Source organism: Micromonospora sp. LOL_021 (assembly GCF_048060215.1).
GTDB lineage: Bacteria > Actinomycetota > Actinomycetes > Mycobacteriales > Micromonosporaceae > Micromonospora_E.
The window spans coordinates 1-57,671 of sequence record NZ_JBHMIN010000033.1; the positions used below are offsets into that span (position 1 = coordinate 1).

The following is a 57,671-nucleotide window of genomic DNA, read 5'->3' on the forward strand; positions in this document are numbered from 1 at the left end:
CAACGACATCGCCACCACTCCCGACCATCAGCTCCGTCACCACCAGACAACAGCCTGAGCAACCACGCCCGACCCGCCTGGCAGCGACACACAGCGAATTTGCCAGCGGAGTCCGAGCAGGCCGCGCTCAAGTGCGTGTACATGGCGTTGATGAGTCTGGACCCGACCGGCAACGGCCGGCGTCGGTGGACCATCAGGTGGAAGGCGCCTCTCAACGCGTTCCAGATCGCCTTCGAGGGCCGGCTTACCCCGGCCAACCTCTGACCACTTCAACAACCAAGATCAGCCGTTAACTTGACACTCCCACACCCGCTGACCACAGCACACCGACGCCCCACCAGGCGGCCCGACCACAGGCCACGAACCCCCGCCCCAACCCCCGGAGCATGCCGACCACGTGATCGGCGATTCGCCGCGCCCCAGAATCTCCCAATACCGAACTATTCAACCGAGCTCAAGACGAGGGAGGAAGGCGAGCGGTACGGGTTCTCGCTGTGCCGCATCGGCAATGCCGGCACGCGCGACCAGACGTACGACCTGCTCGGAGTCATCCGGGTCGCCGTCGACCCACGTCAGCCGAAGAAGCTGGGGGAGAACCTGCGCGGCTGGGCGGTCGCGACCCTTGCCTCCGGCGGACACGGGTTCGGCTGCTACCACGACGTCTTCAGCACCCTCGACGAGGACGACCAGCCCGAGAACGACCTTGGCAACCTCGACATCAACTGGTCCGGCTCGGAAGTCCTCGTACCGGCCGAATAACCCGACACCGATGGTCAGACAGCGAGCAGGGGTTGAAGCGGACGGGCGGGCACCGATGTGGATCGGTGCCCGCCCGTAACTAGATTTCGCTGGTCAGTCGTCCGGGTTGCCCGGGTTACCGGGACGTCCCGGCCCGTTGCCCGGCCCACCGGGACCGTCACCGTCGCCCGGGCTCGGCTGGGCACCCTGGCCGTTGCTGACCCGGATGATTACCACGCCGCCCTTGATGGTGCGGCCGCTCGGGCTGGTGCCGGCGGCGGTGCCGGCCGGGCAGGTGGAGTCGACCGCACCGGAACGGTCCACCTCGACCTCGAATCCGGCACCGGACAGTCGGGATCGGGCGTTGTCGATCGACTGGCACTGCACACCGGGGATGGAGCGCTGCTCGCCGCGGACCAGTTTGCCGCTCGGTGCCTTGAACTGCTGCTTCTCCTTGCCCTTCATCGCGTCCCGCAGGGTCTCGTAGACCGCCGGGTTGACGATGTTGTGCGACATGGTGGCGTTGGTGTCGGCCCAGTCCGGGTCGGCCAGCACCCCGGCGACGGCGAGTTGCTTGGTGGTCACCACCATGGTGGCGGTCTTCTCCGCGTCAGTGGTGCCGGTCTTGCCGGCCACCGGGTGCCCGACGACGCTGCGCACGCCGGACGCCGTACCGCCACGGCACCGGGTGGTGCTGGACCGGTCGCCGACCGGGCAGCGCGCCGCGTCGATCGCGGCCCGGGCCACCTCGGTGGAGACCACCTGCTTGCACTGCGGCTGGGCGATGTCCAGGCTGTTGCCGTCCTGGTCGCGGATCTCCTGCACCGGGATCGGCTTGCAGAACTTGCCGTCGGCGGCGAGGGTGGCGTACGCGTTCGCCATCTCCAGCGGCGTGGTGCTGGACACGCCGAGGGTGAAGGCACCCCACTGGTTGGCGCCCTCCGGGTCGGCGGCGAACCGGGCGTCGTTGGAGGCCCGGAAGGTGATGCCGAGGCGCTGCGCGACGTCGACGGCGGAGGCCGCGCCGACCCGCTCCTGCAGCGGCACGAAGTACGTGTTGACCGAGGCGCCGAAGGCGCTCCACATGTTGTGTACGCCGTTCATGCTGGAGCTGGCGTTGCGTGGGCAGTACTTGTTGGTGCCCGCGCAGGCGGCCGGGCTGCCCCGTTCGACGATGTACTTCGACTCGTACGGGCTCTTCGCGTTGATCGTGTACTCCAGCGGGTAGCCCTTCTCGAGGGCCGCCACCAGCGGGAAGATCTTGAACGTCGAGCCGAACTGGTAACCGGTGATGTCACCGCCACCGGTCAGCAGCGGGTTCGTGGTGTTCGGGTAGGTGCCCCGGATGCCCTTGTCGGCCTTCTTCGGGTCGCTGGAGAGCTTGTTCTTCGGGTTGTCCGGGTCGTCGAGCTTGTAGTTGCGGTTGACCGCCATACCGCGTACGTACCCGGTGCCCGGCTCGACCGCCGCCACCATCAGCGCGTGCTTGCTGCCGGTCTTCAGCGCGTCCTCGACGGCGTTCTTCGCCGCGTCCTGCGTCTGCAGGTCGAGGCTGGTGACGATGTGGTAGCCGCCGCTCTTCAGCCGCCGTTCCCGGTCGTAGCTGGTGGCGCCGAACGTCTCCTGCTCCATCCACCAGCGGTAGAAGAAGTCGCAGAAGAAGCCCCAGTGGTTCTTGTTGGCGGCGACGCAGCCGTTCGGCGCGCGCTTGCCGTTGACGACCAGCTCGACGGCCTTGGCCTCGTCGGCTTCCTGCTGGGTGATCGCCCCGGTCTTCACCATGTTGTCGATGACGTAGTTGCGCCGGTCGACGGCCTGCGGGTAGCCGCCCGGCGTGGTCGGGTCGAACGCCGTCGGGGCCTTGACCAGGCCGGCGAGCATGGCGGCCTCGTCGATGGTGAGGTCCGCCGGCTGCTTGCTGAAGTAGACCTGGCTGGCGGCGAAGACACCGTACGCGCCGTTGCCGAACGGGGCGATGTTGAGGTAGCGCTCCAGCACCTCGTCCTTGGACATCTCCTTGGTGAGCTGCATCGCGTACTTCATCTCGCGCAGCTTCCGGGCGTTGGTGTCCTCGGTGGCGGCGATCACGTCCTCGGGGTGGGTCGCCGAGTAGGCGATGGCCAGCCGGACGTACTGCATGGTCAGCGTCGAGGCGCCCTGGGTGGTCTCGCCGGCACCCTGGTTGGCGACGAAGGCCCGGGCGACGCCCTTGACGTCGACACCGTTGTGCTCGTAGAAGTTGTGGTCCTCGGCCGCGATGATCGCCGCCCGCATGATCGGGGCGACGTCTTCGATCGGGACGTCGCGGCGGTTCTCGTCGTACATCGCGGCGAGCGTCGTCTTGCCGTCGGCGGCGTACAGGTAGCTGATCTGCGGCGCCCGCTTGACGGTCAGCTCGCTGGGCAGCTTGTCGAAGGTCTCCGCGCCTGCCTTGGCTGCCAGGCCCGACATCGCCACTGCGGGGAACGCGGCAGCGGCGACCACCACGCCGGCCAGCAGCCCACAGATCAGCAGCGATGCGGCGTTGGTCAGTAGGTTGTGGTCTCGCTTCCGCATCCAGGTCACCCAGTCAGGGTACGTGAGGGACTGAAGAGGCCGCAGTGTGGCGTACCTGTGCATTTCCTGCCGGCTCCGGCCTCGTTGTGCTAAACGCAGAGACCCGTCCGGCGGTTGTGGTCTCCGCCGCCTACTTTCCCCCGGGAAGGCGCAGGTGGCGGGGTTTCCCCGTTTCCGCCTCGGGTAACCCTGCCCGGCAGAGCGCCCGCCAAGGGCGTTGTGTCCGGATAAGTGGATTTCGTCGATAACGTTGCGTAATCATCCGACTACAGATCATGATGGTCCGGCGAGGATCGCACGGCGGCATGCTGCGGGGGAAAGCAGCGTCAGCCGCCCGGCTTGCCGACTGACTCCACCGGTTGCAAGCGGAAATTGCTAGGGGGGACGTGGAACGATGGGCATGATCGCTGATTGGCCCAGCCTGGCGGCGTGCCAGAGCGGAGACCCGGACGCGTTGTTCGTGCAGGGCGCTGAGCAGAACGTGGCCAAGCGCATCTGCCGGGGCTGCCCGGTCCGGTACGAGTGCCTGGCCGACGCACTCGACAACCGGATCGAATTCGGGGTCTGGGGCGGCATGACCGAGCGGGAACGCCGGGCACTGCTGCGCCGGCACCCGCAGGTGGCGAGCTGGCGCAAGATGTTCGAAGCGGCCATGCGGGACCGCGAGAAGGTGCTCGTCGCCACCAAGTGATTCAGCCGGCGACCGCGTGGCCGATCGTCCGGAGCCCGTCGACGTCGTGCACGTCGGCGGGCTGCGCGCGGACGGTCGCCACCGGCACCTGCGGGAACGCGTCGGTGAACCTCGCCGCCACCCGGCGCTCCCGCGCCGACTGCTGCGCCACTGCGGCGTGTACCCGCAGTACCTCGGCCGTCGCCGGATGCCCGCCGTCGCGGTCCAGCTCCCGCGCGGCAATCAGGCTCCGTTCGGCGGACAACCCGGGTACGGCCGGCTCGTGTACCCGGTTGAGCACCAGCCCGGCCAGCGGCATCCGCTCCGCGCCGAGCCGACCGGCGAAGTACGCCGCCTCCCGTACCGCGTCCGGCTCCGGCGCCGCGACCAGCAGGAACGCCGTCTCGTCGGCCTGCAGGACCCGGTACGTCTGCTCGGCCCGCTGCCGGAAACCGCCGAACATCGAGTCCAGCGCCGCCACGAAACCGGACAGGTCACTGAGCAACTGGGCACCGAGGATCTTCTGCACCGCCCGGGAGAACACCCCGAACGACGCGGTCACCAGGCTGAACATGCTCCGACCGCCGGCCCGAGCCGGCGCCAGCAGCAGTCGGAGCATCCGGCCGTCCAGAAAGCGGGCCAACCGGGCCGGCGCGTCCAGGAAATCCAGCGCGGACCGCGACGGCGGCGTGTCGACCACGATCAGATCCCACTCGCCACCGGCGTGCAGCTGGCCCAGCTTCTCCATCGCCATGTACTCCTGCGTTCCGGCGAAGGTCGAGCTCATGGCCTGGTAGAACGGGTTCGCGAAGATCTCGGCGGCCTTCTCCGCGTCGGTGTGCGCGAGCACCACCTCGTCGAAGGTGCGCTTCATGTCCAGCATCATGGCGTGCAACTCGCCGCCGCTGGCCTCGACCTCGATGCCCTTGACCTGTCGGGGGGTGTTGTCCAGCTCGGTCAGGCCGAGTGACTGCGCCAGCCGGCGGGCCGGGTCGATGGTGAGCACGACGGTGCGTCGGCCGTGCCGCTCGGCGGCGCGCAGCGCCAGCGCCGCCGCGGTTGTCGTCTTGCCCACCCCACCGGCACCGCAGCAGACCACGATCCGTACGCCCGGATCCGCCAGGATCCGGTCGACGTCCAGCGGTGGCGCTGCGTGATCAAGAGGCACCTGTCGAGCGTATCGGGGTCGGCCCAGGATCCGCCGATCAAGTCGCTGTGAGGTCGCTTCCAGCAGCTGGCCCGGCACCGGTCAGCAACGCCGTGGCCAGCGTGTCCAGGCCCTCGCGGGTGACCCCGTCCGGCAGCAGCGGCAGCCGGACGATCGGCCGGCCCAACTCGACCAGGTCGGTCAGCAGCGAGTCCTCCAGCGCGCGGCGGGTGAGGTGCTCCTGCGCCTCGGCCCGCAGGCCGGTCACCGTCTCCCGGTCGGTCGGCAGCCCGGCCGCGGCCAGCCCACGCCGCAGCTGCGTCTGGCCGACCGGCCCGTCGGCGAGCAGCGGCGGCCGGGCCGAGTTGACGATCACATTGCCCACCGGGATGCCCAGCGCGGTCAGGTCGGCGACCGCGTCGAGGGTCTCCTGCACCGGCATCTCCTCCAACAGGGTCACCACGTGCACCGCGGTGATCGGCGAGCGCAGCAGTACCGCGACGCCCTCGCTCTGGGTCTTGATCGGGCCGACCTTGGCCAGCCGGGCAGCCTCGGCGGTCACGTTCAGGAACCGGCCGATCCGCCCGGTGGGCGGCGCGTCGAGCACCACCGCGTCGTAGACGCGCCGCCGATCCACCATCCGGGTGGTGGCCTCCTTCACCTTGCCGGTGAGCAGGACGTCGCGCAGCCCGGGAGCGATGGTGGTGGCGAAGTCGATGGCGCCCAGGCGCCGCAGCGCCCGCCCGGCCGCGCCCAGCTTGTAGAACATGTCGAGGTACTCCAGCAACGCCTCCTCCGGGTCCACCGCCAGGGCGCGGACCTCGCCACCGGCGGCCGAGGTGGTGATCCGGCGCTCCTGATACGGCAGCGGCCCGATGTCGAACAGTTGCGCGATGCCCTGGCGGCCCTCCACCTCCGCGAGCAGAGTGCGTCGGCCCGAGCCGGCCAGGGCGAGCGCCAGCGCGGCGGCGACACTGGTCTTGCCGGTCCCGCCCTTGCCGGTCACCACGTGCAACCGGGACGGCCAGCCGGGTACGGCGGCGACAGGTGACTGCTCGGTGACCCCCACGTCCAACCAGACTAGTGCGCGGCGCGGCTCAGTTGACGTCGCAGACGAACCAGCCGGACTTCTGCACCACCACGAAGTTGAGATCCTGCTCCGCGCTGCGCTCGTCCTCGGTGACCATACGCACGGTGACCGAGACGACAGCCCGCTCTTCGTCCTGCTCGTCGACGGTCGGCACGTTCCACTCGAACTGCGGGTTGCGGTACGTCGACGAGTAGCCCTCGATCTCCTCCACCTTCTCGATCAGCGCGGACTCGTCCCGGGCCTCCCGGCAGACCAGGTCGGCCGCGGCCGTGACGTCCCGGTCGGTGTACATGGCGTGGAGGAACTCGTCCACGGCGGCGACCGGTTCGGCCGCGCCGCTACCCGTCTCCAGGTTGTTGATCACCAGGAACGCCGCGATGCCGCCACCGCCGCAGAGCAGCAGCACCACACCGAGCACCACCGAGGTGATCAACAGGCCGCGTCGGCGGCCGGCGGCGGGCGCGGCCGGCGAGCCGGGAGCCGGCGGTACGGGCTGCCCCGGCGGTACGGGCTGGCCGGGTGGTACCGGCGGTACGGGCTGTCCCGGCGATACGGGCTGCCCCGGTGGCGGTGCGGACTGACCCGGCGGCGGGAACGGCGGGCCACCCGATGCCGCCGCGAACGGTGCGCCGGCCGGCGGCGGGGCGTACGGCGACCGGTCCGGCGGCGGAGTGAACGGCGGTGCGGCGGGACGCTGCCAGGGCGGCGGCGGGATCGACTGCCCCGGCGCTGTCGGCTGCGCCTCGGTCGGCTGTGCGTCCGGCGCCGGTGGCTGTGCGTCCGGTGGCTGTGCCTCGCCACTGGGCGGTTGCGTCATCCTCATCCCCAGGTTTCAGGTCTCGTCGTCGGCGGACGGTAGCCGCCACCAGACGGTCAGGGTATCTGGCCGACGCACCCGGCTCACCGTCCCGGCCGTTGGCCGTAGGCTGTGGCGGTTGGCGAATCAGAGCTAGGAGCCGTAACGCGATGCAGAAGTGGGAGTACGTCACCGTGCCGTTGCTGGTGCATGCCACCAAGCAGATCCTCGACAACTGGGGTGAGGACGGCTGGGAACTGGTCACCGTGATTCCCGGTCCCAACCCGGACCAGCTGGTGGCGTACCTGAAGCGGCCGAAGTCGTGACCGCCGGACCGCACGCCCGCCTCGCCGAACTGGGGCTGAGCCTGCCGACCGTGGTCCCGCCGGTGGCCGCCTACGTTCCGGCGGTCCGCTCCGGCCAGCACGTCTACGTCTCCGGTCAGCTGCCGATGGCCGACGGAGCGCTGCTCGCCGTCGGCAAGGTGGGTGCCGAGGTCGCCCCCGAGCAGGGCAGGGAGCTAGCCGGCCGGTGTGCGCTGAACGCGCTCGCCGCGATCGACGCCCTGGTCGGTCTCGACGCCGTGACCCGGATCGTCAAGGTCACCGGGTTCGTCGCCTCGGCCGCCGGGTTCACCGGCCAGCCCGCCGTGATCAACGGCGCCTCCGAGCTGTTCGGCGAGGTCTTCGGTGACGCCGGCCGGCACGCCCGCAGCGCTGTCGGGGTGGCCGAGCTTCCGCTCGGCGCGCCGGTCGAGGTGGAGGTCGTCGTCGAGGTCTCGTGACCCGGGCGGAATCCGACCGGCAGAGGTCGGCACCCGGACGGGCAGAAGACGTCTCGGCGAAGTCACCGCGCGGCCGTACCATCGCAGCCATGACCGCGCACGTCACCACCCCTGCTGCGGCCCTGGCCAGCGATCTGCCGGGCTGGGCGACCCTGGTGCGGGCACCCAACCCCGGGCCGATGACGCTGGACGGCACCAACACCTGGGTGCTGCGCCAGCCGGGCGAGCGGTACGGCGTCCTCGTCGATCCGGGTCCGGCCGACGCCGGCCACCTCGACCAGCTGGCGGCCCATGGTCCGTACTCGATGATCCTGGTGACCCACGGGCACCCGGACCACGTCGACGCGGTGCCGGCGGCCGCCGACCGGTTCCAGGCCCCGGTCCGGGGCCTGGCCGCCGACGAACGGGGCGGAGCCGCCGACCGCGACGGGGAAGCCTGCGACCAGCGGGCGGCGGAGCCGGACCGGCTCGCCGACGGGACCGTGCTGGACGTCGCCGGCCTGACCGTTACCGTGCTGGCCACCCCCGGTCACACCGCCGACTCGGCCTGCTTCCTGGTCGCCGGGCCGGACGGGCGGCAGGCCGTGCTCACCGGGGACACCATCCTCGGCCGGGGCACCACCGTGGTCGCCTGGCCCGACGGCGACCTCGGCGACTACCTGGCCAGTCTGCGGCGACTCGCGGCGTACGACGAGGTGACGGCGCTGCCGGGGCACGGCCCGGCGCTGACCGACTGCGCCGCCGCCGCCCGGTTCTACCTGGCCCACCGGCAGGCCCGGCTGGACCAGGTCCGGCAGGTGGTGGCCCGGGGCGTGACCGACCCGGCGGCCGTCGTCGCCGAGGTGTACGCCAGCGTCGACCGGGCGTTGTGGCCGGCCGCCGAGTGGTCGGTCCGGGCGCAGCTCGCCTACCTGCGAGCCTCGGCCGACGACCCGGCCGGTGACCGGGAATCGACACCGGGGCGGACCGGGTTGGACCGGCAGTGACCTGCCCGGTGTGCGGAACCGTCGCGGTACCCGGCGCGCGGTTCTGCCACAACTGTGGCGGTGCGCTGCCGGCGGCCGCCTTCCTGCCGGCCGCCGAGCGCCGGGTGGTCACCGTGCTCTTCGGCGATTTGTCCGACTTCACCTCCTGGTCGGAGGATCTCGACCCGGAACGGGTCGGTGCCGTCACCGACCGGGTGCTCGCCGCCCTGGCCGGGGCGGTCAAGACGTTCGGCGGGCATGTCGACAAGCTGACCGGCGACGGGATCATGGCGGTCTTCGGCGCCCCGGTCGCCCACGAGGACGACGCCGAGCGGGCGGTACGGGCCGCGCTCAGCATGCAACGTGCGGTGCGCCGGGTGCTCGACGACGAGCGCGGCGGCGGCGCCCCGCTCGGCCTGCGGGTCGGTCTGAACACCGGTGACGTGGTCGCCGGCATCCAGGCGGCCATCGAGTACACGGTGATCGGCGACACGGTCAACACCGCCGCGCGGCTCGCCGACGCGGCGGCGGTCGGCGCGGTGTACGCCGGGGCCGGCACCGTCACCGGCACCCGGCACGTCGCCGCCTGGCGGCAACTGCGTCCGCTACGGCTGAAGGGCAAACGCGCCCCTGTCGAGGCGTACGAGCTGCTCGGCCTGCACGACGCGCCCGGCACCCGGTCGGGCATCGGTGACCAGGCCCCGTTCGTCGGGCGGGAGGCCGAGATCGGCCGGCTGGCCGGCCGGCTCACCGAGGTGATCGACCACGGCGACCCCCGGGTGCTGGTGCTCACCGCGGAGGCCGGGATCGGCAAGTCCCGGTTCGCCGTCGAAGTCGAGCGGTACGCCGCCGGCTACGACGTCGGCACCGGGCGGTACGCGGCACCCACCGGCGCGCGGGTGCTCTCGGTACGCTGCGCCGCCTTCGGCGAGCGGCGTCGGCTGGCCCCGCTGGCCGACCTGGTGCGGATCGCGGCCGGGCTGCCCCGGGACAGCTCCACTGCGGTCACCCGCCCGGTGGTCGAGGAGCGGCTGCGCCGCCTCGGTCAACGGCTGGCCCGGGTCCGTCCGGAGTCGCCACCGCTCTCCGTCGACCTGCTGCTGACCCTGCTCGGGTACGCGGAGCCGCCGGCCGCCGCGCACCCGTCGTCCGGTCCGGCGGACCTGACCTCGGATGCTCCGGTGCTCGACGCGGAGTCGATCCCGAGCGCGGTTGCCGACCTGCTCAGCGCCCTGGCCCGGGAAGCGCCGCTGCTGATCGTGGTGGACGACCTGCACGACGCATTGCCGGACACTGTCGAGGTGCTCGGCGAGACGCTGTCCCGGCTCACCGGTCCGGTGCTGGTGCTGCTGCTCGGCCGACCCGAGCTGGTGCGTACCGCCGGGGTGCTGACCGGGGTGGCCGACGCCGAGGTGCACGCGTTGCCGCCGCTGCGCGGGGCCGACGCGGCCCGGCTGCTCACCTCGTACCTCGGCGGAGGGCGGCTGCCGCAACCGGATGTGGACCGGCTGCTGGCCACCGCCCAGGGCAACCCGTTCTATTTGGCCGAGTTGGTCACCCTGCTGATCGAGCGGGGCGCGCTGACCCGGACCGGTCCGTCGGCCGACGCCGCCGGCGGCGACAGCGCGGACTGGCGGCTGGCACCCGGTTCGCTGAGTAGCCGGCTGCTCTCCCGGGACCTGGCTGCGGTGCTGGCCGCCCGGATCGACGCGTTGCCGGCCGACGCCCGGTCGGTGCTGCGCGACGCCGCAGTGGTAGGGGACGTGGTGCCGGACGGCACCCTGGAGTCGTTGCGGGACCGGCGGGACGGCCGGCCGGCGGCGGTGGTGGCGGTGGAGCTCGACCGAGCAGTGGAGGAGCTGCTGCAACGGCGCATGCTGCACCGCACCCGGGTCGGTTTCGCCTTTCCGACCCCGCTGATGCGGGAGGCGGCCTATGCCGGGATCGGCAAGGCCGACCTGGCGGAGCGGCACGCGTGCCTGGCCCGGTGGGCGGCCGGGGCCGACGCGCCGGCTGCGGTCGGCACCGGTCCGGCGAGCGGTGGGCCGGGCGGGATGAGTCCGGCGCTGCGGGACGTGTTCGTCGCCGATCATGTCGAACGAGCCGTCGGCCTGGCCGAGGCGGTCGGGCTGCGCCCGGATTCGGCGGCCCGCGCCGTCGGGCCGCTGGGGATCGCGGCGCTGGGCCGGGCGGCCCGCCGGTCGATCGCGGTCGGTGAACCGGAGCTGGCCGTGGAGTACGCCGAGCGGGCGTCCGCGCTCGGCGGGGACGCGGTGCCAAAGGCCGACCGGCTGGTCTACGCCCGGGCGCTGCTGCAGACCGGGCGGCCGGCTGAGGCGCTGGCCACCGCCGAGAAGGTGCTCGCCAACGCCGGTGAGGACGTCGCGGCCCGGGCTGGTGCCCTGCTGGTGTCCGGCCGGGCCCACCGGGCGGTGGGCGACGCCGCCCGTGCGGTGGCGGTGTGGCGCGAGGCGTTGCAGGTGGCCACCGACGCAGGGCTGCCCGCCGAGCGGGCGGAGGCGATGCGCCGACTCGGGATGGCCGACTTCCTGGCCGGCCGGCTCAGCCGGGCGAGTAGCCGGTTCGCTGCGGCGTACCAGGTGAACCTGGCAGCTGGCGACCGGCGTGGGCAGGCCTGGTCGTTGCAGAGCCTGGCGTGGGTGACCACGATGCGCGGCGACTTCGCTGGCTCCGACGCGGTGCTGAACCGGGCGGCGCGGCTGTTCGTCGAGCTGGACGACCCGGTGGGGCGGGCCTGGCTGCGGGGTACCACCGCGTTCGCCCGGCTGCTTTCCGGCCGGTTGGCCGACGCCCGCCGGTTGGCCCGGGTGTTCCTGCCGTTCGGCGAGCGGGTGGGGGAGGCGTGGGCGGTCGGCACGCTGCGGGCGGTCGAGGCGTTCGCGGCAGCCGAGTTGGGCGAGCTGGCCGAGGCGGACCAGTCGGCGCGGCGCGCGTACCGGGACTTCGACAGCGCGGCTGACGACTGGGGTCGGGGCTTCGCGTTGCTGGCGCGGGGGGCGGTGGCGCGCGGGCTCGGCCAGTGGGAACACGCCGCCGATCTGCTCTCCGACGCGCTGGCCCAGGGGGAGCGGATCGATCATCCGTTGCTGATCGGGATGGCCGGGACGCTGCGCGGGTTTGTCGCCCTGGAGCGCGGTGACGTGGCCGGTGCCGAGCGGTTGGCGCAGTCGGTGCTGACCTCGGTCGAGCCGCACAACCCATTGGCCGCCGTCCAGGTGGCGCCACGGGTGCTGCTCGCGTCGGCGCGGTTGGCGGCGGGTGACCCGCCGACCGCGGTCGGGCTGCTGGCACCGGTCGCGACCGCGATGGACAGCCCGGCGGTGTTGTTCTCCCAGCGTCAGACGTTGGCCCGGTATGCGGCGGCGCTGCTCGCCGACGGGCAGCCGGAACCGGCGCTGCACTGGGCCCGGCGGGCGCTGGACGTGCCGGCCGAGGACGTCCGCAGCCAGGTCGTCGGGTTCGGTGTGCTGGCCACCGCGCTCGCCGCCAACGGCGAGCGCGTGGCGGCGCGGCAGGCAGCTGATCGGGCGGTCAGCCTCGCGTACGGCACCGAGCAGGTCAGCGAGCGGGCGTCCGCCGAGGCGATCAGGTCCGCTGTGGATGACGGTGGCCTGGTCGGTCGAGTGGATCATGGCGGACCCGGGGATGCCGGCCGGCCAACGCCCTCGCTAGCCTGACCCCCACCGTGCTCCACCAAGGGCGCACTGTGGCCGGAGGGAATCCGATGAAGCTGCCCCGTTCGGTATCCGGGTGGACCGTCGCCGTGTTCGGGGCGATGGCCCTGCTGCTGGGCGCGGTCGGCCTGGCTCAGCCCGATGTCCTGCTCGTACTGCTGGGCTTCGACACGCTGCCCACCGGGGAGCGGGCCGCCGGCGACTACACCCGTACGTTCATGGCGGCGTCGTCGATGGCCTCGTTCAACATGGGTGTCTACTACCTGTTGGCGGCGGTCACCGACTGGCGGCCGTTTTTTCTCTTCTCGGTGATCTTCCGGCTGGTCACCACGGTGGTCTTCACCGTGGTCGTGGTCGCCGAGGTGGCTCCGGTGCGGTTTGTCGGGGTGGCGGCCTGGGAAGGGCTGGGCGCGGTGGTGACCGGGGTGGCGTTGCTGACCGAACGTCGCCGTCGGGTGGGCGTACCGTCGTCCGGCACCGGCCGGTCGGCTGGCGACGGCTGACCCGGGCCCGGGGTCGCCCCGGCTGTCCGGGGTCTTGGGTACCGTTTACCGTGTGAACGACAGACTGCCGAGTGCGCTGCCGTTCCCCACAGTGCCTGGACTGTCAGATTTGTCAGTCTTTGCCAGAGGCGGCTACGCCACCGTCTACCGTGCGGTCCAGGAGTCGGTCGGCCGGGAGGTCGCCGTCAAGGTGGAGAACCGGGCTCTGGACAACGAGCGGGACCAGCGCCGGTTCATGCGGGAGGCGCGTGCCGCCGGGCGGATGTCGTCCCATCCGCACGTGGTGGACCTCTTCGACGTCGGTGTCACCGGGGATCTCCATCCGTACCTGATCATGGAGATGTGCGACGGCTCGTACGCCGACCGGATGCGCACCTCCCCGCTGGACGCGTTCGAGGCACGCGACGTCGGAGTCAAGATCGCGGACGCGCTCGCCGACGCCCACCATCTCGGCGTCCTGCACCGGGACGTCAAACCGGCCAACATCCTCTACTCCCGGTTCAACGAGCCCGCGTTGGCCGACTTCGGCCTGGCCGTGCTGGTCGAGCACCGCGACGCCTCGGTCACCCTGGAGGTGCTGACCCCGGCGTACGCGCCACCCGAGTCGTTCCAGCACCGCCCGCCGTCGGCCGCCGCCGACGTCTACGCGCTCTGCGCCACCCTGTACGCCATCATGCGCGGCAAGCCACCACGGTGGGACGACGAGCGCAACCCGAGCCTGGTGGCCCTCCTCGAGATGTTCGACCGGCCGCTGCCGGACCTGCCCGGGGTCAACCCGGCGCTGACCGACGTACTGCGCCAGGGGATGGCGAACGATCCCGCCGCCCGGCCTCCGGCGGTGGTGCTGCGCGACATGTTGGCGGCGGTACCGCTCGGTCAGCACTGGAGCCCGGCCGCCCCGCACCGGCCGCCGTTCTCGATCGCCCCGGTCTCCGGCGGGCCGCAGACCGGGGCGGGCAACTGGGCCGACCGGACGACCCCGGTGCAGTCCGGGCCGGAGCGCAACTCGTCCTGGAGTGTTCCGGTGCCGTCCCCGCCGGAACCGGGCTCGGTGCCCGGGCAACGACCCGGCCCGCCCGGCCCACCGCCGTCGGCTGCCGGCCCGTCGTCCGGCCAGCCGGCTGCCGGCCCGTCGTCCGGCCGACCGGGTACCTCGCCCGGCAACGCCGTCCGCTCCTGGCTGCGGACCCTCGCCGGCGGGCTCGGCCTGCTGGTGCTGCTCGCGATGACCAGCCTGGGGACCTGGATCGTGGCCAAGGGCTCTGGTCCCACCACGTTTCCCCCGATCATCGGAGCCGACCAGCGGACGACCGGTGCGGTGGCCAGTGAGAGCCCGGCCAGCGACCCCACCGGCGGCGGTCCGGCGGGCTCGGTGCTGCCGAACTGCCACCTGACCCTGCGACCGGAGTTGCGCTGTCCGGACGACCTTGAATGCTTCAACGGCCGGGTGTCGAACTCGCCGCGTACTCTGATCGCGACCGCCTGCACCGGCCGGCACACCTGGGAGACGTTCGCGGTCGGTGAGCTGCCGACCCGGTTGCGGGCCGCGGACCACGCCACGATCCGGTCCGACCCGGCCATCGTCGAGGCCTGCGGGGCGGAGAGCTTCCGGCTGTTCACCCTGCGGATGGACGCCAACGACTGGCAGTACGCGGTGCTGCTGCCGGATCCGGCGGACCTCGCCGCCGGCGACTACCAGTACCGGTGCCTGGCGGGCAAGGGGCCCGGGCAACTGTTCGGCCCGACCCTGGCCGCCCGGTAACCAACATTTGGTGCAAGTCTCGGCTGTCCGACTATCCGGGCGGTTAACCTGACCTGGCAGTTCTGCAACCGCCAATCGGCCGAGGTGACCGATGGAGCAGCCGGAACCGGGGCAGCCGTCCCGGCTCAGCCGGTGTCTGGTGACCGGTGCCAGCCTGGCCGCCGTCGCCACCCTGATCATGGTGGCCTTCACCTGGCCGGCGGTCTACGCCGAGCCGCACGGCGTACCCGTTGGTCTGGTGGCCGCGGAGCCGGAGTCGACGACGATCGTCGCGGCGCTGGAACAGGTCCGGCCGCACGAGTTCACCGTCCGCCGGTACGCCGACCGCGACGCGGCGGTGCAGGCCATCCGACACCGCGAGGTGTACGGCGCCGTGGTGGTCGACGGCGGCCCGGAACTGCTGGTCGCCTCCGGCGCCAGCACCATAACCAGTCAGTTGATCGGCGCGGCTACCGGAGTGCTGAACCCGGCCGGGCAGACCACGGCCGACCGGCCACCGGTCACCGACGTCGTACCGCTCTCCCCGCACGACGAACGGGGTGCCGGGCTCAACGCGTTCTTCTTTCCGCTGCTGCTCGGCGGTCTCAAAGGTGGCATCTTCATCGCGATCGGCATCCAGGGCACCGCCCGCCGGCTGCTCACCCTGGCCGTCTTCGCCATGATCGCGGGTGCGGCGGTGGCGGTGATCGGTCAGTACGCGTTCCGGATCCTGGGCGGATCCTTTCCGCTCAACACGGCCGCGAGCGGGTTGACCGTGGCGTCCATCGCGGCAACGGTGATCGGCCTGCGTAACCTGTTCGGGCTGCACGGCGTCGGCGTCGGCACCGTACTGATCATGCTGGTCGGCAGCCCGATCTCCGCCGCTACGCTGCCGGTCGAGTTCCTGCCCCGGCCGTGGGGCGCCATCGGCCAGTTCTTTCCACCCGGGGCGTCCCTCTCGTTGATCCGCGGCATCTCGTATTTTCCGGACGCCCCGACCCTGCCGCGGTGGTTCGTGCTCTGCGGCTGGACGCTGGCCGGCTGCCTGCTGGCGCTGCTCACCCGCAACCGCCCGTCGGCCCGTACCCGGTCGACCACCCCGCCCAGCACGAAGATCGCCTGATCCGCCCGGCACGAAGATCGCCTGATTCGGCGCGGCGCAACTCGGCGGTGTCAAGTATTGCCGGGAGCCACTACATTGAGCGGAGCCGGCAATGTGGACGGCTGCCCGACACGCAATCGATCCTGACTGCCGCAGTCGTGAGGTTGCCATGACTGACAAATCCACCAAGTTCCGCACATACATCGATCACCGTACCCGGCAGACGATGACCACCCTGGCGGTTGCCGCGACCCTGGTCCTGGTCGCTCTCGTCGCCTGTGAGGACAACCAGCCGCCGGACCGGCCGACCGTGCGGGATCTCCGGGAGGCCTCGACCATCAGCGAGCGGACCGAGTTGCGCATCGGCGTCAATGTCGACATTCCGCTGATGTCATTCCGGCGAAACAACGCGTACCACGGTTTCGACATCGAGATCGCCCGCTACATCGCCGACTCCCTCGGCTTCGGCGACCAGAGCATCAGGTGGGTGCCACTGGACACCGAGGACCGGATCGAGAAGTTGCGCAGCGGCGAGGTCGACATCGTGGTGGCCAGCTTCTCCATCACCGAGGAACGTGAGAAGCGGGTCGGGTTCGCCGGCCCGTATCTGATCACCACACCTGAGGTGCTCGTCGCCACCGAGTACGTCAACGAGATCACCACGATCACCGATTTGAACAGCGAGGAGTACACCGTCTGCGTCGCTGGCGGCTCCACCACAGAGGCGATGCTCAGGGAACGCGGGATCCCGCACCAGCAGGCCGACAATCCGGCCGCCTGTCGGGACGGCATCCTGGCCGGCGAGTTCCAGGCGATGGTCTCCGACGAGACCATCCTCGCCGGACTCCGCTCGGAGAACCCCGACGAACTCGCCATCGTCGACATGCCGTTCGGCGTCGAGGAAGAGTTGGGCATCGGCGTCCCGGTCGAGGATGAGAATCTCCGTGACCTGGTCAGCTACTTTCTGGACAAGAGCTACCAGCGGGACCAGCGGGACGAGGCGAACGCCTGGGAGACGGCGTACAACAACCATCTGGGCCAGTGGCTCGGTGAGGCGAGCCAGCCCCGGCCGGACGGTGCGCCCGACCTGGTGGACCACGACGACAAGAACCGGCGGTGACCGCCGTCGAGCGCCCGGCCGACGATCCGGACCGGCGGAACCGGGCGGCGCAGCAGTTCTGGAGCGTGGTGGTCGGCGCCCCGGCGATCATCTCGGTGCTCCGGCTGGTCGTGGAGGCCGGCGGCGAGCTGCAGACCACCCTGCTGCTGGCCGCCAACGTCAACCCGGTGAACCTGGTCGCTGCCTTTGTCAGCACCGCGAGCCGGGTGGTCTCGGGTGCGATGGTGGCCCTCTTCGCAATCAGCGCGGTGCTGACCGTCAGCGTCGACAACGATCCTCGGCGGTGGGCCCGCCCGAAACCGCCGTTGCTGGTCCGCTGGATGCGGGTGGTGCCCGTCTGGTTCCTGATCGTCACCCTGCTGGTCGCGGTAGTGACCTGGAAAATCCTCTATCTGCCACTGCTGCTGCCGGCGATCGCGGCCACCGCCCAGCTGCTGACCCGTACGGTGGACGAGCGCCGCACGGCCGGGGACCTGCCGGACGACCGCCGGACGACCCGGCTGACCCTGTTCGCCCTGCTGCTGCTCGGCTACTACGGTCTGCTCGCGCCGACCCTGGTCGAGGCCGCGACCACCGGAGAGTGGTTCGTGGTACTGATCCTGGCCGCGCCGCCGCTGCTGGCCCTCGTGGTGACCGGCCCGGTGTTGCCCGGCACGGTGCACCTGCTGGTCGCGTCCGGTCAGCTCACCGTCATGATCGCGCTGGCCTGGACGTCGTACTCGGTGGCCACCGCGCCGGTGCTGCCCAGCACAGTGACCACCATCGAGGTGCCGGGCGGGGAGACCGAGCACATCCGGGGCAGCGTGATCGCGGTCGACGACGCGAGCGTGGCCATTCTGCAGGAACAGGGCGGCGTCCGGTACGTGCCGACCGACGACGTGGAGGCGCAGGTGCTCTGCCCGAGCGAGGCGGATCTAGCGCGCTACCGCCTCTGGGTGCACGGGTTCCACATCGAGGACTCGCTGCTGCAGGCGTTGGGGCGGGAGGTCCGACCGGTCACCCCGGTGGACGCGGTTTGCCGGGCGACCGCCTCGGTGAGGTGAGCCAACCGTTGCCCCGTCCGGGGCGGATCTGCCGCCGGTCCCCGGGCAGATCCGCCGCCGGGTCACACCCGGGCGCGCCTGGCGAGCCGCTCGGGGTCGAGGATGATGATGCTCTTGCCGTCGAGCCGCAGCCAGCCCCGGGAGGCAAAGTCGGCCAGCGCCTTGTTGACCGTCTCCCGGGAGGCCCCGACCAGCTGGGCGATCTCCTCCTGGGTGAGATCGTGGGTCACCCGCAGCACCCCGCCGTCGCGGGTGCCGAACCGGCCGGCCATCTGCAGCAGATTCTTGGCTACCCGCCCCGGTACATCGGTGAAGATCAGGTCGGCGAGGGCGTCGTTGGTCCGGCGCAGCCGTCGGGCAAGCACCCGCAGCAGCTGCTCGGCGATCTCCGGCCGATTGTTCAGCCAGGGCCGCAGCGCCTGCTTGCGCAGCCGGGCGAGGCGGGTGTCGGTGACGGCGGTCGCGGTGGCGGTACGCGGCCCGGGGTCGAACAGTGACAGCTCGCCGACCATGTCCGACGGGCCCATCACGGCGATCAGGTTCTGCCGCCCGTCGGCCGCCCGTCGGCCGACCTTGATCTTGCCGGTGAGCACGATGTACAGGCTGTCACCCGGCTCACCCTCGTTGAAGACGACCTCGCCCTTGCGGGCGTCGATCGTCTCCATCTCCTTGGCGAGTGCCTCCGCGGCCTCCGGGTCCACGCCCTGGAAGATCCCGCTACGAGCCAGCACCTCGTCCATCGCGCACCTCCGCCTGCGCGGCGTCCGTTCCCCGGCACCCCAGCCGTGACCAGCCGCGCGCAGTCAGTCTAGGTGCACTCCGCCCCTGGCCGGATGCGCACCCTCCGAATCTTGATCCAGGAGCGTAACCCAACAGGGTGGATCCGTCGTTAATATGCAACACCACGCACGCCGACCGGTCACCGCCGTGCGACCGGCGGACGCCGTATCGTCGACCGGTGTCTCCCGACGTCGCCCGCCCATGGTTCACCACCCGCACCGAGGACGGCCGGACCCTGCCGTACGCCTGCTGGGCGCTCACCGAGCCGCTGCTGACCATCAGCTCCGCTCCGCTCGGCGGCGGGATCGGACTGCGCTGGTGGGTGATCAACGCGACCGTGCCGATGTCGTACCGCCGCGACGACCCCGACACCCACCTCGTCGGTCTGGCCGAGCAGGCCGACCTGCGCGGACCCGGCGTCGGCCTGCTAACCGGGGTGGACGTGCGTCGGATGGTGACCCGCGACGAGGCCGGCGTGCAGGTGTGGGCGACCGTCGGGCTCGGCACCCCGGTGCTGGCCGCCGCACCCAGCACCGCCGGCCCCGCTCCGCCGCCGGTCGGGACGATCAACATCGTGGCGGCGCTTCCGGTACGGCTCGGTGAGGCCGCCCTGGTGAACGCGGTCGCCACCATCACCGAGGCGAAGACCCAGGCGCTGGTCGAGCTCGGACTGCGGGCCACCGGCACGGCGACCGACGCGGTGGTGGTGCTCTGCCCGCCCGACGGGCCGGAGCAGCGGTACGGCGGTCCCCGGTCGACCTGGGGCGGGCGGCTCGCCCGGGTAGCGCACGCGGCGGTACGTGGTGGCACTGCCCAGCGTGGTGGCGCGCCGGACCCGCAATGACGGCAAATGGGACACAGCAGCAAACCGGCCGGACGGTTGTCGTCGCCGGGGACCCCCGGCCGGTAGGGTCACGCCAGTGAGTGACGCCCAGCGTGCCGCCCGGGGGCACCGGCGGCAGGAGCCCGCCGCAGGCCGACCCGTTCTGTCGATCGTCGTGCTGACCGCCGTTCTGCTCGGTGCCGTGCTGGTCGGCATCGTCGCGCTCGGTGGGATCAACCGGTCCGGATCCGAACCGCAGTGGCAGTCCGCTGCGTCGCCGACAGCTGCGTCGCCGACCGCCACCGCGTCGCCGGAGCCGCAGGAGATCTCGATGTCGGCAACCGGTGACATCGTGCTCGGCAACGCCCCCGACCGGCTGCCGCCCGACGGCGGTGCCGGCTTCTTCGACTCGGTTTCCGAGGCACTCGCCGCCGACCTGGTGATGGGCAACCTGGAGGAGCCGCTGACGGTCGACACCGGGACCGGCAAGTGCGCCCCGGGCGCTACCCAGTGCCACCAGTTCCGGGCCCCACCCGAGTACGCGGCCCACCTGCGTGATGCCGGGTTCATGCTGCTCAATCAGGCCAACAACCATGGGTACGACTACGGCGAGGCCGGTTACCGCAACACCCAGCAGACGCTGGAGGAGCACGGTATGCGGCACACCGGCGCGCTCGACCAGATCACCGTGCTGGACGTCGAGGGGGTCAGTGTCGCGGTGGCCGGCTTCTCCTCGTACTCCCCGCCGAACAACAGCCTGATCAACCTGGACGCCGCGGCGGAGGTGGTCCGGCGCGCCGACGAGCAGGCCGACCTGGTCGTCGTGCAGGTCCACATGGGTGCCGAGGGAGCGGAGATGACCCGGGTCACCCCGGGCACGGAGCTGTTCGCCGGAGAGAACCGTGGCGACCCGATGGCCTTCGGGCGGGCGATGATCGACGCCGGGGCGGACCTGATCGTCGGCCACGGCCCGCACGTGCTGCGCGGCATGGAGTTCTACCAGGGTCGGCTGATCGCGTACAGCCTCGGCAACTTCGCCGGTGGCGGCGGCACGTTGAACAACACCGGCCGGCTGGGCTGGGGCGGGGTGCTGAAGGTGACCCTTGACCCGGACGGCGACTGGGTCGACGGCGAGTTCGTCGCCACGTACATGAACGGCAACGGACTGCCCGTCGTCGACGAGCAACGCCGCGGGCTCGACCTGGTCCGCGAGTTGAGCGGGTCGGACTTTCCGCAGACCGGCGCCACGTTCGACGACGACGGCACCATCTCACCACCGTCAGACTGACCCGCCGACGTAGGCTGGCCGGTGTGACACCGCCAGCCCCCCGAGCCGCGACCGCACCGGCCGCGGCCACCGCAACCGCGGCAGCCCGGGCCGTGCGCACCGAGACCGACCTGGGGCGTAAACGTCGTGCCCGGCGGATGGCGAGACTCCTGGCCCAGGCCCATCCGGACGCCCACTGCGAGCTTGACCACGACGGTCCGCTGCAGCTCGCGGTCGCCACCATCCTGTCCGCGCAGTGCACCGACAAGCGGGTCAACGAGGTCACCCCGAAGCTGTTCGCCCGCTACCCGACGGCCGCCGACTACGCCGCCGCCGACCGGGCCGAACTGGAGGAGCTGATCCGGCCGACCGGTTTCTTCCGCAACAAGGCCGGCTCGCTGATCCGGCTCGGCCAGGCGTTGACCGAGCGGTACGACGGCGCGGTACCACGCCGTCTGCCGCAGCTGGTCGAGTTGCCCGGGATCGGCCGCAAGACCGCGAACGTCATCCTCGGTAACGCGTTCGACGTGCCCGGCATCACCGTCGACACGCATTTTCAGCGGCTGGTCCGCCGCTGGGCGTGGACCGAGGAGTCCGATCCGGTGAAGATCGAACACGCGGTCGGCGCGTTGATCGAACGCCGGGACTGGACGATGCTGTCGCACCGGGTCATCTTCCACGGCCGACGGGTCTGCCACGCCCGTAGACCGGCCTGCGGTGCGTGTACGCTCGCCCCGCTCTGCCCGGCGTACGGCACCGGTCCGACCGCTGCGGCCGAAGCGGTGAAGCTGCTCAAGGGCCCTCGCGCGAGGGAACTGGCCGAGCAGGCCGGAATCCCCGCCGACCTGGTGCCGGCGGCGGCCGTCGCCGCCGAGGTGCCATGAGCGCCGGCCGTCGGCTCAGGCCGGGTCCGTTGTTCGCCGCCGCACTGGTGCCGTTGCTGCTGGCGGCGACCGGTTGCACCGCTGACCCGGGTGCCGGGGCGGCCGACGCTGCCGGAGCGTCGGGACCGGTCCCGTTCGCCGACTGCGCCGGTCTGACCCAGCCGCCCGCAGCGGCACCGCAACCGTCGGCCGGTGCCGGTACCGCGGCGGGCGGCGGAGTCCCGCTGCCCGACGTCAGCTTGGCCTGCTTCGCCGACGGGACGGTCGTCGACGTCGCTGCGGTACGCGGACCCGCTGTGATCAACTTCTGGGGCTCCTGGTGCCAGCCCTGCCGGGAGGAGCTGCCGGCGCTGCAACGCCTTGCCGACCGTACCGCCGGACAGCTGCACCTGATTGGCGTCAACACCTACGACGACCGGGATCCAGCCGTCGCCGTCGCCGAGGATCTGGGGCTACGGTTCCCGAGCCTGGTCGACCGGGACCGGCAGCTGCTGCTGGCGGTCGAGCGGGTCGGCCTGCCGCTGACCCTGTTCGTCGACGGTGCCGGAGAGATCCGTCGGACGTACGAGGGCACCGTCGACGACGCCACGCTCGCCGACCTCGTCGAGCGCGAGTTGGGCCTGACGGTGGCCCCGTGACCGACCCACCGCCCCCCGAACCGTTGCCGGCCTGGTGGCAGCCGCTGCTCACCCGGGTACGCTCCGCCCGTACCGCCGATTTCACCCGGGTGGCGACCCCGGCCCGGGGTGGTCGGCCGAGCGCGGTGCTGGTCCTGCTCGGCGAGCATCGGCCGGGTGAGCCCGACGTGCTGCTGCTGCAGCGGGCCGCGACCATGCGCAACCACGCCGGGCAGCCCGCGTTCCCGGGTGGCGCGGCCGACCCGGGCGACCGGGACGCGCGGGCGACCGCGTTGCGGGAGGCCGAGGAGGAGGTCGGGCTGGATCCCGGCAGCGTCACCGTGCTCGCCCAACTGCCCCGGCTGTGGATCCCGGTGAGCGGCTTCGTGGTCACCCCGGTGCTCGGCTGGTGGCACCGGCCGCATCCGGTGCATCCCCGACAACCGGAAGAAGTGGCACATGTCACTCGGTTGCCGGTTGATGAGCTGGTGGATCCGGACAATCGACTCCAGGTACGCCACCCGAGCGGCTGGGTGGCACCAGCCTTCCAGGTGCGCGGCATGCTGGTCTGGGGATTCACCGCCGGGGTGCTGTCCGCCCTGCTGGACATGGCCGGCTGGGCCGGCGCCTGGCCGACCGGTCGGATCATCGACCTGCCGCCCGAGCCGTCGCCCGGTGGCGATCCGTCGGCCGCCGGTCTGCCCGACACGCTCGGTGACCGGGCCGGCGGCGATGCGGCAACTGTGGACGGCTCCGCCGGCCTGTCGGGCTGACCGCCGGCTGCCACGTCCGTCTGCCGGCCGGGCCGCTCGCCGGGTGCCCGTAGTCTTGACGGGTGTCCGCCGTCGACGTCGTGCTGCTGCTGCTCATGTTGGTATTCGCGATCAGCGGTTACCGCCAGGGATTCCTGATCGGGGTGCTGTCCTTCGCCGGGTTCATCGGCGGCGCGCTGGTCGGTCTGCAGCTCGGGCCGCTGCTGGCTGAACAGTTCGTCGACACTGTGGCCCGGGTCGTGGTGTCACTGGTCGCGGTGTTCGGCCTCGCCGTCCTCGGCCAGGCACTGGCCGGCTGGGCCGGCTCCCGGCTGCGGCACGCCATCACCAGCCCGGTGGGGCGCCGGGCCGACGACCTCGGTGGGGCGGCGATCTCGCTGGTGGCGGTGCTGCTCGTGGCCTGGCTGGTCGCGGTGCCACTGGGCTCCTCCGCGATGCCCGGCCTGGCCGGGGCGGTACGCAACAGCGCCCTGCTCAACGGCATCGACCGGGTGATGCCACCGCAGGCGCAGGCATTGTCCAACGCGCTGCGGGACACCGTCGACACCCGCGGCTTCCCTGACGTCTTCGGCGGGCTCACCCCGACCCGGGTCCGCGAGGTGCCGGCCCCGGACCCCGCGCTGGCCGGTTCCGAGGTGGTGGCGAACGCCCAGCGGTCGGTGGTCAAGGTGCTCGGCTCCGCGCCTCGCTGCTCCCGCCGGATCGAAGGCTCCGGGTTCGTCTACGCCGAGGACCGGGTGATGACCAACGCGCACGTGGTCGCCGGTACGCAGACCGTGGCGGTGGAGGTTCTGGGCGAGCGGCACAACGGCCGAGTGGTGGTCTACGACCCGGAGCGGGACCTGGCGGTCATCTACGTGCCGAACCTGCCGGCTCCGGTGATGCCGTTCGCCGACCGTCCGGCCCCGACCGGTGCCGACGCGATCGTGCTCGGCTTCCCGCTGGACGGGCCGTACGACGCGCAGTCCGCCCGGGTCCGCGACGTCGGACCGATCACCGGCCCGAACATCTATGACGACGGTGAGGTCCTCCGCGACGTCTACACGATCCGCGCGCTGGTCCGTTCCGGCAATTCCGGGGGCCCGCTGGTCGCGGCCAACGGACTCGTACTCGGGGTGATCTTCGCGGCGGCGGCGGACGACCCGAACACCGGATTCGCGGTCACCGCCGAGGAGGCGTCGTCGGTGGCGGTTCTGGGAGTACGGAGTACCCGCCGGACCGCCACCGGCGAGTGTGCCTGACGTCGCTGCGGGCAGCCGCTGTGGTCACCCGCATCCGCCGGGCCAGCCAGGTGCCGATGACGGCCGTGACCAGCAGCAGCAGACCGCTGCTGAGCAGCCCTTGGCCGCTTTCACCGCGTTGTCCGCTGATCGGCCCGATCGCCCATCCGGCCCCTTGGTCGCCGGTGTCCTGACCGCCCATCCGGGCCGAGCCGCCGGCCAATGTCGGCGCTGCGGACTCCAGACCGGGAGCTGGGCCGAAGCCGACCACACCCGGGGTCTGGTTGTCGTCGAGCGGATTGCGCGGCACCGCGTCGACCCCGTCGGTCAGCGCGGCTACCGGATCGACCAGGCCGAAACCGTAGCGGTCGTCCCGGCCCGGCGCGCCCAGGTCGCGGGCGGTCTCGATGAGCCGGGTGACCACCGTGCCCGCCGACATCGCCGGGAATCGGGACCGGATCAGTGCCGCGGTCGCGGCCACCAGCGGCGCGGCGAAGCTGGTACCCTGCACCTGCCAGTAGCCGTCCGGTCGGGCGCCGATCAGCCCGGTGGCGGGTGCGGCGAGGACCGTCTCCGGCCCGGTGATCGAACCGGCCCACAGTTGCTCGCCACCCCGGTCCATCCCGGCGACGGCGACGACGCCTGGCTCCCGGGCCGGATACCAGACCCGCGACGTGCCGTTGGCCGAGACGTTGCCGGTACAGGCGACCACGACGACGTCGCTGGCGAACGCGTAGTCCAGCGCGGCGGCCAGCGCCGGGCTGTCGCCGCTGCCGCCCAGCGACAGGTTGATCACCCGGGCCCCGTTGTCGACCGCCCAGCGGACCGCCTTGGCGACGACCAGTGCGTCGTCGTAGCGGTTCTCCTCGTCGAGCACCCGGACCGGCAGAATCCGGGCGTCCGGGGCGAGCCCGAGCACCCCATCCTCGTCGTCGTCACGGCCGGCGATCAGCGCGGCGACGGTGGTGCCGTGTCCGACCGGGTCGGACCAGCCGTCACCGTCGTCGACGAAGTCGATCCCGGGTAGTACCTGGCCGGTGAGGTCGATGTGGCTGGCGTCCACCCCGGAATCGATCACCGCGACGGTGACCCCGGTGCCAGTGGAGTACTGCCAGGCGGTGGTCGCCGACAACTCCCGCAACTGCCACTGTTCGTCCCGGATCGGGTCGTACCGGGCGGGAAGCGCGACGCTCGCCGCCGCTGCGGAACCCGTGCCGGTGCGTCCCGGCTCGGGCCCGGGTGGCGCGGCCGGGCCGCTGACGGCGGTCACCAGGACCAGCGCCACCCCGACGAGCCAACGGGCGGCGCTGCGTGGATGGCGCGGCAACGACGTCACAATCTGGCCTTCTCACCCCAGCAGACACATGCTGCACGGAGGTTACCGCGATTCTGCACTGTCAGAAGCAGTCTTGGGGGAAGCCGATAGCCGGTTCGCGCCGCCGATCGGCCCGGTCGGATCGGCCGACGGCAGGTACGCCAGTTGCACCATACGGATGCCGTCCCGGCGGGTGACCAGCCGACCTCGGCCGGGCGGAAGCGGCTCTGCGCGTACCCCGCCGACAAGTTGTCCCTCGTTGGGGTCGCCGGAGAGCACCAGGCCGGCGGCGGACGACTCGCGCAACTGCTGGACCACGGGCTCGTACAGGGCCCGCCCGGCACCCCCGACGCGGCGGGCGAGCACCAGATGCAGGCCGACGTCCCGGGCGTGCACCAGATAATCCAACAGCGGTTGGATCGGGTTCACCGACCCGGCCGCGACCAGGTCGTAGTCGTCGACCAGGACGAACAGCTCAGGTCCGGTCCACCAGGAGCGGCCGGCCAACTGGGCGGCGGTGACGTCCGGTCCGGGCAGCCGCCGACGCAGATGATCCGCGGCCGAGTCGATCAGGTCGGTGGTATGCGCCGCGTTGCCGCCGTAGCCGATCAAATGATCGGTGTCCACCGCGCCGAGCAGGCCGCGGCGGTAGTCGACAATGATCAACCGGGCCTGCTCGGGGGCGAACCGACCGGCGATGGTGGTGGCGAGGGCGCGCAGGAAACTCGACTTGCCGGTCTCCGCGTCGCCGAACAGCAGCAGGTGCGGATCAGCGGCGAAGTCGATCGACACCGGCCGTAGGTCCGACTCGGCCAGCCCGATCGGCAGCCGGAGCCCGGCCGTGCCGGTCCGGTCCAACGCGGCGTACGGCAGCAGATCCGGTAGCAGCCGGACCGGCGGTGCCGCCGGCCCCGCCCAGCCGTCAGCGAACGCATCGACCAGGGTGGAGACTGTGGCCACGGCGGCGAGGAAGTGCAGGCCGTCGCTGGTGATCCCGCGGCCCGGCGACCCCGGTGGCACGTTGGCGGCCGACCGGTGCGACACCAGCGAATCGATCGGGTCGCCGAGTCGTAGCTCCAGCCGGGAGCCGAACAGATCCCGCAGCGCCGGCCGGAAGTCAGCCCAGCGGGGGGCCGAGGCGACCAGATGCACCCCGTACGACAGGCCACGGGTGGCCAAATCGGTGATCGACGGTTCCAGGTCGTCGTACTCGCCGCGCAGGGTGGTCCAGCCGTCGACGACCAGGAAGACGTCACCGTACGGGTCGTCCGGCGTACTGCCGGGTCCGGGTCCAGACCCGGACCCGGATCCGGACCCGGTTGCGCGGCGGGCGCGGTATTCGGCCATCGACTCCACCCCGTCCCGGGCGAACCGCCGCTCCCGGCTCGCGAGCAGGCCGGCGACCTCGGCGACGGTACGCCGTACCGTCGCCGGCTCGGTGCGGACCGTCACCCCGCCGACGTGTGGCAGGTCCCGCAGCCCGGCCAACGCCCCGCCACCGAAGTCCAGGCAGTACACCTGCACCTCGGCCGGTGAACGGCACAGCGCCAGGGCGCAGATCAATGTCCGGATCAGCTGAGACTTTCCGCTCTGCGGCGCGCCGACCACCGCGACGTGCCCGGCCGCCCCGTCCAGATCCAGCCACAAGGGATCCCGGCGCTGCTCGTACGGCTTGTCGACGGCAGCGACGGCCACCCGCAGCCGCCCCGACCGGTCCGGGTCGGCCACGGCCGGACCCCGACCGGGCACCAGCCGCACCGGACCGAGCAGGTCGTCCAGCCGGGGCGGCTCGCCCAGCGGCGGCAGCCAGACCCGGTGCGCCGGTGGGCCGTGCCGGGCCAGCCGGTCGACGCTCACCTCGAGCAGGCTGGCGTGGGTGCCCGACGGCGCTCCCGACGGTTCCGACCGGGTGGCGGCCGCCGGCACCGGGTACGTCCGGAAGCCGTACAGCCTGGGCGTCGAACGGGGACCACCGACCCGGCGCGGGGCCGGTCGGCGGTACGGCCCGGAGACGTAGGCGGCCCGGAACCGGACCGGTGCCCCGGTGCCGTACCGCAGGAAACCGTGGCCCGGCTCGCGGGGCAGGTGGTAGGCGTCCGGTACGCCGAGGACCGCCCGCGATTCCAGTGCTGAGAACGTCCGCAGCCCGATCTGGTACGCCAGATGGGTGTCCAGCCCCCGCAACCGGCCCTCGTCCACCCGTTGCGAGGCGAGCACCAGGTGCATCCCCAGGGACCGTCCGACCCGGCCGATCTGCAGGAAGATGTCGATGAAGTCGGGCTTGGCGGTGAGCAGTTCGGTGAACTCGTCGCAGACGATCACCAGTGACGGCAGCGCCGGCAGGGTCTCGTCGGCCGGCTGCACCCGCAGGTAGTCCTGTCGGCTGGCCAGGTTGCCCGCCCGGCGCAACAGCTGCTGGCGGCGGACCACCTCACCGTGCAGCGCGTCGGCCATCCGGTCCACCAGCGGTAGCTCCTGCGCCAGGTTGGTGATCACCGCGGCGGTGTGCGGCAACCGGTCCAGCGCGGCGAACGTGGCGCCACCCTTGAAGTCGATCAGGACGAGGTTCAACGACTCCGGCGGGTGGGTGAGCGCCAACCCGAGGACCAGCGTACGGAGCAGCTCCGACTTGCCGGAGCCGGTGGCGCCGACCACCAGCCCGTGCGGCCCCATGCCGTGCAGCGCCGACTCCTTGAGATCGAGCTCGACCGGGTGCCCCTCGGAGCTGACCCCGAGCGGTACCCGCAGGTGGCAGTCGACTGACGGGCTGCGGTCCGGTTCGGCCGTCGTCCACCAGCGGGCACCGGCACCACCGCTGCCGAAGCCGAGTAGCTGGACCAGGTCCGCCTGGGCCACTGCGGCGGACCGGGCCGGCCCGCTGTTCGTCGCGAGCCGTAGCGGGGCGAGCTGCCGGGCGAGGGCCTCCGCTTCGACGACACCCAGCCCGTCGGCCGTCCCCGTGTCGATGGGCCCGGGCGACCCACGGATGACCAGCCGACCGGACGGGTCGACCGACAGCTCCACGGTGACGCGGTCGAGTATCCGTGGCGCCGGTACTCCCACCTGGACCACGGTGACGCCGTTCCGGCCGCCGTCGCCGGCCCCGGTCCTGTCGTGTACCCCGGTCCTGTCGTGCGTCCCGGTCCCGTCATTCGGATCTGTCCCGTCGTTGGGATCGGTGCCGTCGCACACCACCACGACGTGCGCGGGGGACATCGAGTCCAGCAGCCGGGCCAGCTCCACCGCGCTGCCGGCGACCAACCGCAGCGGGCCGGTGGCGTCGGTGCGGTGCGGATGACCAGCGTGCGGTAGCCACTTGACCCACTCCCACCGGTCGCGGCGGTCGGCCGGCGCGTAGACCGCGATGCGCAGGTCGTCCGGGGCGTGCAGGACGGCCAATTGGGCCAGCACCGCGCGTACCAGCGCGGCCGGTGCCTGGTCCGGGGCGTCATCGTCCGGTGGTCCGACGACGAAGATCCGGGCGACATCGCGCAGCCCGACCACGATCGGCAACCCCGGTACCACCGAGTACGAGTCGATGAACCGTCGTAGCGCCGCGGCGGTGAGCGGCTCGATCTCGTCCACCGGCCGGTCGTCGGCCGGCGGCACGAGCGGGGTGGCGAGTGGGCGCGATCCGACCCCGACCCGTACGGTCGCGAAATCTCGGTCATGCGGTCGGCGCTCCCAGACCCGGCTGCTCGCCGCTGTCGACCACAACCGACCGGGATCCGGGTACCGGTAGTTCAGCGCGGTCCGTTGCCGGTCCACGGTCCCCCGGACCTGGCTGCGCAGGCCGGCCAACTGCCGTAGGTAGCGACGCCGGGCCAAATCGGTCGCGGACCGCGCGCCGGCGCCAGGTGCGGAGTGCCAACTGGTCGCCAACATGGCCAGCGTCGACACCCCGAACACCGCGGCCATCAGGTACGGGTAGACCCCGCCGTCGCGGCCCGGCAGCACCGCCATTGCCACCGATCCGCCGGCCATCGGCAGCAGGGCCAGCAGGCGTTGCCAGCGGCCGGAGTCCGGATCGGCGACCTGCGGAGGCGGGGGGATGCGGACCTCCCCGGCCGGGATCTCGGGTGCCGGACGACGCTCGGATCTGGTGAGGACGATGCCCGCCATCGCGTCAGCTAACACCTACGTAGAGTGTTCCGCAATGGACCGGCGGTGGTATGCGGCTGCCGGGCCGGCACCGGCTCGGCCGTTGCGGCGTCGAGGAGGCACGATGAACGTGAGCCTGGCCAGGATCACCGTCTGCGGACCGCGCCGTCGGCTGGATCTCGCCCTGCCCGGACACGTGCCGGTCGCTGAGCTGCTGCCGGAACTGCTGCGGCACAACGGGGACGGGCTGGCCGACGACGGCGAACGGCACGGGGGCTGGGTGCTGCGTCGGGCGGACGGGGTACCGGTGTCTACCGGGCAGGCGCTGCACCAGCAGGGGATCCGCGACGGCGACGTGCTGCATCTGGTGCCCGGGCGGACGTACTGGCCGGAGCCGGAGTACGACGACGTCGCCGAGGCGATCGCGGCCGCCGCCCGACAGCAGGGCCGGACCTGGTCGGCCGCGACGACCAGAGGGTACGCGCTCGGCGTGGCCGGACTGTGGCTCAGCGCGGGATGGCTGGTGCTGGTCGCGGCCGGCACCGCGACGGCCGAGCGGGCAAGGGCGGCGGCCCTCGTCGGGGCCGCGGTGCTGGTCGTCGGGGTACTGGCCGGGCGGGTCTGGCGGGACGCGCCGGCCGGCGTCGTGCTCGGGGCCGGCTCGTTGCCGTACGCGTTCGCCGCCGGTCTGCTCGCCGCCGGCGACGGTGGTCCGGTCGGGCTCCGTCCCGACGACTGGCCGTCCGCCGCGGCGATGGCGACCGGCTTGCTGGTGCTGCTGGGCGCGGCGGTGACCGCTGGGGCCGCGGTGGCCGCCGGCGGGCCGATCTTCGTCGCCGTGGCGACCGTGGCCGGGCTCGGCTCGATGGCGGCCGTTGCCGCGTCGACGGTTACCGGGGCGTCCGGCGCGGCGGCCGGACTGCTGGTGGTGGTCGGTTGCGGGGTCGGGTTGCTGCCCCGACTCGCCGTCCGGCTCGGCCAGGTGCCGACGGTCGTCGGGACGGGCGACCTGGTGCCGCGTGCCGTGGTCCGGGCCGAGCGGCTGCTCACCGGGATGCTGATCGGGTACGCCGCCGTCGGCGTCGCGGCCAGCGTGGTGCTGGCACAGGTCGGCGGGGTGGTCGGGGTGGTGCTGGTCGGCGTCGTCGGGCTGGCGATGTCGCTGCGCTCGCGGACGTTCGTCAGCACCCGGCAGCGGCTGCCACTGCTCGTCGCGGGGGCAGCGGCCACGACACTGTGCGTGTTCGGCGCGCTGCCCGCGTACCTACCGGTGTCGGCGCCGACGTTGGTGATGGCCGGAGGCGTGGTCGCGGTGTCGACCGCCGCGGCCGGTGCCCGGTACGTCGACCGGTCACCGTCGCCGTACCTGAGCCGGGCGGCCGACCTGCTGGAGATCACCGCGCTGATCTGCGTCGTTCCGCTGGCCGGTGCCGTCTTCGGGCTCTACCGGTGGGCCGTCGGGCTGCTCGGCTGAGCAGCCCGACGCCTGATCAGGTCAGTGGGCCGACTCGCCGCGCTCCAGGGCGGCCTCCCGGCGGCGGAACGACGCCTGGATCTCCGCCTCCGCCTCGACCCGGCCGACCCAGGTCGCGCCTTCGACCGACTTGCCCGGCTCCAGGTCCTTGTAGACGACGAAGAAGTGCTGGATCTCCAGCCGGTCGAACTCACCGAGGTGGTGGATGTCGCGCAGGTGTTCCTGGCGGGGGTCCTCGTACGGCACGCAGAGCACCTTGTCGTCGGCGCCCTTCTCGTCCTTCATCCGGAACATGCCGATCGCCCGGCACCGGATGAGGCATCCTGGGAAGGTAGGTTCCGGTACGAGCACCAGTGCGTCCAGCGGGTCGTCGTCCTGCCCGAGGGTGCCCTCGATGAAACCGTAGTCGGCTGGATACTGCGTCGAAGTGAACAGGGTGCGGTCCAGCCGGATCCGGCCGGTCGCATGATCGACCTCATACTTGTTCCGGTGACCCTTGGGGATCTCAACCGTAACGTCGAAATCCATACTCACGCTCCCTCGTCGCCCGCGCTGGCTACGGAAATAGAGCGGTACGCCGTCCGGGCGTTGCCCCGCCCGACCGTTTCGGCTCCCGCTCGCTTTGTGAACACAAGTAGTGTCGCCTAGTCCGTTCGTCAGTTGGGAGGTGGGGCCGGTGGGGAGGGAAGACTCACAGTCCGCTGGGGCCGTCGGTGAACCCGATCGGGCCGACGAAGCGCCCGACCCCGCGCCACAGAGTGGTGGATTGCCTGCGGAAAGTGGCCAGATGGCCCCGCCGGAGGACTCCGCCGCCGCCCCGGCCGGTGCCCGCAATCCGGATCCGACGGCCTCGGGTCGGGCCGACCCGTCGTCGGTCAACCCGCTGCCGCCCACCGGTACCGCATCTGTTACGGAGACCCAGCCGGCCACCGGGTCGGCGCCTGTGACCGGCCGAGCCACCGTGCCGTCCACGACCGGCGGCACCGACGCGGCTCCGGTCGACGTCTCGACGGGCGGCCACCGGGGGCGCGCGTCGGTGCCGGCTCGTGGCACCGCCAGGCCGGTACCACCGCCCGAGCCTGCGCCGGCCGAGCCCGCGCCGGCTCAGCCGGCGTCACCGGCCAGCCAGTCGTCACCGGACCGGCGTCGCCGGGCCCGGTTGCTGATCGCCGCCGCCGTCGTCGTCCTGCTGGCCGGTGGGACCTCGATCGCGGTACTCCGGCCGGGTCCGGTGGCCGGCTGGCTCGGTGCCGCCGAGGTGAGTCCGAGCCCGAGCATGTCCGCCGAGCCGACGCCCGGCCCGGTGCTGGCCGGGTTGACCACCGACGCCCCGATTCCCACCACGGCCGGGCTGACCGAGACGCTGGACAAGGCGATCAACCGATCCGGCCTCGGCGACCGGGTGCACGTCTCGGTCCGGGACATGACAACCGGAGCGGTCCTGTACGGTCGCGAGCCGGCGGTGCTGACCGTGCCCGCGTCGACCACCAAGCTGGTCACCGCGGCGACGGTGCTGGCCGCGGTCGGGCCGACACACCGGATCACCACCCGGGTGGTCGCCGGATCCGCGCCCGGCGAGGTGGTGCTGATCGGCGGCGGGGATCCGACCTTGTCGATCGATGATACCGGGTTCTATCCGGGGGCCGCCCGGCTCGATGTGCTGGCCGCCGCCACCCGTACCGCCCTCGGCGACACGGCACCGACCAAGGTGCTGATCGACAGTTCGCTCTTCTCCGGGCCGGCGTTCGGGCCCGGGTGGGACGACGACATCCCGACCGGCGGGTACGCGGCCGCGATCACCGCCCTGATGGTGGACGGTGCCCGGACCGATCCCGCCGCCGCCAAGGGCTGGGCCCCGCGCTCGGTGGCGCCGGACCTGGCTGCCGGCCGGGCCTTCGCCCGAGCTCTCGGGCTGCCGGCGGACGCGGTGGACACCACACCGGCCGGCTACACCGGCCAGCTCTCCGGCTCGGCGGCGCAGCCCGTCGGCGGCACCGACGCGGTCGCCGGCGCACCGACCTCGTCGGCGACCGGGCAGCCGGCGACCCCCGACCAGTCATCGGGAGCAAACCCCGACCAGCCGACGGAGGGCGGCCCCGGTGCCGAGCTGGCCCGGGTCGAATCGCCACCGATGGCCCGGCTGGTCGAGATGATGCTCTCCGACAGTGACAACGTCCTCGCCGAGGCGCTCGCCCGGCAGGTCGCCATTGCCCGGGGCGAACCCGCGTCGTTCGCCGGGGCGGCGGCCGCGATGGACGCCGTACTGGCTGAACTCGGGTTGCCGGCCGGACAGAGCGACCTGTACGACGGCAGCGGCCTGTCCCGTAGCAACCGGGTTACCCCGGGGCTGCTGACCGAGCTGACCGTGCTCGCCGGCAGCGGTGACCGCCCCGCGCTGACCGGGCTCTTCTCCGGTCTGCCGGTCGCCGCCTGGTCCGGCACTCTGCAGGGTCGGTACCAGACGGCGGACGCCCCGCAGCGGATCGGCGCTGGCGTCGTGCGGGCCAAGACCGGGTCGTTGTCCGGCATCAACGCGTTGGCTGGCACGGTGACCACCGCCGACGGCCGGCTGTTGGCGTTCGCGGTGCTGGCCGACGAAGTGCCGTTGCTCATCGACGAGGCCCAGGCCGGCTTGGACCGGATCGCCGCGACCCTGGCCGGGTGCGGCTGCCGTTGACCGGGGCACGATCACCGGGGTCGGCGGGCGTCACCCGGGTACGGTGGGTGCATGGCGCAGTTCGTGGACTGGGATCTGGCCGCCGCAACCGCCGGCGCGCTGAGCAAGTCGGGGCCGAAGGCTTCGCTCGACGAGGCGACCGAGGTGGTCAACGACCTCCGCCGGCTGACCGACGAAGCGGCCGGACACGTCGTGGCGTACACCGGTCTGCAGGCCCAGGTCGCACACCCACCGGTGCGGGTGGTCGACCGCCGGGACTGGGCCGTCGCCAACATCGCCGGGCTGCGTGACGTGATCACACCGCTGGTCTCCCGGGCGGCCGGGGACCGCCAGCCCGGTGCGCTCACCGACGCGATCGGTTCCCGCGTGACCGGGGTGCAGGCCGGCACGGTGCTCGGCTACCTCTCCGGTCGGGTGCTCGGCCAGTACGAGGTGTTCTCCGGCGATCCCGGTCAGTTGCTGTTGGTCGCCCCGAACATCGTCGAGGTCGAGCGGAAGCTGCACGCCGATCCGCGCGACTTCCGACTCTGGGTCTGCCTGCACGAGGTCACCCACCGCACCCAGTTCACCGCCGTGCCGTGGATGCGCGGCCACTTCCTCGGCCAGGTTCAGGCGTTCGTCGACGCCTCGCAGGCCGGGGGCGACAACTTCATCGACCGGGTTCGGCGTGGGGTCGGCACCCTCGCCGAGTCGATCCGCGACCCGCAGAGCCGGGCCAGCGTGCTGGACATCGTGCAGACCCCGGCGCAGCGCGCCGTACTCGACCGGCTGACCGCGCTGATGACCCTGCTGGAAGGGCACGCCGAGTTCGTCATGGACGGGGTCGGGCCGGAGGTCATCCCGACCGTGGAGCAGATCCGGGCCGGCTTCAACCGCCGCCGCGAGGCCGGCAACCCGCTGGAGAAGGCGATCCGCCGGCTGCTCGGCGTGGACGTCAAGATGCGCCAGTACGCCGAGGGCCGCAAGTTCGTGCACGGTGTGGTGGACCGGGTCGGCATGGCCGGCTTCAACAAGGTCTTCGACTCCCCGTTGACGCTTCCCCGGCTGGAGGAGCTGGGCGACCCGGACGCCTGGGTGGCCCGGGTGCACGGCCCGATCTCCGGTTCACCGCCGACCGTCGCCTGAGCCGCCGGTGCCCAGGCTCGCTCCAGCTGTCGCCGAGCTGCGTGTCGCGGTCCGGCGGATGCTGTGCGACCACGCCGGCCAGCTGGTGCTGGTGGCCTGCTCCGGCGGCCCGGACTCGTTGGCCCTGGCGGCCACGGTCGCGTTCGTCGCCCCCCGCTGCGGGGTCTCCGCCGGGCTGGTGACCGTCGACCACGGATTGCAGGCGGGGTCCGCCGAGCGTGCCCGGGACGTGGCCGGCTGGGCTGCCGGCGCCGGGTTCGACCCGGTCGAGACCGTCGCCGTCGAGGTCGGTGCCGAAGGTGGCCCGGAGGCGGCGGCGCGGACCGCCCGCTACGCCGCGCTGACCCAGGTGGCCCGCCGGCACCGGGCGGCCGCCGTGCTGCTCGGCCACACCCGCGACGATCAGGCCGAGACGGTGCTGTTGGCGCTGGCCCGGGGGGCCGGCCCGGCCGGCCTGTCCGGGATGCCGCCGGCCCGCCAGGTGGACGGCGTGTCGGTGCTGCGTCCGCTGCTGGACGTGGGGCGGGAGCAGACCCGGGCTGCCTGTGTGGCGCTCGGCCTCACCCCGTGGACCGACCCGCACAACACCGACCCGGCGTACGCCCGGGCGCGGGTCCGGGCCGACGCGCTGCCGGCCCTGGTCGACGCGCTCGGCGCCGGGGTGGTGGCGAACCTGGCGCGCACCGCCACGCTGGTCGCCGCCGACAACACGACGCTTGACGGGTTGGCCGACGCCGCGTCGGCCCAGGCCGCCACGCCCGGTGGTGGGCTGGCGGTCCCGGTCCTGGCCGAGCTGCCGGACGCGGTGCGGACCCGGGTACTGCACCGCTGGGCGCTGCGGCTCGGCGCGCCGGCCGGGGCCCTGGCGTACCGGCATGTCACCGCTCTCGACGCGCTGGTCATGCGGTGGCGTGGGCAGCGGGCGGTGCACCTGCCGGGCGGTATCGAGGTGCGCCGCGCCGGCGGTGAACTGTTCGCCGGCTCAGCTGACGGCGGTCCGGTCGCGGAACGTGCCGCGGTACGCCTGGGGTGTGGCACCGACCCGGCGGCCGAAGTGGTGCCGCAGGGTGGCGGCGTCACCGAAGCCGCACCGCCGGGCCACCGTCTCCACTCCCAGGCTGGTCTCCTCCAGTAGCTGGCGGGCGAGCAGCACCCGCTGGCCGGTCAGCCAGTCGTGCGGCGTGGTGCCGGTCTCGGCCCGGAACCGGCGGGCGAAGGTACGCGGTGCCATGTGTGCCCGGGCGGCCAGATCGTCGACGCTCATCGCGGCGTCCAGGTGCTGCTGCATCCAGACCAGTACCGGCTCCAGCGTGGCCGCTGTCGGGCTGTCCGCGATCGGTGTCTCGATGTACTGGGCCTGCCCGCCGTCGCGGTGCGGCGGCACCACCATCCGGCGGGCCAGCTTCGTCGCCAGCGCGGAGCCGTGCTCCTGGCGGACCAGATGCAGGCAAGCGTCGATCCCGGCGGCGGTGCCGGCGCTGGTCAGCACGTTGCCGTCGGCCACGTACAGCGAATTGCACCGGACCCGCGCGGTCGGGTGACGGCGGGCCAGCTCGTCGGCGTACCGCCAGTGGGTGGTGCATTCGCGGCCGTCGAGCAGGCCGGCGGCGCCGAGCACGAAGGCGCCGGAGCAGACGCTGAGCAGGGTGGCGCCCCGGCGGTCGGCGGCGCGCAACGCGTCGAGCACCGGTGGGGCGACGGCGTCGTGGAAGCTGGCGGCCGGCACCGCGACCAGGTCGGCGTCGGCGACCGGGCGCAGGTCGGCGGTGGGTAACACCGAGAAGCCGGAGCTGCTGCGGACCGGGCCGCCGTCGGCGGTGCAGACGTCGAAGCGGTAGCCGGGGAAGCCGTCCGCGGTGCGGTCCAGGCCGAAGACCTCGCAGACCACCCCGAGCTCGAACGAGGCGACGCCGTCGAGCGCGATCACCGCGACGGTACGGAGCATGGCACCAGTCTAGCCCTTGGTGGCAGGATTTCGATGAACAGCGGCATATCTGCCACTGTCCGCCCGCTGGTCGGGCCAGCAGACTGGAGTCGACGTCCGGTGCGCACCGGCGGCACACCCATCAGGACCAGGGTGAACACTCCCGTCAGGACCAGTGTGAAGGTGGCTGCCGCCATGGAACTTCTCATCGTCGTATCGATCATCCTGCTGCTCGCCGCCGCCTCGGCGGCCGGCCTCACCCGGGACAGCCGTGACTCGGCCGACTGGCGGCCGAGCCACGACGGCGACCGCCGGCTCCGGTGACCGTCGGGTGGCCCCGTCGTCACCCACCGGCTGCGCGTGGTCATCCGTCGGCCCCCGTGTCGGCCGGCCGGCCCGATGCGGCAGGCTTAGCCCATGGCTGACGGCTCCTGGTACGACGCCGACATCGACCACGTGATCATCTCCGAGGAACAGATCCGCGACAAGACCGCGGAACTGGCCAAGCAGGTCGCCACCGACTACGCCGACGTGACGGGTGGGCTGCTGCTGGTCTGCGTGCTCAAGGGCGCGGTCATGTTCATGGCCGACTTCGCCCGGGAACTCGGTCGGCAGGGCCCTCCCGTCGAGTTGGAGTTCATGGCCGTCTCGTCCTACGGGCAGGGCACCACCTCCTCCGGCGTGGTCCGCATCCTCAAGGACCTCGAGCGGGACATCGCCGGTCGGCACGTGGTCGTGGTCGAGGACATCATCGACTCCGGCCTGACCCTGTCCTGGCTGCTGAAGTACCTGGCGTCCAGGTCGGCGGCGAGCGTGGAGGTGGTCGCGCTGTTCCGCAAGCCCGAGGCGGTCAAGGTGCCGGTCCCGGTGCGGTACGTCGGCTTCGACATCCCCACCGAGTTCGTGGTCGGCTACGGTCTGGACTTCGCCGAGCGGTACCGCGAGCTGCCCTACGTCGGGGTGCTCAAGCCCGAGGTGTACGGCCGCGGCTGACCGCCGCTGGTGTGTCAGCCGTCGGGAAACTCCCCGGGACGTCCAGGCCACTCCCAGGAAACAGCGCTACGGTATGCGGTGGCGCGGGTCAACTGCACGCGCCAACGTGGGACCAGCGGACGGAGCGCGGGTCGACCGGGCTCGCGGACGCGCACCTCGTCACCACGGTGTACCTTCGAATGACCGTGGCGCTCGGTTGGCGCCCCGGAGTGGCTAGAACCAGACGGTCAGAACGTCGATCAGGAGGGTCCGGGCGCTGCGGCGCTCGACATACGTATGGAACGTACGCGTTTCTTCCGCCGGCCGGTGGTCTGGATCATCCTGGTGATCATCGGTGCGATAGCGCTCAGCTCGTTCTTCACCAACGGCCCCAGCTACCACAAGGTGGACACCTCGGTAGCGCTGGAGCGGCTGGAGCAGGGCGGCATCGACAAGGCGATCTTCCAGGACCGGGAGCAGACGCTCCGGCTCGACCTCGCCGAGCCGGAGGAGTTCGGCGACACCGAGACCGACCGGATCGAGGCCCAGTTCCCGTACGAGGTCGGCGACCAAATCTGGACCGACGTGCTGGCGGCCAAGGAGGCCGGCCGGGTCACCGGCCCGGCCGAGGCCGAGGTCTCGTCGGACAGCATCTTCATCACCCTGCTGGTCAACCTGCTGCCGATCGCCATCCTGGTGATCCTGCTGCTGCTGTTCATGTCGCAGATGCAGGGTGGCGGGTCCCGGGTGCTCAACTTCGGCAAGTCCAAGGCGAAGGTGATCACCAAGGACACCCCGAAGACGACCTTCGCCGACGTCGCCGGCTCCGAGGAGGCCGTCGAGGAACTGCACGAAATCAAGGATTTCCTGCAGAACCCGGCGAAGTACCAGGCCCTCGGTGCCAAGATCCCCAAGGGCGTCCTGCTGTTCGGCCCGCCCGGCACCGGCAAGACCCTGCTCGCCCGTGCGGTGGCCGGTGAGGCCGGTGTCCCGTTCTACTCGATCTCCGGGTCCGACTTCGTCGAGATGTTCGTCGGTGTCGGCGCCAGCCGGGTCCGTGACCTGTTCGAGCAGGCCAAGGCGAACGCACCGGCGATCGTCTTTGTCGACGAGATCGACGCGGTCGGCCGGCACCGCGGTGCCGGCATGGGCGGCGGCCACGACGAGCGGGAGCAGACCCTCAACCAGCTGCTGGTCGAGATGGACGGCTTCGACACCAAGGGCGGCGTGATCCTGATCGCCGCCACCAACCGACCCGACATCCTCGACCCGGCGCTGCTGCGCCCCGGCCGGTTCGACCGGCAGATTCCGGTCGACGCCCCGGACATGGAGGGCCGCAAGGCGATCCTGCGGGTGCACGCCCGGGGCAAGCCGTTCGCCCCGGACGTCGATCTGGACGCGGTGGCCCGGCGTACCCCCGGATTCAGCGGTGCCGACCTGGCCAACGTGATCAACGAGGCGGCGCTGCTCACCGCCCGGCAGGACGCCCGGGCGATCACCAACGAAGCCCTGGAAGAGTCGATCGACCGGGTGGTCGCCGGCCCACAGCGGCGGACCCGGGTGATGGGCGACAAGGAAAAGAAGATCACCGCCTACCACGAGGGCGGTCACGCCCTGGTGGCCTGGGCGCTGCCGCACGCCGCCCCGGTGCACAAGGTGACCATCCTGTCCCGGGGTCGGTCGCTGGGCCACACCCTGGTACTGCCGACCGAGGACAAGTACACCCAGACCCGTGCCGAGATGATCGACACCCTGGCGTACGCCCTCGGCGGCCGGGCCGCCGAGGAACTGGTCTTCCACGAGCCCACCACCGGTGCCGGCAACGACATCGAGAAGGCCAGCGCGTTGGCCCGGGCCATGGTCACCCAGTACGGCATGAGCGCCAAACTCGGCGCCGTCAAGTACGGCACCAACGGCGACGAGCCGTTCCTCGGCCGGACCATGGGCCACGAGCGGGACTACTCGGACTCGATCGCCGCCGAGATCGACAGCGAGGTCCGCGCCCTCATCGAGCTGGCCCACGACGAGGCCTGGGAGATCCTGGTCGAGTACCGCGACGTGCTCGACACCATGGTGCTGGAGCTGATGGAGAAAGAGACCATTTCCCAGTCCGACATGGCCCGGATCTGCGAGCGGGTGGTCAAGCGGCCACCGATGGCACCGTTCAACGGCTTTGGCAAGCGGCAGCCGTCAACCGAGCCGCCGGTGCTGACCCCGGCCGAGAAGGAGAACCTCGGCCGGCAGGCGGTCGCCGACGGGGCACAGGCCGTCTTCGGCGGCGGCATGTCCGCGAACTCGGACGGCACCTCCTGAGCAGCCCGAACCTACCGTCCAGTGCGTCGTCGACCGAACCGGACGACGACGCACTGGACTATCTTGCCGCCCGGCTGATCAACGGCAAGCTCAACGGCACGCCGGTCGAACGCTCCGTCGACCTGACTCGGATCGAGCAGGCCGTACGGGAGATCCTCATCGCCGTCGGCGAGGACCCGGACCGTGACGGGCTGCGCCAGACCCCGGCCCGGGTCGCCCGGGCGTACGCCGAGCTGCTCGCGGGTCTGCGGGCCGACGCGGCCCAGGTGCTCACCACCACCTTCGAGGCTGACCACGACGAGCTGGTGCTGGTCCGCGACATCGAGGTGATGTCGCTATGCGAACACCACATGCTGCCGTTCCGGGGCGTGGCGCACATCGGGTACATCCCCGGCGCGACCGGCCGGATAACCGGCCTGTCGAAGCTGGCCCGCCTGGTGGAGGTCTACGCCCGGCGGCTGCAGGTCCAGGAGCGGCTCACCACGCAGATCGCCGACATGCTGATGAGCCGGCTGGAGCCGCGCGGTGTGGTGACCGTGCTGGAGTGCGAACACATGTGCATGGCGATGCGCGGCATCCAGAAGGCCGGTGCCCGCACCATAACCTCGGCCGTCCGGGGCGTGTTCCAGCGCGACGCCAAGTCCCGCGCCGAAGCGATGAGCCTGATCATCCACAGCTGACGCCAGCTGCCCGGTTCAGGCGAACAGCGAGATCAGCGCCGCGAGCAAAAACGCCAGCATCAGCGGGACCGCGCAGACCAGCGCCCCCACCAACGGTGTGCGGTCCGGCCGTTGGCCCGGCCCGGCGAACACGAAGCCAACCGCCAGCCAACCAAGGCCGAACGCGACCAGCGGCAGGACCAGTCCGCAGCCGAGCGCGTAGCCTAGCGGTGCCCGGTCTCCGGCGGCCACGAACATGGCCAACTGGATCATCAGTACGATCACCGCGAACGGCCCGTACACCAGCAGGTTGCGTAGCCACGGCGGGGGACCGCCGGACGGACCCGCAGCGACGGCCAGGTCGCCGTTGGCGGCGTCGATCTGCGCGTGCGCTCGCGCGATCGCCGCCTGCCGGGCCGGCGACCCGCCGGCCAGGGAGGCGGGCATTCCCACTGCGGCACCGTCCGAGGCACTGACTGTGCCGTGCACTGCGACTACCTCCGGCGGCATCGGATCGAGCACGTTAGCCGGTACGCCGAGCGCGACCAGCTGACGCCGCTGGACAGCGAGCCGGTCGCGTAGCACAGTCAGGTCCACCGAGCGCCGGTCGCCAGCTGGATCGTCCGTCGGCCTGCCCTGGCCGTGGCGTAGCCGGGCCAGCCGCCGGGCGGCCGCCACGTACTCCGCCCACTCGCCTGCGGCACCGTTCCCGGTCACGCCGCGCCCTCCCCGATGTCGGCCACGACGCGTCCTTCCCCGGTGCCGGTCCCGGACCTGGTCGGTTGGAACGGTACGAAGATGGTGCGCCGGTCGGTCTGCGCGTCGTACAACAGACCGCGCTGCGGGCGGGGACGCCAGGCCGGCAGCCGGCCGGCGAGCCCGGCCGACCCAGCTGGCCTGGCCGGACCCGATCCAACCTGCTCAATCTGGTCGGTCACCGGCCGGTCGAGCAGGACGATCCCGGCGATCAGGTCCGGACTGGGACCGAGGAATGCCAGGAACGGCTCCGGCTTGTCCCAGCCGGAGAGCAGATGGATGCCGCGGGCCGGCCCGGAATCCAACAGATTGCGCAGGCGGGCGGCGGCGGGTCCGCCGAGTTCGAGAACGTCGGCCGTGGCGATGACCAGGTACGCGGGGCCAGCCGCGTCACCCAGCGTCCGAAGCACCTCCAGATCCACGACCTCGGTCGGCTGACAGCCGTCAACCGCTCGGGCGAGCCCGGCCAACTGCTGGCGGTCGTGCTCGCCCATCGACAGCAACAGGATGCGGGCGGTGCCTGGCCGGTGGTGCGCCGCGACGCTACGTACCGCCGTGGTCAGCAGATCCGCGGTGCTGTCCCGGGAGCCGAAGATGGCGAGGTGGCGACCGGGGGCGCGTTCGAACCGAAACTCCGCCGTCCGCCCCGGCAGCTCGACGGCCCGGCCGAAGAGCCCGGCCGGGGTGTCCGGCGGGTCGGCCAGCACCCGCTGGTATACCTCGTCCGATTCGAGTTCCGGCTGGCGGTAGCCGGCGAAGACCTGCGGCGGCCGGGCGTCAGCCGGGCGGCGGGACCACAGTTGGCGGCGGAGGCCGGCCAACCCCGGCCGGTCGGTGTACGGGTCCGGGAAGTCGACGGTCCGTTCATGGCCACGGGTCGCCCCACGCGGGCCGCCCAGCCCGCCTGCGGTGTTCACCACCGCCCGACCCGCCGGCAGCCCGACTGCGGCGTCGTTGTTCGGCTCCAGGAGCCAGTCACCGCCGGCCAGCACCACCCGGACCGGGAACTGACTCAGCAGCGACTCCCGCCGCCACCAGCCACCGCCGGTTGACCCGTCGGCCGGATCGGGGCCGGCCCAGCCGCCCGAGCCCACCCAGCCGCCCGACCCGTCAGACTCGTCGGGTCCGATGCTCTGCTCCGACCCGGGAGATGGACCGGTCCCGGAATCGGCGATCAGCAGGTGAACTCCGCTGCCGCGCCCGCCCCTGGCGATCCGTTCGAGCAGGTCGAGCGACTCATCGGCGACCGGTCCGGTCAGGTCCAGCATCGGGGCCGGATCCTTGAGCACGCAGAGAACGCGGGTCGTGCCCGTGGCGGCGGCGAGCTCGGCGAACCGGGTCGTCCCACTGCGGGTGGCCAGGAAGGAGCGCCGGTCGACCTCCGCCGCCAACTGACGCAGCACCGACAGCCCGTACTCCGGGTCGGCGTCCACCCCGGCCGACGCGATGTGCGGCAGCCCGGACGGGTCGGTGACGCCGGGCAGCACGCTGGCGAACGACTCGCCGGGCGACAGATCCACCAGATGTACGGTCACCTCGGCGGGATCGTGCCGAACCGCCAGCCCGTACAGGATTGTGGTGAGGAACTGGTCCACCTCGGCACCGGCCTGTCCGGCCACCAACCAGTGCGGGGTGATGTCGTTGAACCGGAGCAGGACTGGGCGGTGCCCGTCGAATCCTGCGGCGGCCACCAGCCCGTCGGCGGCGGGTTCGGTGACCGTACCGTCCGCTGGATCGGGCAGCAGGTCGGTCAGCGGTGGACGGGAACCAGCCTCGGCCCGGGTGACGAGTTCCGCGCACACCTGGTCGATCAGCTGCTGGGGCGGTTGCCGGTCCAGATACACCGGCGCGTCGAGACCGCCGAAGTGGTCACCAGCCGATCCGGCCGGCAGGTCGCGGAAGGTGTCTCCGGGCGGGTCACCGACCAGGACGTACGGATTCCGTAGCCGCACCATGGTGCTACGCGGCAGATCGGCCCGGGCCTGTTCGGTGTCCAGCGGAGGTGGCGGCCAGCCGGCGACGACCAGATGCAGGCCATGCTCGGGGCCCACCTGGGCAAGCCGGGCGATCCTGCCGAGCACGGCACCGTCGGTGAGTTCGGGCAGCGAGGCGATCATCAGCAGCATGAACCGCCCCTGCCGGTGGTGTCGGGTGACCGCCGGTCGGGCCGGCCGGATCCACTGCTCCGCTTCGGCCAGGGCGGCCCGCAACCCGGTGACGTCGGTGGCGGCCGGCCGCAGTACGCCGGCTGCGATCAACGGTCGGAAGGGGCCGAGCACGTCCTCGCCTGCGGTACCGACACCGTCCACCGTACGCACCGACAGCCGTTGCGGCGGTACGGCGGCCAGCAGGCGGAGCAGCACCGCACGCAGCAGCCCAGCGACCCGCCGGTCGCGGATGTCGCCGTCGAGCGTCAGATGCCCGCTGCCGAGGAACGGGACGATCACCGGGAACCGGGCGTCGTCCAGTGGCTGGGCGATGCCGATCCGCAGGTGGCCGACGTGGTCGAGACCGCCCATCGGCATCGCCGGGGTCTGGGCGTCGAGCGGGGCGCCCCACCAGCCGGGGGCCAGCCGCGCCGCGAGGCTGCGGAGCTGCTCGGCGACCTCATGCTGATCGGAGCCGCTGGTACGGCCGCCGCTGGCCGCGTCAACCTGGTCCAACGCGGCGGCGACGGCTGCCGCCGAGCGGTGCAACGCGGCGGCGCGGCCCAGGTCCCTGCCCATGTCGACCACCTGCCTACCGCTGTTCGGCAGCCCGTCCGCGGGCGCCGGTTGAGTTCAGACCTGAGACGGTATCCCAGCCGGTCCGCAACCGGATGCGGGGTGACCGACGTTTCTCGCCTGATCGGTACTCGTCAGGGTGCTTCGCCGGATATGCGACCAATGAGGACTCGAACCGGCTATTCAGTCTCACGTTCGCGACGGATACTGTCGAAGGGTGGAGCAGACCCGGCCGGCGGCCCCCGTACGCCGCGGACGGGTGCCCCGGCAGCGGACCGCTCCCGGCGTCGGAGCACCGCCCGTGGTGCCACCCGGCCGCCGGCTACGGCTGGCGCTGGTGCTGGCCGCCGGGATCACCGCGCTGCTCTGCCTCGGTGGCGTCAGCGTCGCCTTCGTCCTCTACACGAGCGTCACCACCCCCGACCGGGGCACCCCCGAATCGGCGACGCTGGGCTTCCTCGAGTCCTACCTGGTAGCGCGCGACGACACCGTCGCCGCACTTCACCTCTGCGAGGATCCGTCGATCGCACCTCTTGCCACCTACCGCGACAGCATCGTCGAGTGGGAGCAGCGCCAGGGGACGCTGTCCGCGATGACCATCGGGCAGCTCACGACCGAGAATGCCACGGAAAGCGATGTGGTCCTGACGGTGATGATCGAGCGTCGGATGGCCTCCGATGGCTTGATCAACCGGCTGACGGACCGCTGGCGGATCACTGCCGTCGACGAGGGCGGCTGGCGGGTCTGCCAGGTGGATCGGCTGGACTGACCGGCCGACGTCACTCGACCCAGACCAGATGGACCGGCAGTTCGATCGTCCCCGGCGGCTGGCCCGTCCACACCCACCGGTACCAGGCCAACTCGGTGGCTGCCCGAACACAGATGTCCCCGTCGGCACCGGAGTGCAACTCGGTCACCGCGCGCAGGTCACGGCGTTCCTGACCGTCGTCCATGTGCACTAGCCGTCGGCCGACCAGCGGCCCCGCGTCGACCACCGGCACCGGAAAACGGGGTGCCGGGGCGTCCAGCGACACGAGCCGGGACAGCACGTCGCCCCGCTCCGGGCCGGTCAGGGTGTCGTCCGGCTGCTCGACCCAGACCCGGTCTGCCGGCACCAGGGGGGCGAACACCTCCACCCCCTCCGATTCGGCCCGGTACCACTCCTGTTCCGGCAGCACCGGCACGTAGGTGCGGCTGCGCTGGACGACCTTTTCGTCACCGCGCAGGTCGCCGCGCCATCCGGTGCCCGGCAGGCCGACCCAGACCCGCCGACCGCGTAACGTGGCTGCGACGGCGGCCGGCACGAGCGCCGTCGGTCGCGGCGGTCGAGGCGCCCAGTCCGGCTGGTCCGCGAACGGGTCCGGCATCGGGTCCCGGGTCAAACGCAGCTCCTCCGGTCGGTCAGCCGCTCTCGCCGAGCGGCGCGCCCCGCTCCCGCATGAACGGCACCGGGTCGACGGCTCCGCGGCTGCTGCGGTCTCCGTTGAGGTGGATCTCGTAGTGCAGGTGCGGGCCGGACGAGTTGCCACTGGAGCCGACCTCGCCGATCACCTGTCCGGCGTCGACCAGGTCGCCTTCGCCGACTTCCGGCCGCTTCACCATGTGACAGTATCTCGTGATCACTTGGTCGGCGTGCAGGATGTCGACGAACCAGCCGCAGCCACCTTTGCTGGGGGAGCCGTCTACATCGCAGTCGAGGCGGCCGTACTGGTCCGGGTCGCACCGGGAGACGATGACGCGGCCGGCCGAGGCGGCCCGGATCAGTGTGCCCTTCGGCTGGGCGATGTCCACGCCGTTGTGCCCCGGCCGTGAGCTGGTCCGGAAGCCGGACCCGACGTTGCCCGGAACCGGCCGGGTCCACCCCGAGGCGGCGACCTCGCCGTCGGCGGCACAGCGCAGCAGCCCGTCCGGGCCGGCGACCGCGCGGGCCGCGCCGCCGGTGAGGATGTTGACGATCCGGGTCGCCAGCGGCTCGTGCTTGGCGTACGCGTCCGGGAAGGCGCTGACCTGCACCCGCTGGGCGGCGTCGGTCAGCGCCATCGTCTCCCAGCCGTCGATGGTGAGCAGCTTCTGGTAGAACTTCTGTGAGGAGTACGCCGGATCCTGCAGTTGTTCCGGGGTGCCCCAGCCCTGGCTGGGACGCTGCTGGAACAGTCCGACCGAGTCGTGGTCGTTGCGGTCGCCGAGATGTCCCAGGTTCCGCAGTGCCGACTCCTGCATGGCGGTGGCCACCGCGATCACCCAGCCGCGCGGTGACACCGACAACTCCGCACCGACGTTGATGATCACCGCCGCGTTGGCGACCTGGTCCGGCCCGTACGGCCCGACCCGTGGCGCCTGGTCGGGGTCGACTGGGCCGTCCCGTCCGCAGCCAAAGGTGGCGAACAGCGCCGAGTCCGGCTCGTCGTCGCTGAACAGCACCGCACCGATCCCGCCGGTGCAGCAGAGCAGCACCAGCGTCGCGGTCAGCGCCACGGTCAGGGCGACGTGTCGGGCGGCGCGGGTCCGCATGCCAGGGCTGTCGCTCATGCCCGCACCCAGTCGACGCCATCGACCAGCCACTGTCCGTCGGGGCCGGTCAACCGTAGCCGCAACGTGCCGGAGTCCACCTCGATCACCACCTCGACCAGATTCGTCGCGTACGGGATGACCGCAGGTTCACCGGTCAGCCGCTCGGCCGGCACCGTCACCGGATCGACGCCGACCAGCTTCTCGGCCAGTTCCTCGGTCGCGTACGGACGCAGCCCGGCGTGCCACTGCTCGGCGTCGAGGCTGCGGTCGAGCCACGCGGTCGCGAACGCGACGGCGACGGTCGGCGGATCTGCGGCACCGGGACTGGTCACCGGGTCAGGGGCGGGCGCCACCGACCGGATTCCGTCGTCACCGGCGGTAGGGTCGATGGTCAACGCGGGTTGTGGCCCTGGTGCACCCAGCAGTGGTCCACTGGTCCCGTCATCGCGGCCAACGACCTGACCGACGCCCACCACGCTGACCACGACGACGAGCAGCACGAGCGCCAGCCCGACCCGGGACCGGAAGAGGAACCGGGTCAGGAAGGCGATGACGGTACGCATTCCGGGTCACCGGGCTTCGGTACGGATGCGCGGCTTCGGCGCCTCGTCGGGTTTGCGGCTGCTGTCGGGCCGGTAGACGGCGTACTGGTGCTCCTCGGCCGGGACATCGGGCGCGGTCCACGTCGACGCGCGACGGGGACGACTCGATGGCCGGGCCGACCCGGGCTGGGCGGTGGGTTCGGAGCCGTCCTCCCGGCCGTCCGGCCGATCCCTGGCCGGTCCGGTGCCGCCGGCACCACCGGCGGGTTTGTCGCTGCTCGGATCCTCCAACCGGGCCTCCGGCCGTACCACGGTCTGCTTGACGACCGTCCGGTCCCGTCTGTCCTTGGACTTGACCACGACCTGTTCGGGCTCGCGGGTCTCCCGGGTTTCCCGGAAGTACCGCAGGTGCCACGAACTGCCGCCGCCGTCCCGGCCGCCCAGATCGGTGATCCGCCGGTACGGACGCAGCAGTAGCCAGCCAACCATGCCGCAGAGCCAGATCAGTACCACCTGCAGCCAGCCCGGCAGGGTGGGTGTGCTCATGATCAAATCGACGGCGAACAGGTAGACGGCCGCCCCGGTGCCGAAGATCGCGATGTTGAAGACTGCGGCGACGACCGCGTTGCCGAGTCGACGCATCCCCGCGCCGGCCGGCCGGAGCAAACCGATGGTCCCGAGGATCGGCGCGGCGACGACCGCCCAGCGGAACAGCAGGAATCCGAGCAGGACCAGCAGCGACGCGGCGAGGTCGAACATGGCGAACATGGCCGCCGCGAAGATGGCGATCAGGCCGGTGCCGACCCGGTCCATTTCCCGGATGCCCTGCAGATGCTCGTATGCCTCCGGGTCCTCGGTCCGGATCTGCTCGGCAATTGTCATCCACTGCTGGTTCTTCTGCGAGATGATGGCGTCCCGGCGCTGCGGGTCGGCCCGCATCAATTCGATCTCCGACCAGGTGAACGCCTGAGCGTCGTAGAGCGCAAAGCCGTACTTTTCCGCTGTCGGGCTGTCCGCCGAGCCAAGTACTCCGCGCAACCAGTTGCGGTACAACATGGCCGAGGTGATGGTGTCGCTGGCCCGGACCGCTGGTGGACGCTGGTCGGCGCACCGGTCGGCGTCAGCTTCCGGACACTCCTCGGCGGGGATTTCGACGGCCCGTGGCCCGACAGCCTCGTGGACCACGCCCAGCGTGCCGGTAAGCGCCTCGTCCGCCAGGTTCGCCGAGCGGACCGGCCAGGCGGCGATCGCGGTCACCACGACCATGATCAGGACCGCCCAGCCGGCTGTCGTGATCATGTTGCTCATGTCCGACTGACGTGACCGCCAGATCAGGTAGAGGCCGACCACACAGAGGGTGATCAGCCCGAAGACCGTGAAAACCTCTTCGTAGATCGCCGTGGTCGCCTGCGCCACCAGTGGGTCGGCCCAGGCGTACATCGTCCCCGGATCCCAGGCCCGCTCCCGGATCGCGTTGGAAGCGCCGATGATCGCGGTGGCGACCATCATCTCCAGGTTGGCGACCCCGTTGAACACGCCGACGTCGGCGTTCACCACCGAGGAGGCACATCCGCCGTTGAGGTCGTACGTCGGGAACCGGTAGCCAGCGTACCCGTAGTTCATGTACAGCCCGCTGGCACCTTCGGTCTGTTCCGGCTGGGTGGCGAACCAACCGCCGAAGCCGGAGTCGGGGGCGCTCGGTGCCGGCGGGTCGAGGCACTGCGCGCGGGCCGAGCTGACGTCCTGCAACCGGTCCAGGCAGGCCCGGAAGTCGGCCTGCCAGGCCTCGACCGGACAAAGGTCGGCCGGTGCCTGGGCGGGCAGTTGGGCGACCGGTGCGACCGGGGCGGCCTGGGCCGGCGCGGCCGCACCGAATACCGGCCAGGAGATGCTCGCCACGGCGGCTGTCAGGACGGCGAGCAGGAGCGCGGTGCACCGGTTCGCGGTCCTCGCCACGTCACACCTCCAGGTCACTGAGCGCGGTCGGCAGACCGGCGGGTGCCGCCTGCGGCGTACCGGGTGTGGTGTCCAGATGGTCGAGCAACCCGTCCACGTACGAGACGTCCACCCGGACCTTCTGCACCCGACCGTCCACGTCGCGCATGATGAACTCCCGGAAGCCCAGCCGGCTCGCGGAAGAGCTGTCTACGCTGGACAACGAAGCGAGGGTCGCCTCGTAACCGTCGTCGACCGGAACGCGCAGCAGGCGCAGCGCCTCGGCGGCGATCTCCTCGTCCTCGGCGATCCGGCCGACGAAGACGGTGGAGACCAGGTTCTGCACGTCCAGCCCGAGGATGTCCCGTGGATTCTGCGACGAGACCAGTGCGGCCAGGTTCCACTTGCGGGAGTCACGGGCCAGCCGGACCAGGAAGGACCGGCCGGACCGCCAGCCCTCCATGAAGTGCGCCTCGTCGAGGCCGACGAGTTTGCGCGACCCCATCGAACCGCCGTAGCAGCGGCGTACCGCCAGCCGGTGGGCGGTGTGCAGCATCGGCAGCGCCAACGCCTCCTCGGCCGACCAGTACTCGCGTTCGATCTTCAGGTCGGGCAGCCGCAGCCCGGCCATGGTGATCACGGTCAGCGCGGCGTCGGCACCGAGCAGGCCCGGCTCCGGCGAGCCGAAGAAGAGCAGGGCCAGCGGCATCTCGGCGGTGTCCAGCAGCAGGTTGGCCAGCTCACGGCCGTCGTCGTCGAGCCCGCTGAGGCAGGCGACCACGTCGTCCAGGGTGGAGGTTTCTTCGGCGGGCACCTGGCGGACCGCGTGCCGCAGCAGGGTGGCCGTCGACGACTCCCGGGCCACCTGCGGCGGCACCAGCATCATGCAGATGTCCTGGACCAGCATCCGGCGTTCGGCCCGCGCGTTCGACACGGAGATCTCGTACTCGCGGTCCCCGCCTGCCCCGGCGGCGAACTCGCCGCGGACCGGCGTCGGGATGAGCGAGTACGGCGCCAGTGTGCCCTGCTCGGAACCGGTCAGGTTGAGCACCCGCGAGTACGGCCGTAGCTCCGGCATGGCACAGAGCCGGGCCAGCGGCCCGGACGGGTCGAGCAGGGTGACCTGCACGCCGCGTCGGGCGGCCAGGTAGCCGAGGGCGCCGAGCAGGGTCGACTTGCCGCCGCCCGGCTCGGCGACGAAGACGGCGAGCCCGGAGCGTTCCCGGACCTCCATCGGGAAGTGCAGGTCCAGGAAGACCGGACGGCGGCAAGTGCCGGCGGTCCGCCCGATCAGGTCGCCGCGCCGGTCGCCGACCGTCGACGCGGCCTGCGGCAGCGCGGCGGCCAGCAAGTTGACCGGCATCCGCCGGATGTATCCGGTGTTCGCCACCGGCTCACCGGGGATGAACTCCCGGGCCAGCCAGTCCTGGTTCTTCGGATGTTGCAGCGAGATCCGCATTTCCCGGGAGTACAGCTGGATCAGCCGACGGGCCCGTTCCAGACACTCTTCGCGGGTCCGGCCGCCGACGGCGATCCGGTGCCAGCCGTGCGCGCGGGCGGACTCGACCGGCAGGCCGGTGGTCATCTCGTCACCGATGTGCAGGGCCCGCTTGGCGAGTCGTTCCAGCTCCGGCGGCGCGTCGATGCCGTGCTCGGCGTAGTCCAGTTGCTGGGAGCGGATCATCCGGAGCCGGTGTTCCAGGTTGCGGAACGAGTCGGCCGGCCCGAGCAGGTCGATCCGGGAGGAGAGCTCCATCGGCCACGGCAGCCGTTCGTGGAAGTGCATCCACGGCTCGTGCCGCTCCGGGATCTCCAGTGGCTCCATCCGGCCGACCGCCAGCACCGCGACGTGCCGTTCCTCGCCGGTCATCCGGTTGACCAGCTTGAGCGTCGAGCCGTACGGGGTCCGGTAGCGCTCGACCTGCTCGGTGAGGGCGAGCAGGTCGCCGCGGTCCCAGTTGCCGTCCCGGACCGGCGAGAGCATGGTCGGCGGGTTCATGCAGAGCGCGACCGACCGGTAGAGCAGCCATTCGAGTTCGCCGGCGGTGACGCGTCGACCCCGCATGCCGAAGGCACCCAGCACCTCGTCGAACTGCTCGACCATCCGGCCGAGCCGGCGGCGTTCGCTCTCGGCCACCCCGCGGCCGAACAGCCGTAGCACCCGCTCGGACAGTGAGTCGCCGAGCGACCGGCGGGCGAAGGTGATGCCCAGGTAGGTCTGCCCTTCGGCGTGGTTGACCGCCATCAGGTGCCGTTGGGCGGCGACCAGGTGGTCGGACCAGGAGACCGCGTCGGAGACGTTGGGCAGGGGGTTGCTGGTCAGCGAGTCGATGGTGCGGGCCCACTCGTCGGCCGGGAACGGCCGGGTGGTGCGGCGCAGGTGCAGCCGGAATCCGGCCAGGCCGGCGTACTGCTCGGAGATGGCCGACAGCAGCACCTCCCGCTCGGCGTCGGGCCGGAACGCCCAGCGGACCTCGGGCAGCCAGTACCAGGCGGTGACGGTGTTCGGGGTGAAGGTGAGATGGCCGGCGATCTCGGTGATGGCAAGTTCGGCGGCCGGGTCCCGGTCGGTGAACTTGACCTTCGGGGGGCGGATCGGCACCGGCTTGATCAGCTTGTCCGGCCGGTCGGCCTCGGCGGCCCGCCGACGGGCACGCTTGCCCTTGCCGCTGACCGGTGCTTCGGCCGGCGGCGGCCGGTGCACCGGTGCGGGTGCGGCGCGCTGCTGGGGTGCGGTGTGGTGCGGCGTCGCCGATGGCCGGCGTTGCGCTGGTGCCCCATCTTGCAGCGCTGTCTCGGCCGGGTGTGCCGGGTCGGGCCGTCCCCGAGCGTGTTGCGTGGTCGGACCGGGGCGGCGGGTGGCGGCGGGCGGTGGCACCAGGACCGGCGCCGGCGTTGCCGGCGGCGGTGGCACTGTGGACGCCGAGGTGACGGCCTGACCGTCGCGCGGTGGGGCGGGTTCGGCCGCCGGGTTCGGGTCGGCGGCGGTACGCGGGGTGGGCGCGGCAGCCCGGCGCTGGACTGGCGGGTCGGGCGGCGGGGCAGGAGGACCGGACAGCGCCGAGCCGATCGGCTCGGCGGGCGGGGTGTCCCCGGCTGAGGCGTCACCGGGAGTCCCCGGCGGATCGTGGCGGGTTGGCGGTCCGATGGCGGTCTGCTGGGCCGGCGGCGCGATCGCGTCGTGCCGGATGGGCGGTTCGATGGCATCGTGCCGCGTCGGTGGTGCGATCGCGTCGTGTTGAGCCGAGCGCCGGATCGCCGTGCGTGGCGTGCGGCCCGGCTGGTGGCCGCTGGCCGGGCCGGCACCCGGGAACAGGTCCAGGAAGGGCGAGTCAATGTCGGTGTTGTCGCTCATGCCGGCTCTGGGGGTGGGCACTGGTGGTGCCGGCGGCGGGGTTCGCGTCGGCCGGCTGCCGCGGGACGCCGCAGGTGCCTGGAAGTAGGCGACCGCGCCGTGGCTGGGACTGGTGACCAGTTCGGTGTCGGTCGACTCGTCCAGCGCGGCGTCGTAGTCGGCCGATCGCTTACCGTTACTGTCGGTGTCGGACGGCTGACCGGCCGGGCGGGAGGAGCCCGGCGGAAACGATCGACTCATGCCATCGCCTCGCGCCGCCGGCCGGCCGGGTGGACAGCGGCTGCGGTTCGGTGGTCGGTGCGGGTCATGCCAACTCCTCCCGAATCCGGATGTGGCTGGCGATCAGTCGCGGGTCTCGCTGTTCGGTGGCGGGTTCCCTGGTTCGGCGCCAGTCGGTGAGGGCGGTCCGGACCACCATCCGGGCGGGCCGATCCGGGTCGACGTACCGGAATATGAAGGAGGTGGTGACGATCGCCAGCGCGATCTCCCAGGCGGGGAAGAGCTCCACGGTGAAGGTGAACGCCCAGTGGATGAACATGTAGAGCGGTACGAGGAGGATGAAAACCCCGTACTGGGCGTACGGCAGGTGGATCGGCAACGTGTAGCCGGGCGGGCCGAGGTAGACCAGCCGGGCGCGGTAGATGTCGTCGTCGGTACGCAGCCGCATCCTGTGCCCCGCGCTCTATTCGAACATCAGGTTGATGAGGTAGTCGCCGACGAAGAAGAGCGTCGCCGCTCCGGCGATGAACGCCAGACCCACGATCGCGATCGCGGAGCTGGTCAGGACCTTGGAGATCTCGCCCTTGCTGGCCCGGCCGATGAAGATCACGCCCAGCACGGCCAGCAGGATCGGCGCGACCTTGCTGGCGAGGAAGGAGACAACGCCCTCGGTGTTGAAGCCGGTCGGCGCCGGGTCCGGCTCGCCGGCCGGCGCGGCCAGCAACGGAAGCGTGTCGACCACGGACGCCATGGCGGCGCTGACCGTGTCGACGAGCGTTGTTTCGATCATGGGAACCTCCCCGGTGTGCGGCCGGCGAAGCCGGGGCACTGCAGTTGTCCAGCCTCACGGACGTGTCGGGTCGTGCCGCGAGTTTCGACCCTGCGTCCGGCGATCACCGCGTACGGTGATGAATTGTGGGCTTTTTGTCCAACTTCAGCCCTTCTCCTCGGCGTTGCCCTCGCTGACCACCAGCAACTGCAAAGCGTACGGGCCACCCCTGTCTGGTACAAGCTGCGTGCAACTCGACCGACAGCGCCGCCGTGCCGCCGTTGTCTGGTTCGAGAGTACCCAGCATGCCCTCTGCCGGCCGACACCGAGCCGCGCCGGTACCGTCCTATCCGTGACCGATCTGCTGCGGCCGGCCCGGCCGGTCGTGATGGGCGTTCTCAACGTCACGCCTGACTCCTTCTCCGACGGCGGGCGGTACGCCGACCTCGACGCCGCCGTCGCCCACGGCGTCCGGCTGCACCGCGACGGCGCCGACCTGATCGACGTCGGCGGTGAGTCGACCCGGCCGGGCGCGGTGCGGATCGACGCCGCGACCGAGGCGGCCCGGGTGCTTCCGGTCGTCCGGGCGCTCGCCGCCGCCGGCGTACCGATGAGCATCGACACCACCCGGGCGACGGTCGCCGCCGCCGCGTTGGCCGCCGGGGCGGCGGTGGTGAACGACGTCTCCGGCGGTCTGGCGGATCCGCAGATGGCCGAGGTGGTCGCCGAGGCCGGCTGCCCGTGGATTCTGATGCACTGGCGCGGGCACTCCGACCGGATGCAGGACCTGGCGCACTACTGCGACGTGGTCGGCGAGGTCCGCGCCGAGCTCGCCGCCCGGATCGACGCCGCGCTGACCGCCGGAGTGGCCGCCGACCGGCTCGTCGTCGACCCCGGTCTCGGCTTCGCCAAGCGGGCGGAGCACAACTGGCAGCTCACCATCCGCCTGCCCGAACTGCTCGACCTCGGTTGCCCGTTGCTCTTCGCGGCCAGCCGCAAGTCCTACCTGGGCCAACTGCTCGCCGACCCGGCAGGCCAGCCACGGCCGGTCGGCCAACGGGCAGCGGCGACCACCGCCACCAGTCTGCTGGCGGTCGCCGCCGGTGCCTGGGGAGTCCGGGTACACGACGTCCGGGACACCGTCGACGCGCTGGCGGTGTGGCAGGCCAGCGGACGCCCCCGGATCGTCCCGGACACCGACGACCCGCCGGGGAGCCGTCGATGACCGACCACCAGCCCGCCGCAGGGCCGTCGCCCGACCCGGGGACCGCGCGGCCGTCGACGACCGACCGGATCGTGCTGACCGGGCTGCGTGCCCACGGCCGGCACGGCGTCTACCCGCAGGAACGGGCCGCCGGGCAGGACTTCGTCGTCGACGTCGAGCTCACCGTCGACCTTGCGCCGGCGGCCGCCTCGGACGACGTCACCGACACCGTGCACTACGGCGAGCTGGCCGACCGGCTGGTCGCGATCGTCAGCGGCGAGCCGGTGAATCTGATCGAGACGCTGGCCGACCGGCTGGCCGCCCAGTGCCTGGCCGACCACCGGGTCCGCTCGGTCACGGTGACCGTGCACAAGCCGCAGGCGCCGATTCCGCACCGGTTCGCCGACGTCGCGGTCGTGCTGACCCGGAGCCGACCATGACCCGGGCGGTGCTGGCGCTGGGCAGCAATCTCGGCGACCGGTACGGGCGGTTGCGCGCGGCGGTACGGTCGCTGGACGACGTACTGCTGGTCGTCTCCGGGGTCTACGAGACCCCGCCGTGGGGCGACCCGGCGCAGCCCGACTACCTCAACGCGGTCGCGCTGGTGGCCGACCCGGGCGCCGCGCCGGCCGACTGGCTCGACCGGTGCCGCAGCCTTGAGCGGGCCGCCGGGCGGGTGCGTGACCCGGACCGGCCGTACGGGCCCCGTAGCCTGGACGTGGACGTCGTCGCGGTGTGGACCGACGACGACGCCCCGGTGTTCAGCGACGACCCTGAGCTGGTGCTGCCCCATCCCCGGGCGCGGCTGCGGGCGTTCGTGCTGCGGCCGTGGATCGACATCCAGCCGTACGGCCAACTGCCCGGCCACGGCTGGCTGACCGACCTGCTCAACCACGATCCGGTCGCCGGGGACCTGCTCGAACTGCGCCCGCGACCGGATCTGCCGCTAGAGTCGACCCAGTGAACGTGCGTCTGTCGATCACCTTGCCGGGGCTGATGCTGCCGTGACCGGACCGGGAGTCAGCCCGCGTGGACGGGAGCCTGACGAGCCGCGCATGGGCCCTACCAGGGTTTCCACCCTGGTGGTGGCGGCGCTTGCCGCCGCAGCGGTCGGCTGGCTGGTGATCAGCAGCTGGTACGTACGGATGCCGGTCCTACCCTGGCTACCCTCCGCGACGCTAGCGGCATTGGCCGTGTTCGAAGGGTACGCGGCGCTGAACACCCGGGCCCGGGTCGACCGACAGCCCGGGCACGACCCGGTCAACCCGCTGCTCGTCGCCCGCTTCGTGGTGCTGGCCAAGGCGTCCTCCCTCGCCGGGGCGATCTTCGCCGGCTTCTATGCCGGTCTGGTGCTGTGGCTGTTCATCCAGCCAACCCGGGCGGCCAGCAACGACCTGCCAGCCGCCGGCAGCGGTCTGGTCGCCGCGGTCGCGCTGGTGGCGGCGGCGCTCTGGCTGGAGCGGGCCTGCCGGGTCCCGGACCGCCCGGAGGATTCCGACACCCCGGACCAGCCGGCCGACTGACCGGTTCGCCGGCCCTGGCAGACCGGTTCGCCGGCTGACTGACCAATCTGCCAGGCCGGCCCGCCGGACCGGTGCCGACCGGGCATCGACCCGGTTCCGGGCAGCTTGGCCGGATACGGGGGGTGACGGCCGGACCCGGTCGCGGGTACGGTGCCTGCGACCGGTACGGCTGCCCGGGCCACCGCGCGGACGCCACACACTGGTCGACTGAGCGACCAGAGGAGACGCGGTATGGCGTACGACGATTCGCCTTATCGCCGGCGGAACGCGAGCACCTCGGATCCGACCGGCCACCGTCAGCCCGGCGACACCCGTTACGGCGACACCCGTTACGGCGACACCCGTTACGGCGACACCCGTTACGGCGACGCGCGGTATCCGGCGGCCGAGCCCGGCCGTCGCAGCCCGGCCGGCTACTCGACGAGCTCCTTCTCCACCGTTGCGGACTTCTCCACCGCCGGAGGCTCCACCACCGCGGACCCCGCCGCGACCGGGAACTCGTCCGCTGCTGCGGACCGGCCCACGCGCGGGTCGAATACCACCCGGGCGGCCACCCGGCACGGCCGTCGCCGACGGGCGTCCACCGCGCTCGACGACGTCTTCGACGACCCCCACCACGGCGAACGCGGCCGGGACCGACTCGGCGTGCACCTTGTCTGGGAACTGATCCTGCTGCTGGCGGTCGGTGGGATCGGCTATCTGCTCTACCGGGCCGACCCGGATCTCACCAGCGCCGGCACCCGCGGTCCGCTGCTGGTCTACGCGACCGGGCTCGGCCTGTTCGCGCTCGCCGCCGGGGTCACGCTGCGCGCCGGAGCGCCGAACCTGGCCATCGGGCCGGTGGCGGTGGCCGCCGCGCTGCACTTCGCCGAGAACGGCGACAACGGCGTGGTGCCGGTGCTGGTCACCGGCGTCATCTGGGCGGTGGTGCTCGGCGCGGGGACGGCGCTGCTGGTCACCGGCCTGCAGGTGCCCGGCTGGGCGGGCAGTCTGGTCGCCGCCTGCGTGGCGGTCGTCTTCATCCAGCAGCGGTCCGGCCCGGTCGATCTGCAGGGTGCCTTCGACCCGACCGGCCAGGCGTTCGTGCTCTTCGGCGGCTTCGTCGTGCTGGCGCTGCTCGGTGGATCCCTCGGCACGATCAAGTCGATCCGGCGGGGGGTCGGGCGGTTCCGCCCGGTCGCCGATCCGGCCGATCGGCGGGGCGGCGTCGCCGCACTGGTCACCAGCGGTGCGCTCATCCTGTCGATGGTCTTCGCGGTC

General features: G+C 72.0%; 47 protein-coding genes and 3 pseudogenes (1 of these 50 running past the window's edge). 32 read left to right on the top strand and 18 right to left on the bottom strand.

Features of this window, described 5'->3' with window-relative positions; genetic code table 11:
• Window positions 1-111: 111 nt before the first annotated feature.
• Window positions 112-264 (top strand): annotated as a pseudogene (locus tag ACFHWT_RS20555) (IS256 family transposase); the annotation flags it as partial.
• 30 nt (window positions 265-294) lie between these two features.
• The gene (locus ACFHWT_RS20560; protein ID WP_416596302.1) at window positions 295-759 is read left to right on the top strand and encodes a hypothetical protein; all 465 of its coding nucleotides are present in this window, start codon (window positions 295-297) and stop codon (window positions 757-759) included.
• Between the two features lie 93 nt (window positions 760-852).
• Here ACFHWT_RS20560 and ACFHWT_RS20565 read toward each other — a convergent pair whose 3' ends face one another.
• Window positions 853-3,294 (bottom strand): penicillin-binding protein, encoded by a 2,442-nt coding sequence (locus tag ACFHWT_RS20565; protein ID WP_416596303.1) that lies wholly within the window; start codon window positions 3,292-3,294, stop codon window positions 853-855.
• Between the two features lie 394 nt (window positions 3,295-3,688).
• On the opposite strand from ACFHWT_RS20565, the gene ACFHWT_RS20570 reads away from it, so the two are divergent.
• Window positions 3,689-3,985 (top strand): WhiB family transcriptional regulator, encoded by a 297-nt coding sequence (locus tag ACFHWT_RS20570; RefSeq protein ID WP_123603865.1) that lies wholly within the window; start codon window positions 3,689-3,691, stop codon window positions 3,983-3,985.
• A 1-nt stretch (window position 3,986) separates the two neighbouring features.
• Here the strand turns inward: ACFHWT_RS20570 and ACFHWT_RS20575 are convergent, their stop codons facing one another.
• The 3 genes from ACFHWT_RS20575 to ACFHWT_RS20585 are packed head-to-tail and all read right to left on the bottom strand — an operon-like array spanning window position 3,987 to window position 7,018.
• Entirely contained in the window at window positions 3,987-5,132 is a 1,146-nt protein-coding gene (locus ACFHWT_RS20575; protein WP_416596304.1) for an ArsA family ATPase, read from the bottom strand.
• 37 nt (window positions 5,133-5,169) lie between these two features.
• Complete coding sequence (locus ACFHWT_RS20580) at window positions 5,170-6,180, bottom strand: ArsA-related P-loop ATPase (RefSeq protein WP_416596305.1); 1,011 nt, start codon at window positions 6,178-6,180, stop codon at window positions 5,170-5,172.
• Window positions 6,181-6,208: 28 nt separating this feature from the next.
• Complete coding sequence (locus tag ACFHWT_RS20585; protein ID WP_416596306.1) at window positions 6,209-7,018, bottom strand: hypothetical protein; 810 nt, start codon at window positions 7,016-7,018, stop codon at window positions 6,209-6,211.
• A 149-nt stretch (window positions 7,019-7,167) separates the two neighbouring features.
• On the opposite strand from ACFHWT_RS20585, the gene ACFHWT_RS20590 reads away from it, so the two are divergent.
• The 9 genes and pseudogenes from ACFHWT_RS20590 (at window position 7,168) to ACFHWT_RS20630 (ending at window position 17,950) form a co-directional block, all read left to right on the top strand.
• Window positions 7,168-7,323 carry a DUF4177 domain-containing protein gene (locus tag ACFHWT_RS20590; protein WP_123603862.1) on the top strand — a complete coding sequence of 52 codons (156 nt, stop codon included), beginning with the start codon at window positions 7,168-7,170 and terminating at the stop codon, window positions 7,321-7,323.
• Window positions 7,320-7,781, top strand: coding sequence for a RidA family protein (locus ACFHWT_RS20595; protein WP_416596307.1), 462 nt, complete (start codon window positions 7,320-7,322; stop codon window positions 7,779-7,781). The genes ACFHWT_RS20590 and ACFHWT_RS20595 overlap by 4 nt, the downstream gene beginning before the upstream one ends.
• 89 nt (window positions 7,782-7,870) lie before the next feature.
• A complete protein-coding gene (locus ACFHWT_RS20600) occupies window positions 7,871-8,767 on the top strand; it encodes an MBL fold metallo-hydrolase (protein ID WP_416596308.1) in 897 nt (298 codons plus the stop codon).
• Window positions 8,764-12,348 (top strand): annotated as a pseudogene (locus ACFHWT_RS20605) (adenylate/guanylate cyclase domain-containing protein); the annotation flags it as partial. The gene ACFHWT_RS20600 and the pseudogene ACFHWT_RS20605, both read left to right, overlap by 4 nt.
• 143 nt (window positions 12,349-12,491) lie before the next feature.
• Window positions 12,492-12,944, top strand: a complete 453-nt coding sequence (locus tag ACFHWT_RS20610) for a hypothetical protein (protein WP_416596309.1) — start codon at window positions 12,492-12,494, stop codon at window positions 12,942-12,944.
• 52 nt (window positions 12,945-12,996) lie between these two features.
• Window positions 12,997-14,706: a serine/threonine-protein kinase gene (locus ACFHWT_RS20615; protein ID WP_416596310.1), complete on the top strand. Its 1,710-nt coding sequence runs from the start codon at window positions 12,997-12,999 to the stop codon at window positions 14,704-14,706.
• A gap of 91 nt (window positions 14,707-14,797) precedes the next feature.
• Window positions 14,798-15,808, top strand: a complete 1,011-nt coding sequence (locus tag ACFHWT_RS20620; protein ID WP_416596311.1) for a hypothetical protein — start codon at window positions 14,798-14,800, stop codon at window positions 15,806-15,808.
• Between the two features lie 148 nt (window positions 15,809-15,956).
• Complete coding sequence (locus tag ACFHWT_RS20625; RefSeq protein ID WP_416596312.1) at window positions 15,957-16,907, top strand: transporter substrate-binding domain-containing protein; 951 nt, start codon at window positions 15,957-15,959, stop codon at window positions 16,905-16,907.
• Window positions 16,904-17,950, top strand: a complete 1,047-nt coding sequence (locus ACFHWT_RS20630; RefSeq protein ID WP_416596313.1) for a hypothetical protein — start codon at window positions 16,904-16,906, stop codon at window positions 17,948-17,950. Before ACFHWT_RS20625 ends, ACFHWT_RS20630 begins: the two co-directional genes overlap by 4 nt.
• Before the next feature lie 62 nt (window positions 17,951-18,012).
• Here the strand turns inward: ACFHWT_RS20630 and ACFHWT_RS20635 are convergent, their stop codons facing one another.
• Entirely contained in the window at window positions 18,013-18,690 is a 678-nt protein-coding gene (locus tag ACFHWT_RS20635; RefSeq protein ID WP_281552784.1) for a Crp/Fnr family transcriptional regulator, read from the bottom strand.
• A gap of 218 nt (window positions 18,691-18,908) precedes the next feature.
• Between ACFHWT_RS20635 and ACFHWT_RS20640 the strand changes: the two genes are divergently transcribed.
• The 6 genes from ACFHWT_RS20640 to ACFHWT_RS20665 all read left to right on the top strand — a co-directional run bounded on the left by ACFHWT_RS20640 (window position 18,909) and on the right by ACFHWT_RS20665 (window position 24,335).
• The gene (locus ACFHWT_RS20640; RefSeq protein ID WP_416596314.1) at window positions 18,909-19,574 is read left to right on the top strand and encodes an adenosylcobinamide amidohydrolase; all 666 of its coding nucleotides are present in this window, start codon (window positions 18,909-18,911) and stop codon (window positions 19,572-19,574) included.
• A 142-nt stretch (window positions 19,575-19,716) separates the two neighbouring features.
• Complete coding sequence (locus tag ACFHWT_RS20645) at window positions 19,717-20,841, top strand: CapA family protein (RefSeq protein ID WP_416596352.1); 1,125 nt, start codon at window positions 19,717-19,719, stop codon at window positions 20,839-20,841.
• A 92-nt stretch (window positions 20,842-20,933) separates the two neighbouring features.
• The gene (gene nth / locus ACFHWT_RS20650; RefSeq protein WP_416596353.1) at window positions 20,934-21,704 is read left to right on the top strand and encodes an endonuclease III; all 771 of its coding nucleotides are present in this window, start codon (window positions 20,934-20,936) and stop codon (window positions 21,702-21,704) included.
• A complete protein-coding gene (locus ACFHWT_RS20655; protein ID WP_416596315.1) occupies window positions 21,701-22,342 on the top strand; it encodes a TlpA family protein disulfide reductase in 642 nt (213 codons plus the stop codon). The genes nth and ACFHWT_RS20655 overlap by 4 nt, the downstream gene beginning before the upstream one ends.
• On the top strand, window positions 22,339-23,094 hold the full coding sequence (locus tag ACFHWT_RS20660; RefSeq protein WP_416596316.1) for an NUDIX hydrolase: 756 nt from the start codon (window positions 22,339-22,341) through the stop codon (window positions 23,092-23,094). Before ACFHWT_RS20655 ends, ACFHWT_RS20660 begins: the two co-directional genes overlap by 4 nt.
• A 62-nt stretch (window positions 23,095-23,156) precedes the next feature.
• Window positions 23,157-24,335 (top strand): MarP family serine protease, encoded by a 1,179-nt coding sequence (locus ACFHWT_RS20665; protein ID WP_416596317.1) that lies wholly within the window; start codon window positions 23,157-23,159, stop codon window positions 24,333-24,335.
• Here ACFHWT_RS20665 and mycP read toward each other — a convergent pair.
• Window positions 24,256-25,650: a type VII secretion-associated serine protease mycosin gene (gene mycP / locus ACFHWT_RS20670; protein ID WP_416596318.1), complete on the bottom strand. Its 1,395-nt coding sequence runs from the start codon at window positions 25,648-25,650 to the stop codon at window positions 24,256-24,258. The genes ACFHWT_RS20665 and mycP overlap by 80 nt on opposite strands.
• 42 nt (window positions 25,651-25,692) lie before the next feature.
• Window positions 25,693-29,751 (bottom strand): type VII secretion protein EccCb, encoded by a 4,059-nt coding sequence (eccCb, locus tag ACFHWT_RS20675; RefSeq protein WP_416596354.1) that lies wholly within the window; start codon window positions 29,749-29,751, stop codon window positions 25,693-25,695.
• 103 nt (window positions 29,752-29,854) lie between these two features.
• On the opposite strand from eccCb, the gene eccD reads away from it, so the two are divergent.
• Window positions 29,855-31,204: a type VII secretion integral membrane protein EccD gene (gene eccD / locus ACFHWT_RS20680; protein WP_416596319.1), complete on the top strand. Its 1,350-nt coding sequence runs from the start codon at window positions 29,855-29,857 to the stop codon at window positions 31,202-31,204.
• Between the two features lie 21 nt (window positions 31,205-31,225).
• Here eccD and ACFHWT_RS20685 read toward each other — a convergent pair whose 3' ends face one another.
• Window positions 31,226-31,732: an inorganic diphosphatase gene (locus tag ACFHWT_RS20685; RefSeq protein ID WP_123603846.1), complete on the bottom strand. Its 507-nt coding sequence runs from the start codon at window positions 31,730-31,732 to the stop codon at window positions 31,226-31,228.
• Window positions 31,733-31,991: 259 nt separating this feature from the next.
• Between ACFHWT_RS20685 and dacB the strand changes: the two genes are divergently transcribed.
• From dacB to tilS, 3 genes and pseudogenes are all read left to right on the top strand, one after another.
• Complete coding sequence (gene dacB, locus ACFHWT_RS20690) at window positions 31,992-33,881, top strand: D-alanyl-D-alanine carboxypeptidase/D-alanyl-D-alanine-endopeptidase (RefSeq protein WP_416596320.1); 1,890 nt, start codon at window positions 31,992-31,994, stop codon at window positions 33,879-33,881.
• Between the two features lie 51 nt (window positions 33,882-33,932).
• Window positions 33,933-35,006 (top strand): zinc-dependent metalloprotease, encoded by a 1,074-nt coding sequence (locus tag ACFHWT_RS20695; protein ID WP_416596321.1) that lies wholly within the window; start codon window positions 33,933-33,935, stop codon window positions 35,004-35,006.
• 7 nt (window positions 35,007-35,013) lie between these two features.
• Window positions 35,014-35,979: pseudogene (tilS, locus tag ACFHWT_RS20700) on the top strand (tRNA lysidine(34) synthetase TilS); the annotation flags it as partial.
• Window positions 35,980-35,988: 9 nt separating this feature from the next.
• On the opposite strand, the gene ACFHWT_RS20705 reads toward tilS, so the two are convergent.
• On the bottom strand, window positions 35,989-36,951 hold the full coding sequence (locus ACFHWT_RS20705; RefSeq protein ID WP_416596322.1) for a GlxA family transcriptional regulator: 963 nt from the start codon (window positions 36,949-36,951) through the stop codon (window positions 35,989-35,991).
• 174 nt (window positions 36,952-37,125) lie between these two features.
• Between ACFHWT_RS20705 and ACFHWT_RS20710 the strand changes: the two genes are divergently transcribed.
• The 4 genes from ACFHWT_RS20710 (at window position 37,126) to folE (ending at window position 40,895) form a co-directional block, all read left to right on the top strand.
• Window positions 37,126-37,254 carry a hypothetical protein gene (locus ACFHWT_RS20710; RefSeq protein ID WP_416596323.1) on the top strand — a complete coding sequence of 43 codons (129 nt, stop codon included), beginning with the start codon at window positions 37,126-37,128 and terminating at the stop codon, window positions 37,252-37,254.
• 93 nt (window positions 37,255-37,347) lie between these two features.
• On the top strand, window positions 37,348-37,923 hold the full coding sequence (gene hpt / locus ACFHWT_RS20715) for a hypoxanthine phosphoribosyltransferase (protein ID WP_416596324.1): 576 nt from the start codon (window positions 37,348-37,350) through the stop codon (window positions 37,921-37,923).
• Between the two features lie 276 nt (window positions 37,924-38,199).
• Window positions 38,200-40,215 (top strand): ATP-dependent zinc metalloprotease FtsH, encoded by a 2,016-nt coding sequence (ftsH, locus tag ACFHWT_RS20720; protein WP_416596325.1) that lies wholly within the window; start codon window positions 38,200-38,202, stop codon window positions 40,213-40,215.
• A gap of 53 nt (window positions 40,216-40,268) precedes the next feature.
• A complete protein-coding gene (gene folE / locus ACFHWT_RS20725; protein ID WP_370461557.1) occupies window positions 40,269-40,895 on the top strand; it encodes a GTP cyclohydrolase I FolE in 627 nt (208 codons plus the stop codon).
• Window positions 40,896-40,910: 15 nt separating this feature from the next.
• Here the strand turns inward: folE and ACFHWT_RS20730 are convergent, their stop codons facing one another.
• Together ACFHWT_RS20730 and ACFHWT_RS20735 are read right to left on the bottom strand one after the other, a co-directional pair.
• Window positions 40,911-41,591: a hypothetical protein gene (locus ACFHWT_RS20730; RefSeq protein ID WP_416596326.1), complete on the bottom strand. Its 681-nt coding sequence runs from the start codon at window positions 41,589-41,591 to the stop codon at window positions 40,911-40,913.
• On the bottom strand, window positions 41,588-44,356 hold the full coding sequence (locus ACFHWT_RS20735) for an FtsK/SpoIIIE domain-containing protein (RefSeq protein ID WP_416596327.1): 2,769 nt from the start codon (window positions 44,354-44,356) through the stop codon (window positions 41,588-41,590). The genes ACFHWT_RS20730 and ACFHWT_RS20735 overlap by 4 nt, the downstream gene beginning before the upstream one ends.
• Before the next feature lie 214 nt (window positions 44,357-44,570).
• Between ACFHWT_RS20735 and ACFHWT_RS20740 the strand changes: the two genes are divergently transcribed.
• The gene (locus ACFHWT_RS20740) at window positions 44,571-45,122 is read left to right on the top strand and encodes a hypothetical protein (RefSeq protein ID WP_416596328.1); all 552 of its coding nucleotides are present in this window, start codon (window positions 44,571-44,573) and stop codon (window positions 45,120-45,122) included.
• Window positions 45,123-45,132: 10 nt separating this feature from the next.
• Here ACFHWT_RS20740 and ACFHWT_RS20745 read toward each other — a convergent pair whose 3' ends face one another.
• From ACFHWT_RS20745 to ACFHWT_RS20775, 7 genes are all read right to left on the bottom strand, one after another.
• Complete coding sequence (locus ACFHWT_RS20745) at window positions 45,133-45,720, bottom strand: hypothetical protein (RefSeq protein ID WP_416596355.1); 588 nt, start codon at window positions 45,718-45,720, stop codon at window positions 45,133-45,135.
• 34 nt (window positions 45,721-45,754) lie between these two features.
• Entirely contained in the window at window positions 45,755-46,882 is a 1,128-nt protein-coding gene (locus tag ACFHWT_RS20750; protein WP_416596329.1) for a M23 family metallopeptidase, read from the bottom strand.
• Window positions 46,879-47,427, bottom strand: coding sequence for a hypothetical protein (locus ACFHWT_RS20755; RefSeq protein WP_416596330.1), 549 nt, complete (start codon window positions 47,425-47,427; stop codon window positions 46,879-46,881). The genes ACFHWT_RS20750 and ACFHWT_RS20755 overlap by 4 nt, the downstream gene beginning before the upstream one ends.
• Before the next feature lie 6 nt (window positions 47,428-47,433).
• Window positions 47,434-49,362 carry an MFS transporter gene (locus ACFHWT_RS20760; protein ID WP_416596331.1) on the bottom strand — a complete coding sequence of 643 codons (1,929 nt, stop codon included), beginning with the start codon at window positions 49,360-49,362 and terminating at the stop codon, window positions 47,434-47,436.
• Between the two features lies 1 nt (window position 49,363).
• Complete coding sequence (locus ACFHWT_RS20765; RefSeq protein WP_416596332.1) at window positions 49,364-52,936, bottom strand: ATP-binding protein; 3,573 nt, start codon at window positions 52,934-52,936, stop codon at window positions 49,364-49,366.
• Between the two features lie 64 nt (window positions 52,937-53,000).
• The gene (locus ACFHWT_RS20770) at window positions 53,001-53,363 is read right to left on the bottom strand and encodes a hypothetical protein (protein ID WP_123603834.1); all 363 of its coding nucleotides are present in this window, start codon (window positions 53,361-53,363) and stop codon (window positions 53,001-53,003) included.
• A gap of 15 nt (window positions 53,364-53,378) precedes the next feature.
• Window positions 53,379-53,666, bottom strand: a complete 288-nt coding sequence (locus ACFHWT_RS20775) for a hypothetical protein (protein WP_233606437.1) — start codon at window positions 53,664-53,666, stop codon at window positions 53,379-53,381.
• Between the two features lie 370 nt (window positions 53,667-54,036).
• Between ACFHWT_RS20775 and folP the strand changes: the two genes are divergently transcribed.
• The 5 genes from folP to ACFHWT_RS20800 form a co-directional block, all read left to right on the top strand.
• Window positions 54,037-54,909, top strand: a complete 873-nt coding sequence (gene folP / locus ACFHWT_RS20780) for a dihydropteroate synthase (RefSeq protein WP_416596333.1) — start codon at window positions 54,037-54,039, stop codon at window positions 54,907-54,909.
• Window positions 54,906-55,328, top strand: coding sequence for a dihydroneopterin aldolase (gene folB, locus ACFHWT_RS20785; protein WP_416596334.1), 423 nt, complete (start codon window positions 54,906-54,908; stop codon window positions 55,326-55,328). Before folP ends, folB begins: the two co-directional genes overlap by 4 nt.
• Window positions 55,325-55,852, top strand: coding sequence for a 2-amino-4-hydroxy-6-hydroxymethyldihydropteridine diphosphokinase (folK, locus tag ACFHWT_RS20790; RefSeq protein WP_416596335.1), 528 nt, complete (start codon window positions 55,325-55,327; stop codon window positions 55,850-55,852). Before folB ends, folK begins: the two co-directional genes overlap by 4 nt.
• Before the next feature lie 91 nt (window positions 55,853-55,943).
• Window positions 55,944-56,411 (top strand): DUF3180 domain-containing protein, encoded by a 468-nt coding sequence (locus ACFHWT_RS20795; RefSeq protein ID WP_416596336.1) that lies wholly within the window; start codon window positions 55,944-55,946, stop codon window positions 56,409-56,411.
• A 231-nt stretch (window positions 56,412-56,642) separates the two neighbouring features.
• Window positions 56,643-57,671, top strand: the 5' portion of a protein-coding gene (locus tag ACFHWT_RS20800) for an ABC transporter permease (RefSeq protein ID WP_416596337.1). It continues 567 nt past the right edge of the window; only the first 1,029 of its 1,596 coding nucleotides appear in the window; its start codon is at window positions 56,643-56,645; its stop codon lies beyond the right edge, outside the window.

Bases quoted from the DNA above. Each gene is read 5' to 3' on its own strand.
- ACFHWT_RS20625 (WP_416596312.1), top strand. From the start codon at position 15,957: ATGACTGACAAATCCACCAAGTTCCGCACATACATCGATCACCGTACC.
- ACFHWT_RS20635 (WP_281552784.1), bottom strand. From the start codon at position 18,690: ATGGACGAGGTGCTGGCTCGTAGCGGGATCTTCCAGGGCGTGGACCCG.
- ACFHWT_RS20705 (WP_416596322.1), bottom strand. From the start codon at position 36,951: ATGCTCCGTACCGTCGCGGTGATCGCGCTCGACGGCGTCGCCTCGTTC.
- eccCb (WP_416596354.1), bottom strand. From the start codon at position 29,751: ATGGCGGGCATCGTCCTCACCAGATCCGAGCGTCGTCCGGCACCCGAG.
- ACFHWT_RS20565 (WP_416596303.1), bottom strand. From the start codon at position 3,294: ATGCGGAAGCGAGACCACAACCTACTGACCAACGCCGCATCGCTGCTG.
- ACFHWT_RS20600 (WP_416596308.1), top strand. From the start codon at position 7,871: ATGACCGCGCACGTCACCACCCCTGCTGCGGCCCTGGCCAGCGATCTG.
- ACFHWT_RS20745 (WP_416596355.1), bottom strand. From the start codon at position 45,720: ATGCCGGACCCGTTCGCGGACCAGCCGGACTGGGCGCCTCGACCGCCG.
- ACFHWT_RS20590 (WP_123603862.1), top strand. From the start codon at position 7,168: ATGCAGAAGTGGGAGTACGTCACCGTGCCGTTGCTGGTGCATGCCACC.
- ACFHWT_RS20655 (WP_416596315.1), top strand. From the start codon at position 21,701: ATGAGCGCCGGCCGTCGGCTCAGGCCGGGTCCGTTGTTCGCCGCCGCA.
- ACFHWT_RS20620 (WP_416596311.1), top strand. From the start codon at position 14,798: ATGGAGCAGCCGGAACCGGGGCAGCCGTCCCGGCTCAGCCGGTGTCTG.
- ACFHWT_RS20770 (WP_123603834.1), bottom strand. From the start codon at position 53,363: ATGCGGCTGCGTACCGACGACGACATCTACCGCGCCCGGCTGGTCTAC.
- ACFHWT_RS20795 (WP_416596336.1), top strand. From the start codon at position 55,944: ATGGGCCCTACCAGGGTTTCCACCCTGGTGGTGGCGGCGCTTGCCGCC.
- ACFHWT_RS20685 (WP_123603846.1), bottom strand. From the start codon at position 31,732: ATGGATTTCGACGTTACGGTTGAGATCCCCAAGGGTCACCGGAACAAG.
- ACFHWT_RS20695 (WP_416596321.1), top strand. From the start codon at position 33,933: ATGGCGCAGTTCGTGGACTGGGATCTGGCCGCCGCAACCGCCGGCGCG.
- ACFHWT_RS20755 (WP_416596330.1), bottom strand. From the start codon at position 47,427: ATGCGTACCGTCATCGCCTTCCTGACCCGGTTCCTCTTCCGGTCCCGG.
- ACFHWT_RS20710 (WP_416596323.1), top strand. From the start codon at position 37,126: ATGGAACTTCTCATCGTCGTATCGATCATCCTGCTGCTCGCCGCCGCC.
- ACFHWT_RS20570 (WP_123603865.1), top strand. From the start codon at position 3,689: ATGGGCATGATCGCTGATTGGCCCAGCCTGGCGGCGTGCCAGAGCGGA.
- hpt (WP_416596324.1), top strand. From the start codon at position 37,348: ATGGCTGACGGCTCCTGGTACGACGCCGACATCGACCACGTGATCATC.
- ACFHWT_RS20750 (WP_416596329.1), bottom strand. From the start codon at position 46,882: ATGAGCGACAGCCCTGGCATGCGGACCCGCGCCGCCCGACACGTCGCC.
- ACFHWT_RS20775 (WP_233606437.1), bottom strand. From the start codon at position 53,666: ATGGCGTCCGTGGTCGACACGCTTCCGTTGCTGGCCGCGCCGGCCGGC.
- dacB (WP_416596320.1), top strand. From the start codon at position 31,992: ATGGCCCCGCCGGAGGACTCCGCCGCCGCCCCGGCCGGTGCCCGCAAT.
- ftsH (WP_416596325.1), top strand. From the start codon at position 38,200: ATGGAACGTACGCGTTTCTTCCGCCGGCCGGTGGTCTGGATCATCCTG.
- ACFHWT_RS20735 (WP_416596327.1), bottom strand. From the start codon at position 44,356: ATGGGCAGGGACCTGGGCCGCGCCGCCGCGTTGCACCGCTCGGCGGCA.
- ACFHWT_RS20585 (WP_416596306.1), bottom strand. From the start codon at position 7,018: ATGACGCAACCGCCCAGTGGCGAGGCACAGCCACCGGACGCACAGCCA.
- folK (WP_416596335.1), top strand. From the start codon at position 55,325: ATGACCCGGGCGGTGCTGGCGCTGGGCAGCAATCTCGGCGACCGGTAC.
- ACFHWT_RS20610 (WP_416596309.1), top strand. From the start codon at position 12,492: ATGAAGCTGCCCCGTTCGGTATCCGGGTGGACCGTCGCCGTGTTCGGG.
- folB (WP_416596334.1), top strand. From the start codon at position 54,906: ATGACCGACCACCAGCCCGCCGCAGGGCCGTCGCCCGACCCGGGGACC.
- eccD (WP_416596319.1), top strand. From the start codon at position 29,855: ATGAACGTGAGCCTGGCCAGGATCACCGTCTGCGGACCGCGCCGTCGG.
- ACFHWT_RS20765 (WP_416596332.1), bottom strand. From the start codon at position 52,936: ATGAGTCGATCGTTTCCGCCGGGCTCCTCCCGCCCGGCCGGTCAGCCG.